Source organism: Allobosea sp. MMO-172 (genome assembly GCF_037147855.1).
Lineage (GTDB): Bacteria > Pseudomonadota > Alphaproteobacteria > Rhizobiales > Beijerinckiaceae > Allobosea.
This window is the reverse complement of sequence record NZ_JBBCUM010000010.1, coordinates 1-56,107: the sequence shown is the minus strand read 5'-3', so window position 1 is coordinate 56,107 and position 56,107 is coordinate 1. Positions and strand designations below refer to the sequence as shown.

General features: G+C 66.5%; 56 protein-coding genes (1 of these 56 cut by a window edge). 28 read left to right on the top strand and 28 right to left on the bottom strand.

What is annotated here, in order from left to right; all coding sequences use genetic code 11:
• The 13 genes from WFK61_RS15930 to WFK61_RS15870 all read left to right on the top strand — a co-directional run.
• Positions 1-168 carry the end of a cbb3-type cytochrome c oxidase subunit I gene (locus tag WFK61_RS15930; protein ID WP_336813206.1) on the top strand. Its footprint begins 1,179 nt before the window's first position, so the window shows 168 of its 1,347 coding nt (coding positions 1,180-1,347); its start codon lies off the left edge, out of view; its stop codon occupies positions 166-168.
• A 71-nt stretch (positions 169-239) separates the two neighbouring features.
• Positions 240-1,049: a CbbQ/NirQ/NorQ/GpvN family protein gene (locus tag WFK61_RS15925; protein WP_442896315.1), complete on the top strand. Its 810-nt coding sequence runs from the start codon at positions 240-242 to the stop codon at positions 1,047-1,049.
• A gap of 9 nt (positions 1,050-1,058) precedes the next feature.
• Positions 1,059-2,951, top strand: a complete 1,893-nt coding sequence (locus WFK61_RS15920; protein ID WP_336813065.1) for a nitric oxide reductase activation protein NorD — start codon at positions 1,059-1,061, stop codon at positions 2,949-2,951.
• Positions 2,952-3,125: 174 nt separating this feature from the next.
• The gene (locus tag WFK61_RS15915) at positions 3,126-3,281 is read left to right on the top strand and encodes a hypothetical protein (RefSeq protein WP_173048797.1); all 156 of its coding nucleotides are present in this window, start codon (positions 3,126-3,128) and stop codon (positions 3,279-3,281) included.
• Positions 3,282-3,383: 102 nt separating this feature from the next.
• Positions 3,384-3,692 carry a DUF2249 domain-containing protein gene (locus WFK61_RS15910; RefSeq protein WP_336813064.1) on the top strand — a complete coding sequence of 103 codons (309 nt, stop codon included), beginning with the start codon at positions 3,384-3,386 and terminating at the stop codon, positions 3,690-3,692.
• 27 nt (positions 3,693-3,719) lie between these two features.
• Positions 3,720-5,117, top strand: a complete 1,398-nt coding sequence (locus WFK61_RS15905; RefSeq protein WP_336813063.1) for a hypothetical protein — start codon at positions 3,720-3,722, stop codon at positions 5,115-5,117.
• A complete protein-coding gene (locus WFK61_RS15900) occupies positions 5,080-5,622 on the top strand; it encodes a DUF2249 domain-containing protein (RefSeq protein ID WP_173048803.1) in 543 nt (180 codons plus the stop codon). The genes WFK61_RS15905 and WFK61_RS15900 overlap by 38 nt, the downstream gene beginning before the upstream one ends.
• A complete protein-coding gene (locus WFK61_RS15895) occupies positions 5,619-5,903 on the top strand; it encodes a metal-sulfur cluster assembly factor (RefSeq protein WP_336813062.1) in 285 nt (94 codons plus the stop codon). The genes WFK61_RS15900 and WFK61_RS15895 overlap by 4 nt, the downstream gene beginning before the upstream one ends.
• A 114-nt stretch (positions 5,904-6,017) precedes the next feature.
• The gene (nirK, locus tag WFK61_RS15890; protein WP_173048807.1) at positions 6,018-7,145 is read left to right on the top strand and encodes a copper-containing nitrite reductase; all 1,128 of its coding nucleotides are present in this window, start codon (positions 6,018-6,020) and stop codon (positions 7,143-7,145) included.
• Between the two features lie 58 nt (positions 7,146-7,203).
• Positions 7,204-8,079, top strand: coding sequence for an SUMF1/EgtB/PvdO family nonheme iron enzyme (locus WFK61_RS15885; protein WP_336813061.1), 876 nt, complete (start codon positions 7,204-7,206; stop codon positions 8,077-8,079).
• Positions 8,076-8,624 carry a cytochrome c oxidase subunit 3 family protein gene (locus tag WFK61_RS15880; RefSeq protein ID WP_173048811.1) on the top strand — a complete coding sequence of 183 codons (549 nt, stop codon included), beginning with the start codon at positions 8,076-8,078 and terminating at the stop codon, positions 8,622-8,624. Before WFK61_RS15885 ends, WFK61_RS15880 begins: the two co-directional genes overlap by 4 nt.
• A 64-nt stretch (positions 8,625-8,688) precedes the next feature.
• Entirely contained in the window at positions 8,689-8,895 is a 207-nt protein-coding gene (locus WFK61_RS15875) for a hypothetical protein (protein WP_336813060.1), read from the top strand.
• 101 nt (positions 8,896-8,996) lie between these two features.
• Complete coding sequence (locus WFK61_RS15870; protein ID WP_336813059.1) at positions 8,997-9,689, top strand: Crp/Fnr family transcriptional regulator; 693 nt, start codon at positions 8,997-8,999, stop codon at positions 9,687-9,689.
• Positions 9,690-9,705: 16 nt separating this feature from the next.
• Here the strand turns inward: WFK61_RS15870 and WFK61_RS15865 are convergent, their stop codons facing one another.
• The 3 genes from WFK61_RS15865 to WFK61_RS15855 all read right to left on the bottom strand — a co-directional run bounded on the left by WFK61_RS15865 (position 9,706) and on the right by WFK61_RS15855 (position 11,174).
• Positions 9,706-9,984, bottom strand: a complete 279-nt coding sequence (locus tag WFK61_RS15865; RefSeq protein WP_336813058.1) for a TehB family protein — start codon at positions 9,982-9,984, stop codon at positions 9,706-9,708.
• Positions 9,968-10,606 (bottom strand): hypothetical protein, encoded by a 639-nt coding sequence (locus tag WFK61_RS15860; protein WP_336813057.1) that lies wholly within the window; start codon positions 10,604-10,606, stop codon positions 9,968-9,970. The genes WFK61_RS15865 and WFK61_RS15860 overlap by 17 nt, the downstream gene beginning before the upstream one ends.
• A gap of 136 nt (positions 10,607-10,742) precedes the next feature.
• Positions 10,743-11,174 carry an RrF2 family transcriptional regulator gene (locus WFK61_RS15855; protein WP_336813056.1) on the bottom strand — a complete coding sequence of 144 codons (432 nt, stop codon included), beginning with the start codon at positions 11,172-11,174 and terminating at the stop codon, positions 10,743-10,745.
• 390 nt (positions 11,175-11,564) lie between these two features.
• Here WFK61_RS15855 and WFK61_RS15850 point away from each other — a divergent pair, with 390 nt between their 5' ends.
• The 5 genes from WFK61_RS15850 to WFK61_RS15830 are packed head-to-tail and all read left to right on the top strand — an operon-like array spanning position 11,565 to position 17,596.
• A complete protein-coding gene (locus WFK61_RS15850; RefSeq protein WP_336813055.1) occupies positions 11,565-13,835 on the top strand; it encodes a TonB-dependent receptor family protein in 2,271 nt (756 codons plus the stop codon).
• Positions 13,836-13,890: 55 nt separating this feature from the next.
• On the top strand, positions 13,891-14,856 hold the full coding sequence (locus WFK61_RS15845; protein WP_336813054.1) for an ABC transporter substrate-binding protein: 966 nt from the start codon (positions 13,891-13,893) through the stop codon (positions 14,854-14,856).
• Between the two features lie 4 nt (positions 14,857-14,860).
• Entirely contained in the window at positions 14,861-15,670 is an 810-nt protein-coding gene (locus WFK61_RS15840; RefSeq protein ID WP_336813053.1) for an ABC transporter permease, read from the top strand.
• On the top strand, positions 15,667-16,401 hold the full coding sequence (locus WFK61_RS15835; RefSeq protein WP_336813052.1) for an ABC transporter ATP-binding protein: 735 nt from the start codon (positions 15,667-15,669) through the stop codon (positions 16,399-16,401). Before WFK61_RS15840 ends, WFK61_RS15835 begins: the two co-directional genes overlap by 4 nt.
• Before the next feature lies 1 nt (position 16,402).
• Positions 16,403-17,596, top strand: coding sequence for an NnrS family protein (locus WFK61_RS15830; RefSeq protein WP_336813051.1), 1,194 nt, complete (start codon positions 16,403-16,405; stop codon positions 17,594-17,596).
• A 96-nt stretch (positions 17,597-17,692) separates the two neighbouring features.
• On the opposite strand, the gene WFK61_RS15825 is transcribed toward WFK61_RS15830, so the two are convergent.
• From WFK61_RS15825 to ubiT, 6 genes are all read right to left on the bottom strand, one after another.
• The gene (locus WFK61_RS15825) at positions 17,693-18,898 is read right to left on the bottom strand and encodes an NnrS family protein (protein WP_336813050.1); all 1,206 of its coding nucleotides are present in this window, start codon (positions 18,896-18,898) and stop codon (positions 17,693-17,695) included.
• Positions 18,899-18,958: 60 nt separating this feature from the next.
• Positions 18,959-19,387: a pseudoazurin gene (locus WFK61_RS15820; protein ID WP_336813049.1), complete on the bottom strand. Its 429-nt coding sequence runs from the start codon at positions 19,385-19,387 to the stop codon at positions 18,959-18,961.
• Positions 19,388-19,502: 115 nt separating this feature from the next.
• Positions 19,503-19,874, bottom strand: a complete 372-nt coding sequence (locus WFK61_RS15815; RefSeq protein ID WP_336813048.1) for a hypothetical protein — start codon at positions 19,872-19,874, stop codon at positions 19,503-19,505.
• 30 nt (positions 19,875-19,904) lie between these two features.
• Positions 19,905-20,822: a ubiquinone anaerobic biosynthesis protein UbiV gene (gene ubiV, locus WFK61_RS15810; RefSeq protein ID WP_336813047.1), complete on the bottom strand. Its 918-nt coding sequence runs from the start codon at positions 20,820-20,822 to the stop codon at positions 19,905-19,907.
• A 19-nt stretch (positions 20,823-20,841) separates the two neighbouring features.
• A complete protein-coding gene (gene ubiU / locus WFK61_RS15805; protein WP_336813046.1) occupies positions 20,842-21,819 on the bottom strand; it encodes a ubiquinone anaerobic biosynthesis protein UbiU in 978 nt (325 codons plus the stop codon).
• Entirely contained in the window at positions 21,810-22,238 is a 429-nt protein-coding gene (gene ubiT / locus WFK61_RS15800) for a ubiquinone anaerobic biosynthesis accessory factor UbiT (RefSeq protein ID WP_336813045.1), read from the bottom strand. The genes ubiU and ubiT overlap by 10 nt, the downstream gene beginning before the upstream one ends.
• Here ubiT and WFK61_RS15795 point away from each other — a divergent pair.
• From WFK61_RS15795 to WFK61_RS15785, 3 genes are read left to right on the top strand one after another with little or no spacing between them, the layout of a single operon-like run.
• The gene (locus WFK61_RS15795; RefSeq protein ID WP_336813044.1) at positions 22,225-23,979 is read left to right on the top strand and encodes a UbiD family decarboxylase; all 1,755 of its coding nucleotides are present in this window, start codon (positions 22,225-22,227) and stop codon (positions 23,977-23,979) included. The two genes, ubiT and WFK61_RS15795, sit on opposite strands and share 14 nt — an antisense overlap.
• Entirely contained in the window at positions 23,976-24,557 is a 582-nt protein-coding gene (locus WFK61_RS15790) for a UbiX family flavin prenyltransferase (protein WP_336813043.1), read from the top strand. Before WFK61_RS15795 ends, WFK61_RS15790 begins: the two co-directional genes overlap by 4 nt.
• The gene (locus WFK61_RS15785) at positions 24,554-25,663 is read left to right on the top strand and encodes an NnrS family protein (RefSeq protein WP_336813042.1); all 1,110 of its coding nucleotides are present in this window, start codon (positions 24,554-24,556) and stop codon (positions 25,661-25,663) included. Before WFK61_RS15790 ends, WFK61_RS15785 begins: the two co-directional genes overlap by 4 nt.
• Before the next feature lie 8 nt (positions 25,664-25,671).
• Here WFK61_RS15785 and hemN read toward each other — a convergent pair whose 3' ends face one another.
• From hemN to WFK61_RS15760, 5 genes are all read right to left on the bottom strand, one after another.
• On the bottom strand, positions 25,672-27,015 hold the full coding sequence (gene hemN / locus WFK61_RS15780) for an oxygen-independent coproporphyrinogen III oxidase (protein ID WP_336813041.1): 1,344 nt from the start codon (positions 27,013-27,015) through the stop codon (positions 25,672-25,674).
• 576 nt (positions 27,016-27,591) lie between these two features.
• Positions 27,592-29,007 (bottom strand): hypothetical protein, encoded by a 1,416-nt coding sequence (locus tag WFK61_RS15775; protein WP_336813040.1) that lies wholly within the window; start codon positions 29,005-29,007, stop codon positions 27,592-27,594.
• Between the two features lie 162 nt (positions 29,008-29,169).
• A complete protein-coding gene (locus WFK61_RS15770) occupies positions 29,170-29,703 on the bottom strand; it encodes a hypothetical protein (RefSeq protein WP_336813039.1) in 534 nt (177 codons plus the stop codon).
• The gene (locus WFK61_RS15765) at positions 29,700-30,410 is read right to left on the bottom strand and encodes a nucleotide-binding protein (RefSeq protein ID WP_336813038.1); all 711 of its coding nucleotides are present in this window, start codon (positions 30,408-30,410) and stop codon (positions 29,700-29,702) included. The genes WFK61_RS15770 and WFK61_RS15765 overlap by 4 nt, the downstream gene beginning before the upstream one ends.
• Before the next feature lie 13 nt (positions 30,411-30,423).
• Positions 30,424-30,945, bottom strand: a complete 522-nt coding sequence (locus WFK61_RS15760) for a hypothetical protein (RefSeq protein WP_336813037.1) — start codon at positions 30,943-30,945, stop codon at positions 30,424-30,426.
• Between the two features lie 319 nt (positions 30,946-31,264).
• Here WFK61_RS15760 and WFK61_RS15755 point away from each other — a divergent pair, with 319 nt between their 5' ends.
• Positions 31,265-31,636, top strand: coding sequence for a hypothetical protein (locus WFK61_RS15755; protein WP_336813036.1), 372 nt, complete (start codon positions 31,265-31,267; stop codon positions 31,634-31,636).
• Positions 31,636-33,198, top strand: a complete 1,563-nt coding sequence (locus WFK61_RS15750; protein ID WP_336813035.1) for a hypothetical protein — start codon at positions 31,636-31,638, stop codon at positions 33,196-33,198. Before WFK61_RS15755 ends, WFK61_RS15750 begins: the two co-directional genes overlap by 1 nt.
• 451 nt (positions 33,199-33,649) lie before the next feature.
• Here the strand turns inward: WFK61_RS15750 and WFK61_RS15745 are convergent, their stop codons facing one another.
• From WFK61_RS15745 to WFK61_RS15730, 4 genes are all read right to left on the bottom strand, one after another.
• Positions 33,650-34,441 (bottom strand): amino acid ABC transporter ATP-binding protein, encoded by a 792-nt coding sequence (locus WFK61_RS15745; RefSeq protein ID WP_336813034.1) that lies wholly within the window; start codon positions 34,439-34,441, stop codon positions 33,650-33,652.
• On the bottom strand, positions 34,426-35,094 hold the full coding sequence (locus WFK61_RS15740) for an amino acid ABC transporter permease (RefSeq protein WP_336813033.1): 669 nt from the start codon (positions 35,092-35,094) through the stop codon (positions 34,426-34,428). Before WFK61_RS15740 ends, WFK61_RS15745 begins: the two co-directional genes overlap by 16 nt.
• A 66-nt stretch (positions 35,095-35,160) precedes the next feature.
• Positions 35,161-35,970 (bottom strand): transporter substrate-binding domain-containing protein, encoded by an 810-nt coding sequence (locus tag WFK61_RS15735; RefSeq protein WP_336813032.1) that lies wholly within the window; start codon positions 35,968-35,970, stop codon positions 35,161-35,163.
• Positions 35,971-36,026: 56 nt separating this feature from the next.
• Complete coding sequence (locus WFK61_RS15730; protein ID WP_336813031.1) at positions 36,027-37,727, bottom strand: thiamine pyrophosphate-binding protein; 1,701 nt, start codon at positions 37,725-37,727, stop codon at positions 36,027-36,029.
• A gap of 106 nt (positions 37,728-37,833) precedes the next feature.
• Between WFK61_RS15730 and WFK61_RS15725 the strand changes: the two genes are divergently transcribed.
• Positions 37,834-38,586 carry an IclR family transcriptional regulator gene (locus WFK61_RS15725; protein ID WP_336813030.1) on the top strand — a complete coding sequence of 251 codons (753 nt, stop codon included), beginning with the start codon at positions 37,834-37,836 and terminating at the stop codon, positions 38,584-38,586.
• Between the two features lie 193 nt (positions 38,587-38,779).
• Here the strand turns inward: WFK61_RS15725 and WFK61_RS15720 are convergent, their stop codons facing one another.
• The 6 genes from WFK61_RS15720 to WFK61_RS15695 all read right to left on the bottom strand — a co-directional run bounded on the left by WFK61_RS15720 (position 38,780) and on the right by WFK61_RS15695 (position 45,031).
• Complete coding sequence (locus WFK61_RS15720; protein WP_336813029.1) at positions 38,780-39,400, bottom strand: tyrosine-type recombinase/integrase; 621 nt, start codon at positions 39,398-39,400, stop codon at positions 38,780-38,782.
• Between the two features lie 214 nt (positions 39,401-39,614).
• A complete protein-coding gene (locus WFK61_RS15715) occupies positions 39,615-41,045 on the bottom strand; it encodes a TRAP transporter large permease (protein ID WP_336813028.1) in 1,431 nt (476 codons plus the stop codon).
• A complete protein-coding gene (locus WFK61_RS15710; protein WP_442896314.1) occupies positions 41,042-41,614 on the bottom strand; it encodes a TRAP transporter small permease subunit in 573 nt (190 codons plus the stop codon). Before WFK61_RS15710 ends, WFK61_RS15715 begins: the two co-directional genes overlap by 4 nt.
• 125 nt (positions 41,615-41,739) lie before the next feature.
• The gene (locus WFK61_RS15705; protein WP_336813027.1) at positions 41,740-42,480 is read right to left on the bottom strand and encodes a response regulator; all 741 of its coding nucleotides are present in this window, start codon (positions 42,478-42,480) and stop codon (positions 41,740-41,742) included.
• Positions 42,470-44,020, bottom strand: a complete 1,551-nt coding sequence (locus WFK61_RS15700) for an ATP-binding protein (protein WP_336813026.1) — start codon at positions 44,018-44,020, stop codon at positions 42,470-42,472. The genes WFK61_RS15705 and WFK61_RS15700 overlap by 11 nt, the downstream gene beginning before the upstream one ends.
• Before the next feature lie 402 nt (positions 44,021-44,422).
• Complete coding sequence (locus WFK61_RS15695; protein WP_336813025.1) at positions 44,423-45,031, bottom strand: TetR/AcrR family transcriptional regulator; 609 nt, start codon at positions 45,029-45,031, stop codon at positions 44,423-44,425.
• A 92-nt stretch (positions 45,032-45,123) separates the two neighbouring features.
• Here WFK61_RS15695 and WFK61_RS15690 point away from each other — a divergent pair, with 92 nt between their 5' ends.
• The gene (locus WFK61_RS15690) at positions 45,124-45,960 is read left to right on the top strand and encodes an N-acyl homoserine lactonase family protein (RefSeq protein ID WP_336813024.1); all 837 of its coding nucleotides are present in this window, start codon (positions 45,124-45,126) and stop codon (positions 45,958-45,960) included.
• Positions 45,961-45,994: 34 nt separating this feature from the next.
• The gene (locus WFK61_RS15685) at positions 45,995-47,104 is read left to right on the top strand and encodes a calcium:cation antiporter (RefSeq protein WP_336813023.1); all 1,110 of its coding nucleotides are present in this window, start codon (positions 45,995-45,997) and stop codon (positions 47,102-47,104) included.
• 337 nt (positions 47,105-47,441) lie between these two features.
• On the opposite strand, the gene WFK61_RS15680 is transcribed toward WFK61_RS15685, so the two are convergent.
• Together WFK61_RS15680 and WFK61_RS15675 are read right to left on the bottom strand one after the other, a co-directional pair.
• On the bottom strand, positions 47,442-49,583 hold the full coding sequence (locus WFK61_RS15680) for a TonB-dependent receptor (protein ID WP_336813022.1): 2,142 nt from the start codon (positions 49,581-49,583) through the stop codon (positions 47,442-47,444).
• A gap of 138 nt (positions 49,584-49,721) precedes the next feature.
• A complete protein-coding gene (locus tag WFK61_RS15675; protein ID WP_336813021.1) occupies positions 49,722-50,738 on the bottom strand; it encodes a helix-turn-helix transcriptional regulator in 1,017 nt (338 codons plus the stop codon).
• A 226-nt stretch (positions 50,739-50,964) separates the two neighbouring features.
• On the opposite strand from WFK61_RS15675, the gene WFK61_RS15670 reads away from it, so the two are divergent.
• Both WFK61_RS15670 and WFK61_RS15665 read left to right on the top strand, forming a co-directional pair.
• A complete protein-coding gene (locus tag WFK61_RS15670; RefSeq protein ID WP_336813020.1) occupies positions 50,965-53,550 on the top strand; it encodes an ABC transporter ATP-binding protein/permease in 2,586 nt (861 codons plus the stop codon).
• On the top strand, positions 53,547-55,268 hold the full coding sequence (locus tag WFK61_RS15665; protein ID WP_336813019.1) for an ABC transporter ATP-binding protein: 1,722 nt from the start codon (positions 53,547-53,549) through the stop codon (positions 55,266-55,268). Before WFK61_RS15670 ends, WFK61_RS15665 begins: the two co-directional genes overlap by 4 nt.
• Before the next feature lie 162 nt (positions 55,269-55,430).
• Here WFK61_RS15665 and WFK61_RS15660 read toward each other — a convergent pair whose 3' ends face one another.
• Entirely contained in the window at positions 55,431-55,643 is a 213-nt protein-coding gene (locus tag WFK61_RS15660; protein ID WP_336813018.1) for a hypothetical protein, read from the bottom strand.
• Between the two features lie 9 nt (positions 55,644-55,652).
• Positions 55,653-55,811 carry a hypothetical protein gene (locus WFK61_RS15655; protein WP_336813017.1) on the bottom strand — a complete coding sequence of 53 codons (159 nt, stop codon included), beginning with the start codon at positions 55,809-55,811 and terminating at the stop codon, positions 55,653-55,655.
• Positions 55,812-56,107: the final 296 nt, after the last annotated feature.

Below are 56,107 nucleotides of genomic sequence, written 5' to 3'. Positions count from 1 at the left end.
GGCCAGAGCTTCATGGACGTGCAGGATCAGATCGCGCTGTTCTATTGGGTCCGGCTCGGTTCCGGCGTGGTGGTTGTGATCTCCGCGCTGATGTTTGTCTGGGCCGTGCTGGTGCCCGGCCGTGAGCGCAATGCCGATCCGATCGCCTTCGCACAACCTGCCGAATGATCGTGAGGCCCGCCGGTCGCCGGGCCGGCGGGCCTCTGCCCTCCCCAATGCATTGGATGCCCGCGATGAACATGATCCCACGCCCGCCTGTCCCGGCTTCAGCCGTCGACATCCCCGCCTATACCGCCTCCGGCAACGAGAGCTTCCTGTTCGAGAAGGCCTGGGAAAGGCGCCTGCCGCTGTTGCTGAAGGGGCCAACCGGCTCGGGCAAGACCCGTTTCGTCGCGCATATGGCCGCGAAGCTCGGGCTGCCGCTCTTCACGGTCGCTTGCCATGACGATCTCTCCGCCGCCGATCTCACCGGCAGACACCTGCTCAAGGGCGGCGAGACCGTCTGGGTCGACGGGCCGCTGACGCGGGCCGTTCGCGAGGGCGGGCTCTGCTATCTCGACGAGATCGTCGAGGCCCGCAAGGACGTGGCGGTGGTGCTGCATCCGCTGACCGACGACCGCCGCATCCTGCCGCTGGAGCGCACCGGCGAGCTGCTCGCAGCCCCAGCCTCCTTCATGATCGCGGTCTCCTATAACCCCGGCTACCAAACCCTGCTGAAAAACCTAAAGCCCTCGACCCGCCAGCGCTTTGTCTCGATCAGCTTCGACTTCCTGCCGCGCGATCAGGAGATCGCCGTGGTCGCGCAGGAAAGCGGGCTCGACGAGGCCACAGTCGTGCCGCTGGTCGATCTCGCCCGGCGCCTGCGCACGCTCAAGGGACAGGATATCGAGGAAGGCGTCTCGACCCGCCTCATCATCTATGCCGCGAACCTGATCGCCGCCGGCCTGCCGCGGCAGGAGGCCGTGATGGCTGCCATGATCGAGCCCCTGACCGACGAGCCGGAGGTTCGCGCCGGCCTGGTCGAGATCGCCCGCGCGGTTCTCATCTAGGAGGCTATGATGCTGGACTTCCTCGAGCTGGAAGAGACGGTCGGACGCTTCTGGCACCGGCTGGTCGGCGATACCGCGAGCCTGCCGCATCACCCGCAGGCGGCGGTGACGCTGGCGAGCATGGCGCCGACGCTCGCCGTCTGCTTCCGCGGCTTCGGCGGTGAGTCCGGTGTCAAGATCGTTCCGGCCCGCGAGCGCACCGCCAGTCACCGACTCAACCTGCGCCAGCGCGTCGGCCTCGGCGAGGAAAGACTGACCCAGTCTCTGCGGACCCAGGACAGCCTGCAACTGCCGGCTGAGATCGCTCTCTTCCCGCAGCCCAGGCTCAACCGCGACCTCTATGTCTGGCTTACCGCCTGCATGGCCGCGATGCCGCCGCGACCGATCATCGAAACCGATCCGCTCCAGCGCGATCTCGTCTTGATCGCCGCCGCGCAGCGCCTGGTTACACAGGTCCTCGCCGCCTTTCCGGGCCTCATTCCGGTCTATCGCCGCTTGGCAGATGGCCTTCTCGCGAGCCGCCATCGCGTGGGTCTGCCCGCGACCGAGGCCTGGATCGAGACACTGATCCGCGCGCTGCTAAGTGGCAAGCCGCTCGACATCGCCGCTGGGGACTGGCTCGCCCAGGCACCAGCCGGCTATCTGCCGGCACTCGGCGTGCCGCTCTGGCCGTTGGCGAACGCCGCCGCCCCCGCCCGCACGCGCCGCCGCGACGAGGACCAGCCGCCCCCGATATCGGCCAAGGCCGAGGAGCAGATGAAGGCCTATGCCGCCAGCCGCGACGAGACGACCGAGGACTGGCGCGAACGCAGCCCCTTCGCCCTCAATCGTTTCGAGACGATCCTGGCGATGTCGGAGATGGTCGCCGTCGACCGCCCCTCAGACGACAGCGACGAGCACGATCCCGAGGCCGCCGACGAACTCGACGACATGGTGCTGAGCGAGCGCAAGGGCCGCCCGGCCTCGCGCTTCCGCTTCGAGCTCGACCTGCCGCCTGAAGCGATGGACGAGACGGCTCTGGCCGGCGCCCTGACCTATCCGGAATGGGATTTCCGCAGCGCAAGCTATCGCAGCGATCATTGCCGCGTGCTCGCCGGAATGGTGCAGCAGGAGCAGGCGCCCCCGGCGCAGGACGCCGCGACTCGCGCGCTGGTGCGGCAGGTGCGCCGCCAGTTCGAGGCGCTGCGTCCGCTCCGCGAGCCGCAGCGCAGTCAGATCGACGGTCCCGATCTCGATCTCGACGCCGTAGTGCGCCGCCAGGCCGATCTCGCCGCCGGCGGCTCGGGGAGCGACCGCATCCATCTGGCGAGCAGGCCGCAGGCGCATGACCTCGCCGTGACCACGCTGATGGACGTCTCGCTATCGACCGACGCCTGGTTCGACGATTTGCGCGTGCTCGATGTCGAGAAGCAGGCGCTCACCGTCTTCGCCCATGGCCTCGCCGCCTGCGGCGACCGCCACGAGATCCTGACCTTCACCTCGCGCCGCCGCGACTGGGTCCGGATCGAGACGGTGAAGCGCTTCGACGAGGCGATGGGGCCGGCGGTGGAGGCGCGCATCGCGGCGCTGAAGCCCGGCTACTACACGCGCATCGGCACGGCGATCCGCCATGCCGCGGCCGGCCTGAAGGCGAGGCCCGATCGGCGCAAGCTCCTGCTCGTCCTGACCGACGGCAAGCCCAACGACATCGACCATTACGAAGGCCGCTTCGCGATGGAGGATACGCGCATGGCGGTGATCGAGGTGCGGCGCGCCGGCATCTGCGTCTTCGCCGTCACCGTCGACCGGGAATCGCGCGCTTACATCCCGCATCTCTTCGGCCGCAATGGCCACGCCGTGGTCGCCCGGCTCGATCGCCTGCCGGCCGCCCTGCCGGCGATTTACCGCGCGCTGGCCACCTGAGTGCCCGAAGCCAAAAGCAAGCCCTCGTCCTGAGGAGCCGTTTCGCCAGAAATGGCGTCTCGAAGGATGCTCCAGGAGGCTCCGGAACCATCTGGAGCATCCTTCGAGACGCAGCCTTCCGCTGCTCCTCAGGATGAGGGCTCGAACGTCAAGACAAGCGTTGAGGAGAACGCCATGACCGACGCTCAGATGGGTCTCGTCGTCGCCACGCCCGCGATCATCGTGATGGCCCTGCTGCTCTACCGGATGGGCGTGCTCCAGAAAGGCGGCGTCGCCGCCGCCGTCATGATGTCGCTCGCCATCGCCGTCCTGCTCTTCCTCGAACAGTGAGGCCGCCAAAAGCGCGCAGTTTGCGCTTCGGCAAATTGCCGCAGGGAGGGCTCCGTTAGGCTGGAGAGCCGCCCGCATCGGGGCCGCAACCGGAGCCGAACCATGACCATCCAGCCTCTCGAACCGCTCGACGTGCGCACGATTCCGCCGGTCGTGCGCCATCCCACGATCTTCGGCATCCTGGAGCGGCTCTCCCCCGGCGATGCCTTCAGCATCGTCAACGATCACGATCCCGCGCCGCTGCGCCGGCAGATCGACGCGCGTTATCCCGGCGTCTATTCCTGGGCCTACATCGTCCAGGGTCCGGAGATCTGGCAGGTCGAGATCGGCCGCAACGAAGCCGGCAGCGATGAACATGCCGCCGATTGCGGCGGCCATGACGAAGGCCATTCCTGCACCTGCGGTCACTGACCGCTTCGCATCCGGGAGACCGCAGCCATGCCGATGGCATCGCTGTCCCGCTGGACGATGAGCTACTTCGCGGCCGCGCTCGCCTTCCTGCTTGCGGCCGAGGCTCTCGCCGTCGCCGGCATCGGCTATCCCGCCGCCGGCCTCGGGGAGCCCGCGACACTCGTCCTCGTCCACCTCGTGGCTGTCGGCTGGCTCAGCCTCGCCATGGCCGGCGCGCTGCTGCAGTTCGTGCCGGTTCTGGTGTCCCGCCCGCTTGCCTTCCCCCAACTCGCTCTGCCGGTGCTGGCCGCGCTGGCCGCCGGCCTCATCCTGCTCAGCACCGGCTTCGCCACGCTGGCCGGCTGGATCGACGTCCCGCTCGACCTCCTGCCGCTGGGCGGCGCCGCGCTGCTCTCGGGCCTGACCCTGCTCGGCCTGATGCTGGCCGCGACGCTGCTGAACGCGAGGCCCATCGCCTTGTTCGCCCGTTTCGTCCTCGTCGGCCTCGCCTGCCTCGCAGCCACGGCGATGAGCGGCGCGGCCTTCACCACGCTCCTGTCGGGACGCGGTGGCTGGCTCGGCCACGTCGCGTTGCTTCCCGACGGCCTGCCCTTCCACGCCCTGCTCGGCCTGGGCGGCTGGCTCGGCCTGATCGCCTTCGGCGTCAGCTACCGCCTCTTCGTCATGTTCATGATGGCGCCGGAGCCGCCCGCACGCGGGGTGCGCCCGGTGCTGCTGTTGGCCAGCCTGGGGCTCGGCCTCGCCTTCGCGGGCCTTGCCGCCCCCTTCGCCGGCATCGAGCCCGGCGCCACCTGGATCGTAGCGGCGCTCATCATGCTCGTCCTGGCCAGCCTCCTCTACGGCCGGGGCATCCTCGCGCTCTACAGCGCCCGCAGGCGCAAGGCGCTGGAGATCAACATGCTCGCCAGCATTCCCGCCTTTGCGGCGCTCGCGCTTGGATTGGCGCTGCTGCCGGTCGCCGTCGTGGCCCATGCCGGGGACGGCTCGATCGCGGCACTCGTCTTCCTCGTCGTCTTCGGCTGGCTTGGCGGCTTGACGCTGGCGCAGCTCGTGAAGATCGTCTCCTTCATGACCTGGCTCGAAACCTATGCACCCCGGCTCGGGCGAGGCCCGGCGCCGCGCGTCGGCGATCTCGTCGCCATGCCGCGCACCGGCTGGTGGTTCCTGCTCTACTATGCAGGGGTCGCGTTCGGAACGGCGGCGCTCGCCATGGAGGCGACCGGCGGCTTCCGATCGAGCATGGCGATCGGCCTGGCGGGAACGATCGGCATCGCCGCCGAGCTGGTCCACATCCGCCGCTTGTCGCAGATCAAGGCTGCCGACCGGCCGCCGGCGCATGAACGCCCCAGGCTCTTCGCCGCTCGGGCAGAGGAAAGGAGACCGGACCATGTCCACACCGGAACCATCGCCCATCCGCGAGCTTGACGTCCGCCCGATGCTGCTGGCCGGCGAGGAGCCGTTCCAGGCGATCATGGAGGCCGTCGGCGCGCTGGCGCCGGGCGAGTCCCTGCGCCTCGTCGCGCCCTTCCGGCCGGTGCCGCTGTTCTCGGTGATGGCCAATCGCGGCTTCTCCGCCAGTGACCGCCCGCTCGACGGCGGCGACTGGGAAGTCGTGTTTTCGCCTGTCGCCGAGATGCAGGCCGAGGCCGGGCTCGCCACGGGCAGCAGCCCCTCCGCCATTTTCTGGGGCGACCCCGTCGAGGAGCTCGACCTGATCGATCTCGAACCGCCGGAGCCGATGGTGCGCATCCTTGAAGCACTCGAGGCGCTGCAGCCCGGCGATGTGCTGTTCGCACTGCTCGCCCGCGAGCCGGTCTTCCTCTTTCCGGAACTGGCCAAGCGCCAGCATGAATGGGCCGGCAATTTCGACGCGTCCGGCACGGCCTATCGCCTGCTCGTGCGCCATGGCGGCGGGAGGGCGCACGGATGAGCACCAATCTGGAGCGCCTCGTCGAGATCGCGCTGCGTGACGTGCTCGACCCCGAGATGGGCCGCAGCATCATCGACCTCGGCCTGATCTACGCGATCGCGGCGGCGTCGGACGGTTCGGTCGCGATCACCATGACGACGACCACGCGTGGCTGCCCGCTCACCGGTTTCCTGAAGGAGGCCGTGGCCTTTGCCGCCGGCGCCGTCGAGGGCGTCACGGGCGTCACCGTAACGCTGACCTATGAGCCGGCCTGGGAGCCAGCAATGGTCGCCGCCGAGTGACCTAGTGTCCAGCCGCAATCGTCAGAGATGTTGTGCTGCAACAAAGATCGAATTCGCCAGGCTCCTAAAGTGCTCATGACCGATCCATTGACGGTCATTCGAAGGAGACAAGCCATGGGCGAAGAACTCAAACTGACCCGCCGCAGCATACTGGCGGGGGCGGCAGCCACCGGGGCGATCGTCCAGGCCGCCTCTGCACCGGCGCAGGCCCAGGCCGTGATGACCAAGGCCACCGCCGCCGATATTGCGAAGCTGCCGCGCATCAAGCCGAAGCTGGTCGATCCCCCCTTCGTGCATGCGCATGAGCAGGTCGCGACCGGAGGCCCCAAGGTCGTCGAGTTCACGATGACCATCCGCGAGAAGAAGATCATTCTTGACGACGCCGGAACCGAGACCTTCGCCTTTACCTTCAACGGCACGGTCCCGGGCCCGATGATGGTTGTCCACGAGGGCGACTATGTCGAGCTGACGCTGATCAACGCCGAAACCAACGAGCTGATGCACAACATCGACTTCCATTCGTCGACAGGTGCGCTCGGCGGCGGCGCCCTGACCGAGGTCAACCCCGGCGAGAAGGTCGTGCTGCGCTGGAAAGCCACCCGCCCGGGCGTATTCGTCTACCACTGCGCCCCTCCGGGCATGGTGCCCTGGCACGTTACGGCCGGCATGAACGGCGCCATCACGGTGCTGCCGCGCGACGGACTGAAGGACCATCAGGGCAAGCCGCTGAAGTACGACAAGGCCTATTATGTCGGCGAGCAGGACTTCTACGTGCCGCGCGACGAGAACGGCAAGTTCAAGCGCTATGCCAGCCCTGGCGAAGCGCATGAGGATGTCGCCAAGGCGATGCGCACGCTGACCCCGAGCCATGTCGTCTTCAACGGCAAGGTCGGCGCCCTGACCGGCAAGAACGCGCTCACCGCCAAGGTCGGCGAGACGGTGCTGATCCTGCATTCGCAGGCGAACCGTGACACCCGCCCGCACCTGATCGGTGGCCATGGCGACTATGTCTGGGCGACGGGCAAGTTCCGGAACCCGCCAGAGCGGGACCTCGAGACCTGGTTCATCCCCGGCGGCTGTGCGGGGGCGGCGCTCTACACCTTCCTGCAGCCGGGGATCTACGCCTACGTCAACCACAACCTGATCGAGGCGTTCGAACTCGGTGCCGCCGGCCACTTCAAGGTCGAAGGCGAGTGGAACGACGACCTGATGAAGCAGATCGTGGCCCCGGCCGGCATCTGACTTCTCTCAGCCTCCCCGCGACCAGCGGGGAGGCTCCTTCCCAATAGGGCTTCCGGCCATGGGTACGACGCTCAACACTTCACTGCCGAGACTGACGACTTCCCTCGGCTTCCTGTTCATGGCGGGTGCCGCAGCACTTCTGCTCGCCGGCCCCGCGAACCACGCCGTACCGGCCTTCCCCATGCCCCAGACGGCCATCGTGCCTCCGGCGACGCTGTTGCACCGCGTCGACGGCGAGTACAGCCGCGCGGGCCGCCCGATCGACGCCCCGCGCGTGACCGTCCGGCTCGCGCAGCCGCTCGAGATCATGCGGTATCAGGTAACCGCCGCTGATTTTGCGCGCTGCATCAGCGCCGGGGCCTGCAGGCGCCTCGATCATGCGGCGGCTCGCGGAGACCTGCCGGTGACTGGCGTCAGCCATGCCGACGCCATCGACTACGCCATCTGGCTGTCTCGCGAGACAGCCGCCGCCTGGCGTCTGCCGAGCGATGGCGAATGGGCTCAGGCCGCCGGCTCGCGCTTCGTCGACGACGCGCGGGGCCTGGACGGCAGCGAGACCAACCCGGCGCTGCGCTGGCTTGCAGACTACGAACGAGAAGCCAATCGCAAGGCAGCTTCCGACCCGGCCCCCCTGCCGATCGGCAGCTTCGGCGCGAACGAGCACGGCGTCCACGACATCGCCGGCAATGTCTGGGAATGGACGCAGACCTGCTTACGGCGCGTCACGCAGGATGCTGCCGGCCGGACGACCAGCGAGACCACCAATTGCGGGATCTATGTCGTCGAGGGCCAGCATCGCGCCCCGATGAGCTTCTTCATTCGCAACCCGAAGGCGGGCGGCTGCTCGGTGGCGATTCCGCCCGACAATCTCGGCTTCCGGCTGGTCCGCGAGCAGAGCTGGCGCGACCGGCTGCGCAGGCTGCTGCCGGCATGAACGTCGCGTTACGCGAGGGCCTGGATACCACGCAGCCGGAAGCCGGGAGTGGCATCGAGCTCCTGCTCTGGATCCTGATCTGGAGCGAGCTCGCCGTCTTCGGCGCTCTGCTCGGCGCCTTCCTGCTGTTGGGAATGCTCGATCCCGCTGCGCTGGCTGCCGTGCGCGGCGAACTCGACCTTCCGCTCGCGGGCATCGCCACGGCCATACTCGTCTCCAGTGGCTTCTTCGCCGCTCGGGCGGCGTCCGGATGGCAGCCACTAGGCAATCTCATTGCCGCAGCTCTGGGCGGCCTCATATTCTGCGGCCTCAAGATCGTCGCGTTCACCCACGAACTTCCGGCGCTGGCCGCCATGGAAGCACGCCTCGCCGAGCTCTACATGCTCATCGTCGGCTTCCACTTCGCTCATGTCCTGTTCGTCGCCGGCTTGCTGCTGCTCGTCGCCTGGCGACCGACGCCGAGGCATATCGCCGGCGTCGCCACGATCTGGCACCTGATCGACCTCGTCTGGCTCCTGATCCTCCCCGTCGTCTATCTCGGTTGACATGCGCTCTTCTCGCGCCCTTCCCCTCCCGGCCATTCTCATCTGCCTGTTCGTTGCAACGGGGTTGAGCCTGGTCGCGGTCTCCGTCCTGCCGGCCGAGTTTCGGGGCGCAGCCATCGCGGCGCTCAGCCTGACGAAGGCGATGCTCGTCGTGCTGGGCTTCATGCGGCTGCAGCGGGAGAGCGTGGCGCTGGCCGGCGCCCTGATCGGCTATGCGGCTCTGATATGCCTGTTGGCAGGCGCCAGGATCGCGCTCTCCGGGATATCGTGACGCACTTGAACCCCCGTCGCGATTGCGGTCTTATCCCGCGTCCCGCCTGCGTGAGATCAGGATGCGGGCCGTGTTCGAATCGCCGATAGGAAGGCAGCACCGTGGCTTTGGATCGCAGCGTGCTGCGTAGCATCCCGCTTTTCGCGGCCATGAGCGACGCGCAGCTCGACCGCATGACCGCGCAAGCCAGCGCGCGGCGAATTCCCCAGGGCGAGGCGGTCTTCGAGCAGGGCGACCCAGCGAAGGCCTTCTATCTCCTGCTGCATGGCCGATTGAAGGTGACGCAGGTGACGCGTGATGGTCAGCAGATCATCGTCCGCGTCGTCCACCCCGGAGACCTGTTCGGCTTTACGCGCGCACTCAGCCGCCCCGACTATCCGGGAACCGCGACGGCCGCCGTCGACAGCCTCGTTTCGGCATGGCCGAGCGAATCCTGGGACAGCTTCGTCGAAGACAATCCGCACCTGGCGATGAACGCCATACGGACCATCGGCCAGCGTCTCGACGAGGCCCATACGCGCATCCGCGAGATGTCGACCGAGGAAGTCGAGCGCCGCGTGGCCCATGCCGTGCTGAGGCTGATTGAGCAGGCCGGGAAACGCGATGAAGCCGGCATGCGCGTCGACTTTCCGATCTCGCGCCGCGACATCGCCGAAATGACCGGAACCACCCTGCATACGGTCTCGCGCATCCTCAGCGCCTGGGAGACGCAAGGGCTGGTGGAAGGCGGCCGGCAGAAGCTCGTAGTCTGCGATGCGCCTGCGCTGAAACGGCTCGCCGAGAACGTGAAGTAGCGACTGAGCGGCCGATTTAACGCGGCTTGTAGAACTCCACGAAGAAGCGAACAGGGCCGCAAAGCTCGACCTCGTGCAACGAGGCCGGGAAGATCTGCGAATGGACGCCCTCGGACAGGAGCAGTTCTTCGCCGTTCTGCAGATCGCGGAAGCGCAACGAGCCGGCGAGCACATGCAGCTTGGCCCAGACCCCCGGCTTCGTAGCATGAGCCTTGAGCAGGCCGCCCGGAATGGTGTCTTCGGTAAACTCTGGCGAACGCCGATAAGCGACGAGTTCCTCAGGCCACCGCGGCATCGGCCGGCTCCCAGTCATAGAGATGGATCAGCTTGGGATCATCCGCATGATCTATGAGCATGCGGCGGACGCGATCCTGCCAGAGCGCGGCGAAGCTGGAGAGGCCCGCCTCATCCGCCTGCCCGGATACGGCCCGAGGCATGACGGCGGCCATCTCCTCCGCGTGCGGCACAGCTCCCGTGTCGATGTCGACAACCACCCCCTGCCCGGTGTCGCGGCGGCGCAGCGCCATGACCCCTTCGATGTCGGCACCGAACCGAAGCAGGTCCCGCCGGGCGAAACGATGCGCCGGGCCGATGCCGTGAAAGCCGGTCTCCGCCGTAGCTCCAGTGAGAAGCGTCACGACCGAGGCCATTACGCCTGTCGTCCCTTGGTCGCGCTCGTCGCGCATCAGCACCTCGACGCCGCCGCGCTCCGGCAGTTCGTCTTCATAGAGATAGGAGAGGCCGTTGATCACCATCAGATAGGCGCCTGCAACGGCCGGGCAGGAATGGCCGGCAAGTCGGACCGCATCCTCGTAGCTGTAGTTGAGGATGCCGTCTTCACTGGTGCCAAGAAAGGCAGCGAGCGGATCCCTCACCTTGAGGCGCGGAGCCTGCGCGAAAAAGGATGGAAACGTCATCAAGCCACCTCTATCTCAACCGGGCGCACCGCGTCCGAGCATCCAAAAAAACGGCTTCGATCTAACGGGATCTGGCGGCGCGCTTTTTGCGCCGACGCAAGCAGCCGTCGATAGTCGCAGGACATATGAGGACATTTCAGGCCGCAGGGCGGCCGATGCCGAAACGCTCGGGATCAGCGGCGAGGTCGCGCAGCGAATATCTGTCGAGCTCGGCCAGAAAAACCTCCATCGCTCCGGAGAGGATGCCGCGCCAGCGATCCAGGCTCAGCAGCGAACGCCCCTCCGCCTCCCCGAAGCATTCCACGATGGAAAAGGCCGGCTCCGTCACGCGGATGATCGCCCCCAGCGAAATCGCCTCCGGCCTCAGCGCCAACGTCAGCCCGCCCGAACGCCCGCGCACGCCTTTAAGAAAATCATGCCGCACGAGGAGGTTGGCCACCTTCATCAGATGCGTTCGCGAAATGTCGTATGAGGCCGCCGCTTCTTCGACGGTGACCAAGCGGCCGGGATGAGCGGCCGCGAAGATGAGGAGCCGCAGCGCATATTCACTGAATTGGGTCAACCGCATTCCAGAATCCGCCTCCCCCTGCCGCGGCCCAGTAATCCCTCAGCACTTTGTCGAGATTTCGACGTAATGTATCCGCATCATCATCTTATTTAATCTAGATAAATTCGAATATAATATCAGCCTAATCGACGATTAAACAGATAACACACAACGATATACATGCAACAACATGTCGCACCATGCAGATAGGAGTTTACAACCTCCGCCTCCGCACGTAGGAAAAGTGCCATCTGAAATTCCTATTTAGAACGCTCCCATGTGGAACGCCAGCTCCAATCGCATCGCCCCGGGCACTCGCCGGCAGGCCCGGCCCCGCCATCAGCGGAGCGAGTCCACAGGACGGACGCCGCCTTCCCTCTTTCGTTCCACTCTTCAGAAGGCGTCGCGATCATGACGACCCGCAATGAACACCTCTGCGTCGCTGCGCGCGCGCCGCGCCGGATCGCCGGTTTCGGTCGGCTGACGCTCGCGACGCTGCTGACGACCGTGTCGACACAGGCGTGCCTCGCTCAGTCAGCCTCCCCCGGTTCCACGATCGTTCTCGACACGATCGTGGTCGAGGGCGCCGCGGCCGGCGTGCCGACCTTCGTGCGGGATCGCTTCTTCGCGACCGCCGGGGGCGCGACGCTGCTGACGGCCGAGGACATTCCGCAAAGCGGCAATCCGACGTTGGCCCGTGCTCTGCAGGACGCGCCCGGCGTCGTGGTGCAGGAGTTCTTCGGCGGCAACGACCAGCCACGCATTCAGATCCGCGGCTCCGGCCTGCAGCAGAATCCGGTCGAGCGCGGCATACTCGTGCTGCGCGACGGTCTGCCGCTCAACCGCGCCGACGGCTCCTACATCGTTGGCCTCGCAAACCCGCTCCAGGCGCAGTCGATCGAGGTTTATCGCGGCCAGACCTCGCATCGGCTCGGCGCCACGGTCCTTGGCGGCGCACTCAACTTCGTCTCGCCGACCGGCAACAGCGCGCCCGGCACGCAGGTGCAGGTCTCGGGCGGCAGCTTCGGACAGGTCAATCTCTCCGGCCAGACCGGCTATCGCGGTGAGGGCGTCGACGCGCTGATCCAGGGCGATTTCAGCCGCCGCGACGGCTACCGCGTCTACAATGAATCGCAACGCGCCAGCGTCAGCGGCAACGTCGGCGTGGCCCTCACCGAAAACATCAAGACCCGCTTCTTCATCGGCTACACCGATCTGAGCTTCGATGTCGCCGGCCCGCTGACCAAGCAGGGGCTGCGCGCTGACCCGAAGCAGGTTCATGGCGGCCCCCGCGTGGTCAATGGCGTAGCGGTCGACCCCGGCCCCAACGTCCTACGAGACCGCCCGCGGCGCGAGACGAAGCAGTTCTTCATCGGCAACCGCACGACGGCGGAATTCGGACCGCATCTCGTCGATCTAGGCCTCGGCTACACCTACACGGACGACATGTTCCGCTTCCCGATTTCCTCGGGCGTCCGGGTCACCAAGGGCGGCGATTTCACCGCCGTCGCGCGCTACGCCTACAAGCCGGACCAGGCTGCGCCGCTGCCGCTCTTCGAGACAACCGCGCAATACGTCGTCGGCTCGGCGAAGCGCGAGAACTATCTCAACCAGGGCGGGACCACGGGCGCACTGTTCGGCGAGAGCGATCTCGATGCGAGCACACTCTCGCTCTATGCCGGCGCCAACATCCCGATCTGGCAGAGCGTGACACTCTCGCCGGCCATTTCCTATGCCCATGCGACCCGCGACAACAGCGATACCTATGCCGCCGCGCGCCGCCCGACCAATGCCTATAGCCCGGCCTCGCCCTATGCCCATCTGCCCAATGGCTCGGTTCCCAGGCAGGATTCGAGCTATGGGCGCACTTATGATGGCTGGAGCCCGAGCCTCGGCCTGAGCTGGCGGCCGAACACCGATCAGATCGTCTTCGCGGCATTGTCGAAGAGTTTCGAGCCGCCGACCCACGAGGATTTGCTCGCCACAATCAACGGCACGCCCAACAGCAGCCCCGGCCGCCCCAACCCCGGCGCCCCCATGGCGGCTGCGGCGGCATTCTCCACGCCTGCGCTGAAGGCTCAGACCGGCACGACGCTGGAAGGCGGCTGGCGCGGCCGGCACGGCGACTATTCCTGGGACGGCGTCGTCTACTATTCCTGGATCGACAACGAGCTGCTCAGCCTGCGAGACGCCACCGGCGCCTCGCTCGGCGCGATCAACGCCGACAAGACCACGCATTTCGGCGTCGAGCTCGGCTTGGGCGCCAAGATCTTCGAGCAACTGACCGGGCGCCTCGCCTACACCTACCAGGACTTCCGCTTCGACAACGATCCCACGCGCGGCAACAACCGCATCGCGGGCGCGCCGCGGCACCTCATCAACGCCACGCTGCAATACCAGGCGACGCAGGCCTGGATGCTGCAGGCCTCGCTGCGCTGGAACCCGGAGAAGACGCCGGTCGACAACATGAACACGCTCTATGCCGACCCCTATGCGCTGGTCGACCTGCGCACCGAATACCGCATCAACGACAGCGTCACCGCCTTCGGCGAAGTCAGCAACGTCTTCGACAAGACCTACGCCTCCTCGACGCTGATCGTCGATCAGGCGCGCTCGGACCAGGCGGCGTTCCTGCCCGGCACCGGTCGCGCCTTCTATGCCGGGCTGAAGGCGCGCTTCTGAAAAAGACATCACGGTCCACGTCGCCGGCTTACGGCGACGCGGCAAGGAGATCAGCATGCTCAACCGCCGCCGCTTTCTGGCTGCCATCGCCACCACCATCGCCCTGCCGCATCTCGCGCGCGCCGCCGAGCCGCTCGTGCTCTGGGGCCCGCCGGCGACGCCGGGGCTGCTGCTCGTCGCCGCCGCAAAGGATCCGGCGCTCAAGCCCTTCGCCGACAGCGTCGAGGTCAAGATCTGGCGCACGCCGGACGAGATGCGCGCTGGCGTCTCCTCCGGCGGCATGAGGGCGGTGGTGGTGCCGAGCTATGTCGCGGCCAACTTGCACAATCGTGGCCTGGGCATCCGGCTCGCCAACGTCCTGACCCACGGCCTGCTTCAGGTCGTTGCGCCGGCCGGCACGGTCAGCACGCTTGCCGATCTGAAGGGCAAGCGGGTTGTCGTGCCGTTCAAGAACGACATGCCCGATTTCCTGTTCCGCCGCCTGCTCGCCGCGCAAGGCTTGAAAGCTGACGAGCTCAACATCGACTATTCCGGCACGCCGCCGGAAGCGGTCCAGCTCCTGCTCGGCGGGCGCGCGGATGCCGCCCTGCTGTCCGAGCCTGCGACCTCGGGCGCGATCATGCTGTCGGGCATGCGCGCCAAGCCGCTCGAGCGCGCAGTCGACCTGCGCAAGCTCTGGGCCGAGGCGGCAGGCCGCCCCAACCTGCCGCAGGCAGGGTTGGCCGTCACTGACGCACTGACGAAGCAGATCGGCACCGACGGCATTGCCGCGCTCCAGCGCGCGATCGAAACCGCGCTCGGCACGGTCGCAGCCGATCCGGCAGCCGTCGCCAACGAGGCGGCAACCTTGTTCCAACTGCCCTCGCCCGTGCTGGCCCGCGCCGCACCGGTGAGCAATCTCGCCGCGCAGCCCGCCTCCGCGGCCCGACCGGACCTGGAAGCGCTGTTCACCGCGCTTGCCAAGGACGATCCGCGCATCATCGGTAGCAAGCTGCCGGGCGACGCCTTCTACACCTTGTGACGCGATGCGCCATGGGATTGCCTTCCTGGGCTGGGCCGGCCGTTATCTCTGGGCCGGCTGGGCCGGCGCGGCCGGATTGTTCTGCATCGCCGCCGCCTGGCAGGCGGGCCATGAGCTCTATGGCTCCTTCATCCTGCCAGCGCCGCTGGAGACCGCGCGTGAGGTCGTCAGGCTGGCGCAGGACGAAGCCTTTCGCCATGCGGCGCGCCAAACGGCCGAGCGCGCCGGACTGGGCTTCGCGCTCTCCGTGCTGATCGGCACGGCCGCCGGAATCGCGGCGGGCTACTCCTTCGCGGCGATGCGGCTGATGCGCCCGGTCGTGACCGTCATCCTTGGCGTGCCGCCGATTGCCTGGATCGTGCTGGCACTGATCTGGTTCGGTGCCGGCGGCGGCACCGCCGTCATGACCGTGGTCGTGGCCTCGCTGCCGATCTCCTTCGCCGGCGGGCTCGAAGGCGTCGCCACGCGCGACCGGGGGCTCGATGCCATGGCGCGTTCTTTCGGCGCCGGCCCCCTCATGCGGTTGCGGACCGTCACCGCCCCCCACATGGTCTCCTATCTCTTCCCGGCCTGGACGACGACAGCGGGCTCGGCCTGGAAGGTCACTGTGATGGCGGAGCTCCTATCGAACGCGGGCGGCCTCGGCGGCGACCTCGCCAGTGCACGTGCGCTGTTCGACATAGCGCGCGTCACCGCGATCGTGCTCGTCGTCGTCGGCTTTGCGCTGTTCTCCGAATACGCGCTGCTCCAGCCCGTCCGCGACCGGCTGGAACAATGGCGCGAGGCCGGCCGGCCCTGGGGCGTGAAGCGATGAGGCTGGAACTCGACCGCATCGGCCACGCCTTTCTTGGCAGGCCGGTTTTCGAGGATCTGACGCTCGACCTCCACGAAGGCGAGGTCGTCGCGCTGGTCGGCCCCTCCGGCTGCGGCAAGACCACCGTTCTGCAGATCGCAGCCGGGCTGATCGAACCGTTGCGCGGACGCGTGCGCCGGCACTACCGGCGACACGCCGTCGTGTTCCAGGAGCCGCGTCTGCTGCCCTGGCTGACGGCGCGCGACAACATCGCCTATGGGCTTGCCGCGCGCGGGATGGGCAGGGCCGAACGCCGGGCGCTTGCCGAGCAGCGCGCAGCCGAGGTGGGCCTGCTGGAGCGGGATCTCGACAAGTACCCGGCGGAGCTTTCCGGCGGCATGCGCCAGCGGACGGCCGTCGCTCGTGCTCTCGCGACCGACCCCGAGATCGTCTATTTCGACGAGCCCTTCACGGCGGTCGATGTCGGCTTACGGCGTGTCCTGCAGGACCTGATTATTGCGGCCTCCGCCCGGGAGAAGTTCTCCGCGCTCTTCGTCACGCACGATCTCGCCGAGGCGGTCAGGCTCGCCCATCGCATCGTCGTGCTCTCCGGCCGGCAGGACGGCATCGTCGCGGAGCGCACGCTCGACGGCGTGCCCGGCCAACGCGACGACCGCGCGGTGTTCGAGACCGTGCAGACCTGGATGCAGGACCCCTCCTTCGCGGACCTGTTCGATGGCGACAGGCAGTGACATGACCCGACATTCACCGGACCACCCGCTGCTCGCGGAAGCGCTGAAGCTGTTCTTTCCCGTGGCAGCGGCCCATGCGGTGCTGCTGCCGCTGATCTGGGTGACGGTCTTCGCCTTCGATCTGCCCTTCACCCGGCAGGTGCCGGCCGGGCAGTGGCACGCCCACGAGATGATCTTCGGGACCTATGGCGCTGCGCTCGCCGGCTTTCTCGGCTCGGCCATGCCGGAATGGACCGATACGAAGCCGCGCCGCGGCCGCGCGCTCCTGCTCCTGCTGGCCCTCTGGCTGCCCGGCCGATTGATCGGCTTCCTCGGCGCCGATGCCCTGATCATCCCGGCGGCGCTGACCGACCTCGCCTTCCTTGCCGTGCTGCTCGTCTATGTCACCCGACCGTTGATCGACCGGCGCACCACCCGCCACGGCTCCTTCGCCGTCTGGATCATGCTGTTCGCGCTGCTGGAACTCTCGATCCGCGTGGCCTGGATTCTGGGGGAGACGGCCTTGTCCGGGCGGCTGCTGCAGGCCGCGCTCGCCGTCTTCCTGGTCTTTCTCTCGCTGGCCATCGCCCGCATCAACGTCGTGGTCGTCAACCATGCGCTGGATCCCAGCGGCGAGACGACGCCCTACCGGCCCCATCCCGGTCGCCAGAACCTGACCGCCGGGCTCGTGGGGCTCCAGCTCATCGCCGGACTCGTCGCGCCGGACTCCGCCGTGCCCGCCTGGCTTGCGCTCGCCGCGGCAGCCGCCTTCTTCGACAGGCTGGCGGAGTGGTTCATCGGCCGTGCCGTTCTGCGCATGGAAGTGCTTGCGCTCGCAGCGGCGAACGCCTGCGGCGGCCTCGGCTTTCTGGTGCTGGGGCTGGCCGGCCTCGGCGCCCCGGTCGCCCCGGCAACCGGACTGCATCTGCTGTCCGTCGGGGCGCTCGGGCTGGCGGTGATGGCAGTCTTCGTGATCGCGGGCCTGCGCCATAGCGGACGCGACCTCGTGCTGCCGCCGGCGGCCAAGCTGGCGCTGACGCTGATGGCTGCCGCGACCGTGATGCGCGTTCTGCCCGAGCTCGGCGTGGGCTCCGGCCTGCTCGGTCTGCACTATGCGCTCGCAGCCGGGCTCTGGTCGGCGTCCTTCGCCACATGGCTCATCGGCTTTTGGCCGATCCTGAACAACCCGCAGCGCGATGAAGGCGGCTGCGGCTAGATCATCGGACCGAATGTCGTATCCGGTCCGATGATCTGGCTCTTTGCATCGGCATTTGCCGAAAGCCGCGGTCGACTTTTCGGGCCGATGCTCCAATCAGGCCCGCTGGGCGGCGGCGGGAGCCTTCGGCGCGACACGCACGCCGGTCAGGACCGGCCAGTAGGCCACAGCGAAGACGAGGAAGGCCAGAGACCAGCCCAGCCCTGCGACATGCAGCAGCGCGACCGGGCCATGGCCGAATGCCGAGCAGATCCGCGCCACCGTGCCGATGACGACGAGCGCATAGCAGAGCTGGGTCGCCGCCGTGGCGGTCAGAGCGCGGCCGGTATGCCCGAGGCTGGCGCGCGACATCACAGCGAGCGTCATCGTCCCGAAGGCGCCGGCGGTCCAGGCATGGGTGCCGGCAGCGGGAGCGATGAAGCCGAGGCTCGACAGGGCCGTCAGAGCGAAGCCGATCGGCACGAAAAGGTAGCCGACATGCAGGACGACGAGCAGAGGATTGCGCCAAGTCCGGTCGCCGGCCCAGCGCGCGAGCCTGAAGAGGTGGAGGCCTGCGGCAATCATCAGCACGACGCCGGTCGTGACCGTGTCCGGCGCCGCGATCCAGCAGATGAGCGCCACGGCGCTGCCGGCGAGCACGGCCTTGTCATAGGTGCCGAAGGGGACCGGCAGCCGCCCCTCTCCGCGCTGCGCCAGCCAATTGCGCGTGAAGCTCGGCACGATCCGTCCGGCGATGAGCATGACCAGCATCAGGACGGCGGCGATCGCGAAACGGCGGGAGACGTCGGCGCCTCCGGTCAACCCCGCTTCGAGATGGAAGGCGAGATTCGCCGCCAGCAGAAGCACGATCAGCAACACGACCTTGAGGTTGCGCCAGTTGCGCCCCGCTACGATCTCGCGGGCAGCGGCGGCGGCGAGCAGCAGCAGGAACAGCGCATCGATCGCCATCGCCAGGCGCCAGCCGATCAGGGCCGAGGCCGAGACGGCGAGACGCCCGGCGAGCCATGCCAGCACGAGGACCAGAAGCGGCCGGCCCAGCACCGGCAAGCGCCCGGTCCAGTTCGGGATGGCCGTCAGCAGGAAGCCGCCGATCGCGGCCGCCTGATAGCCGAAGAGCATTTCGTGGACATGCCAGTCCACCGGCGCGAAGGCGGTGGGCACGGCGAGATGGCCGGTGACGAAAGGCAGCCAGACCAGCATCGTCAGGCCGGCCTGCAAGGCGGCCAGGAGGAAGAACGGCCGAAAGCCGTAAGACAGAAAAGCGGGCCCGTCATAGGCCCGCAGTCGCGGTATGGGTGCCATGGGCTCCCTCCTTCTCGCGGCCGCGAGAGATCCGGCCGCGCCCGAGTATCGGGTTTCGAGCTACTGCGCCTTGGCGACCAGATCGGCGAAGACCTGCTTGGCCTTGCCGGGGTGCTTGGCGGCAGCGGCGGCATCCAGGTTGGTCGGCTCGCCGACCACGACCAGCGCGACCATGCCCATGCCGTAATGCGGCTTGCACTTGATGCCGTAGACGCCAGCCTCCTTGAAAGTGACGTCGACCTGCTCGTTCATCTTGCCCAGGAAGGGCTCAGCGCCGGCCGGCATCATCTCGGGAATGCTCTCGGCATTATGGCTCTTGTCGGTGGGAACGAACTTCACGGTGTCGCCCGGCGCGATCTTCACCAGTGCAGGCTCGAACACCATGGCGCCGGCGGCACCCTTGTTGAGCATCTTGACTTCGACCTCGGCGGCATTCGCGCCAGCGATCGCCAGAGCCATCATCGCGCCGGTTAGAACAGTCCTGAACATCTGACTTCTCCATCACCGCAGCGAACTCATCGGTTTCTCGCTGCACCGCAACACTAACGGGAGCGGGCCGATCGCAATTTGCGATAGCGCAAAGAGAAGGCCGGATTTGACGGGCCTATAGGCCGCGCAACGCCGAGACCGCGGCGTCCGCGCTGCGCGTGATCTCGACGAACAGCAGCGCGAACTCCTCGAACACGGTTCGGTCGCTTTCCGCTTCGGTGAGGGCGTCCAACTCCGACAGGAAATGCAGGATCGAAGCGATGCGCTCCTTGTGCTCGCGCGCGGCGGCGAGCCGCCGGCGCGTTTCACGCCGACGTTCCTGCTCGTCGAAGCGGGCGAGCGCCCCGTTCAGCGTCTCGCGGCAAGGGCAATCCAGATCTTCCGGACGTAGCACTCGTCGCAAGCGGCCGATCAGTTGGCTCGCCGAGGCGGTCGCTGCGCTTGGCTCGAACGTATAGTCGGCGTCTCCCTCGTGCCCGGCTTTCATGACAGGCTCCTTCCCGCTTCCCGGTGAGCTTCAGCGCAACGCGCCCAAACTGCCGCCGCCCGCTCCCGCATGAACGTGACCGGCCATCCCGTGCAGGAAGCCGTTGGAGAACGGCACATCCAGATAGATTTCACCCAGCAGCCTCTCGGCTTCCTCGGGCTCGATCCGCCCATCGACGACGTCGCGGAACAATCGCGCGACCGCGACCATGTCGCAGCCCTGCGGCGAGAGGCGCAGCGAAGCCACGCTGGCACGACGCAAGGCAGGAATATCGCTCAGCAGGCTGACGCAGCTATCCGAAAGGATCTGCACCCCGTTCACGGAGAGGAATCCGGCGCCGTCAAGCGTCTTGACGGGCATGCCGTCAGGATCCTTCTCGCAGACGAAACGACAATTGTCCTTGGTCAGCTTGTGAGCACGCGCATGATAGCAACGCGCCGACATCGCCAGAGGCACCTTGCCGAAGGCAAAGACCTCGGTCGCGAGTTGCGGCACCGCCGCCGAGATGGCCGCGACCGCAGGCAGCGGCAACTCCGGTGGCAGGCAGATGCGCGTCGCGCCTCGCTCGGCCAGAAATCCGGCCGCTGCCTCGTTGTAGACGTTGACGAAGGGGCCGACCGCGAACGGCCTCGACGCCAGCCCAGCCAGACAGGTCAGGTCGTTGATTTCGACCTCGGCCTCGTCGCTCTGCATCAGCTCACGGGTCTGGCGGCGCTCGCGCGGCAGCGAGATCAGGATCAGGCTGGAATGCAGCACGCGCTTGCCCGCTGCCTCCAGCCGTTCGACCACGGCGGGGATGTAATCCTGCTTGAAGGGCGCGCGCTTCGAGCAGACGGCCTCGCCGACGACCACGGCGTCGACCTGCGCCTCATCCGCCACGCGATAGTAGAAATCGCGCCAGCGTTCCGGCGACCAATGATAGAGCACGGGTCCAAGGGTAAGCTGCATCGCCTGTTCCTTTGCGGGCCTAACGCCAGCCCTTGCGATAGGCACCGACCGTGCTGGCCTGCCCTTCGGCCATGGCCGCCAGGCTGACTGCGGGAGGGCTGCGGCCCTCGTCGATCGCCGCGAGTATCTTGCGGAAGGAGCGCACCACGCCCGCGATATAGGCGCGCCCGCGCTGTCGGCCTTCGATCTTGAAGGCGGTCACGCCGGCATCGCGCAATGCCGGCAGCATCAGGGCCGCGTCGAGGCTGACAGGCTCCTCGAAGATGTAGCCGGAGCCTCTGGGCGTGGCGAAACGCCCCTTGCACAGGGTCGGATACCCCGCCGGCTCGTCCTTGCCGAAGCTGTTGATGGTGAAGCCGCCCAGCGTGGAAACGATATGTCCGTTCCGCTCGGCATAGGCCACATGGCTCGCGGGCGAACAGACGCCGTTCATGTTCGGCGATTGGCCTGTGGCGTAGGAGGAGAGCGAGCACCGTCCCTCCTCCATCACGCAAAGGCCACCGAAGACGAAGACCTCCGTCTCGCAGGAGGTCTCGCGCACCATCGAGGCGATCTCCATCACGTTCAGCACACGGGGCAGCACGACGCGTTGCGCACCGAAGGTCTCGGCATAGAAGCGGATGGCGTCGGGATTGGCCGCGCCGGCCTGGACCGAGACGTGGAGCCTTTGGCCGGGGTGCCGGCGATGGGCATAGTCAAGCGTCGCGAGGTCGGCGAGGATCAGCGCATCCGCGCCAGCCATGACGGCATCGTCGATCGCTTCCTGCCACAGGCCGAACGCCCCCGCACGGGCGAATGTATTGATCGCGACCAGAACCTTGACGCCGCGCCGATGGGCGAAGGCGACCCCCTTGCGCAGCTCCTCGCGCGAGAAATTGAGGCCCGGGAAGTTGCGGGCGTTGGTCTCGTCGCGAAAGCCGCAATAGACAGCGTCGGCGCCCGCTTCAACCGCGGCTTCGAGACTGGCCGGCGTCCCGGCAGGGCAAATCAGCTCCATGTCTCGACTCCGACGGCGGCGGACCGCCCTTGCAGTTTTCTGCGCAGCACCTGGCCGAGTCTTTGGCCGAGGGGGCCGAGCATGACGGCGCCGAAGTCGATGCGGGCGTCGTCGATCGCGTTGCGCAGGGCGAGAGCCGCCGCGACATCGCCCTCCACCCAGAGAATCCGCGAGAAGAACAGCGCATCGCCGTCAAGCGTGCCTTCCACCATGCCGACGAGCCCCGCCAGCGGCCCGCGGATGCTGGCGTCGAGGCGAGCAGGCAGAGCCCGCACGGCGCGTAGCCGGGGCTGGCGCAGGCTCGGCTCCAGCAGGAAGGCGAATGGCAGGTCGGTCGGATCGATGCCGAAGCGCTTGTCCGCGTGCTCGCCGAGACGGCCGTAGAGATCGGGGTAGAGCCGGCCGATGCGATGCAGCATCAGCGCCAGCAACGGCTGCAGCGGCGCAAGCGGCAATGGCGCGACGGCGCGCGCCAGCCCTGGCGGCAGCGTCGCCGGAATCGCCGCCGACCTGGTCATCTGTGGATCCGACATCGGTCACCTCCGGCCCCTAATCTGGACCGAAAGCCGGAATCTTCGTTGCTCTGGCTCAAAGACGATCGCGAATGAAACGGCGCATCGTCCGGCAACCGGAGCCCATGCCTTGCCGATCCGCACCCTGCCCCGCTTCCGCGATCTCAGTGCCTTCGTTGCCCATCTCGAGGCCGCTGGGCAGCTGCGGCGCATCGCCGGGCCTGTCAGCGTGGTCCATGAGATCACCGAGATCCACCGCCGCGTCATCGCAGAGGAAGGGCCGGCCCTTCTCTTCGAACGCCCCCTGCTTGCGGACGGCGCGGTTTCGTCCATGCCGCTGCTGACCAATCTCTTCGGTACGGTCGAACGCGTCGCCTGGGGTCTCGGCGTCGAGCGGGAGAACCTGCTTCCCCTTGGCCGGGCGCTTGCCGAGCTACGCGAACCGCGGCCGCCACGCGGGCTCGTCGAGGCATGGCGATCATTGCCGCTGGCGCGCGCCGCCCTGTCGATGCGGCCGCGCGAGATGAAACGTGCACCGGTCCAGGAACGGGTATTCCGAGGCGATGCAATCGACCTGACGGCGCTGCCGGTGCAGCTTTGCTGGCCGGGCGAAGCTGCACCGCTGATCACCTGGCCGCTGGTGCTCACGATGCCGCCGGCCCCCTTGCCCGAGGATGAAGGCAATCTCGGCGTTTATCGCATGCAGGTGCTCGGGCGGGACCGCGTGATCCTGCGCTGGCTCGCCCATCGCGGCGGCGCCCGCCACCATGCGCAGTGGCGCCGGATCGGCCGCGACATGCCGGTCGCGGTCTTGATCGGCGCCGACCCCGCCACGATCCTGTCGGCAGTGCTCCCGCTGCCGGAGACCGTTCCAGAGCTACGCTTCTCCGGTCTGCTGCGTGGCGAGCGGCCGGCGCTCGTCCCCTGTGTCAGCATTCCGCTTTCCGTGCCGGCGGAGGCGGAGATCGTCATCGAGGGCATGGTATCGCCTGACGAGACGGCGCCGGAAGGTCCGTTCGGAGACCACACCGGCTACTACAATGCGGTCGAGCCCTTTCCGGTCATGCGCGTGACTGCAGTGACGATGCGGCGGGCGCCGCTTTATCTCTCGACCTTCACCGGCCGCGCGCCAGACGAGCCATCGCGGATCGGCGAAGCGCTGAATGTCCTGTTCCTGCCGCTGCTCCAGCGGCAATTTCCCGAAGTGGTTGATATCTGGCTGCCGCCGGAGGCCTGTTCCTACCGGATCGCGGTCGTCGCGATCGACAAGCGTTATCCGGGGCAGGCGCGGCGGCTGATGCTCGGGCTGTGGTCGCTGCTGCCGCAGTTCAGCTACACCAAGCTCGTGATCATCGTCGACGGCGACATCGACCCGCGCGACTGGGCGCAGGTGATGTGGGCGGTCGCGACCCGTGGCGACGCCAGCCGTGACCTCGTCACGCTCTCCGATACTCCAATCGATTATCTCGATTTCGCCTCCCCGAAACCGGGGCTGGGCGGCAAGCTCGGCATCGACGCCACCAACAAACTCCCGCCGGAGACCGAGCGGGAATGGGGCCGACCCATGGCCATGACGCCGGAAGTCATTGCCCGCATCGATACGCTGTGGCCGTCGCTCGGCCTGCATCCGGCCGGAACGGCGCGATGAGCCTCCGCGTCATCGTCGGGATCAGCGGCGCCTCCGGCGCGGCGATCGGCCTGCGCGTACTCGAATTGCTGGCCGAAACGGGCAGGGTCGAGACTCATCTGGTGATCTCTCCGGCCGCCGAACGGACACTGGCGACCGAGGTCGACAGCGCCGCGCCCGCGCGAGCCCGGCAACTGGCCACCCGCTACCATGAGGTTTCGGACATCGGAGCCGCCATCGCCAGCGGCTCCTTCCGCACGGCGGGGATGATCGTCGCCCCCTGCTCGATCCGCAGCCTGTCCGCGATCGCCTACGGCCAGCTCGACAATCTCCTGGCGCGAGCCGCCGACGTCCATCTCAAGGAACGGCGCAGGCTGGTCCTACCCGTGCGCGAAAGCCCCCTGCATCTCGGCCATCTCCGCGCCATGACCCAAGTTACAGAATACGGCGCCATCGTCGCACCACCAGTGCCGCCCTTTTATCTGATGCCCGATACGATCGCGGAGCTGATCGACCAGATCGCGCGGCGCGCCATCGGGCTGCTCGACCTCGGGACCGCAGCCTTGCCGATCAACGAATGGCAAGGCGGTGGCGCGTGACGGCCGGGGGCGACTGCTCCGCATGCACGCACCGGCCCTTTCGCATCTTCTTCGTCCTCGCCGCGCTCGCTGCCGTCGCAGGCGTTGCACCCTGGCTCGCCGGCCTCTCGCCGGCCGGCATGACAGCGGCAGCTTGGCACAGCCAAATGCTGGTGTTCGGGATGATGCCGGCGGTCATGGCCGGCTTCCTGCTCACCGCATTGCCGCGCTCGACTCGCTCGGCGCCGATGTCGCGCGCTTTTTTGCTGAGCCTCGCAGCGCTTTGGCTGGCAGGCCGTGCGATGCCGTTCTGTTATCCGGCGTTCACGGCCCCGATTGCGGCCGGCTTCATCCTCTGCGTCGCGGGAGTCGTGGCCGTCCGCGTGATCGGGGCCGGCGCCCTACGGGAAATCAAGATCGTTCTTCTTATGGTCGCTCTGGCTGGAGCCTCGGCATCGGAAACCGCGCTCGACGCTTTGGCCGTCGGCTTGCGCCTGCGGCTCGCCCTGGCGGCCGAAATCGGGCTGGTAGCGGTGATCGCGGGACGTGTCGCGCCGGCGCTGACCGCCGCCTATCTTGCTCTGCACGGGCAGGAATGCGGCCCGCGGCTGCCTCGCGCTTTCGAGGCCGCCGCCGCCTTGTCGCTCGTGGCCGCTCTCGGCCTCTGGACTTGCGACGCTGCAGGACAAGCTCCTGTCAGCCTGGTAGCGGCGGTCCTGCAAGCCACCCGATGGCTCGCCTGGCGGCCCTGGCGTGTTGCCCATTACGCAGGCCTTGTCGCCGTTCACCTGGCCTACGCCTGGATTCCGCTGGGCCTGGGTTTGAACACTTTGCGCGCCGCCGGCCTGGGAGTCAGCGGAAATGCGGTTCTGCACGCCTGGGCGGCGGGCACCGTCGGCGCGATGTGCCTCGGCGTCATGGCCAGCATGGTCCGGCGGCAATCCCGTCAGGCCTTTTCCAGCCCCGCCGGTTCACGAGCGATGCTGGTTACGAGCGCTGCCGCAGCGCCGTTGCGGCTGCTTTCGGAAGTCAGCGCGCCGCTGCATCCGAGCTACGCGGCCCTGTGCTGGGGCGCCGCCTTCCTGCTCTTTCTCGCAGCCTATCGGCGCCCGCTCGGCCTGTCCTGACGCACGGCTCAGACGGCGCGGCTGTATTGCCGTGGCGCATGGTTCAGATGCGCGTCGAAGGTCGAGGCGACCTTGCGCACGAGCAGGCGCGCATCGCCGGGCAACAGCACGCGGCTGCCGTCGAAGTTGACCACGCCCTCCTGCGCGAGCTGCGCCAGCGCATGGCGCGACGTCGCGAGCACGCCGGCATCGACGGGATGCCGGGCGCAAACGGCGTCGATATCGACCGTCAGGTCGCACATGACGCGCTCGATCAGCTCTGCGCGCAGCCTGTCTTCCGGTGCCATGCGATAGCCCTTCGCAGTCGGCAGCGCGCCGTCCGAGATCCGCTCGGCATAGCGCCCGATCACGACTTCGTTCTGCACATAGCCCTGTGGCAGGCGCCCGATCGCCGACGCTCCGAAACCGATCAGCGCCTCGCACGGATCGGTGGTGTAGCCTTGGAAATTGCGGTGCAGCCGGCCCTGCGACAGCGCCCTGGCCATCGGGTCTTCCGGCCGGGCAAAGTGATCGAGCCCGATGCAGACATAGCCGGCAGCGACGAGACGGCGCGCCATTGCCTCCGCCTGCGCGTGCCGCTCCTGTCCATCCGGCAGCTCGGCTGTCAAGATCCGGCGCTGGTGCTTCTTGAATTCCGGCACATGAGCATAGCCGAAGATCGAGAAGCGGTCGGGCCGCATCGCGAGGCATTGCTCGACGGTGTCGATGCAGGATTGAACGGTCTGCTTCGGCAGGCCGTAGATCAGGTCGAAGCTCACCGAACCGATGCCCGCTCCGCGCAGCCCCGCGACGACGGCAGCGGTCTGCCCGGCGCTCTGGATCCGGTTGATCGCCTTCTGCACCTCGGGATCGAAGCTCTGCACCCCGAGGCTTACCCGATTGACCCCAGCTACTGCCAGGGTCGCGGTCATGGCGGGGGCGAGGCGGCGCGGATCGATCTCAACCGCAATCTCCGCTTCGGGATGAACCGCGAAACGCTGGCGCAGCAGCCCGACAAGCGCGACGAAATCCGCCGGCTCGAGGATCGTCGGCGTACCGCCACCGAAATGGACGTGCCGCACGTCGACAGGCGCCGCCAGATGTTCCGCCACCAGCGCGATTTCGCCGCGCAGCGCCGCGAGATAGTCAATGATGGGGCCGTTGCGCAGCGCTACAGTGGTGTGACAGCCACAATACCAGCACATCGAGCGGCAGAATGGCACATGCAGATAGAGCGACGTCGTCGTCCCGGCCGCCAGCGCCTTCAACCAACTTGCATAGGACGAGCCGTCCACGTGTGCCTGAAAATGGGGAGCGGTCGGATAACTCGTATAGCGTGGCAGCCGCTCGTCTCGATATGGTGTGGCCCGCATCGCGCAGCTCCGATCGACCGTTGAGGAGCCCATTACCTAGCGCGTTGGCCCATCGTCTTCTTTGATATGCTGCAAAGAGCATCAACGAGCCTTCTCTATCCGCCGTCTTTTGTCGAAGCCGTCGGCCTGCTCGCCCCGTCGACGGCACAATATTGTTAGCGGTTAATCGATGCATTTCGAGAGGCGCGGCGTGGCCCGGCGAATCTGTCCGCGATGCAGGCGATGGCAGTCGGCGCGGCATCCCGAGCGATGAAAGCAAATCCCGCCCCGGCGACGCCAAGGCTGAGTATCGGCCAAATCAGCGACCTTTGGCCTGCGGCCTGTGCTGTGGACGGTCGGTTGGGGTAATTTGACCTTCTTTTCGAACTTGACCGGGCTCATGCAGCCAATGGTTAAGTGCCAGGCAGCGACCAGGCCGAGCCCAGCAGCGAAGCTGACCTCCTAGGATCGCACCGGAACCGATCAACAATTGGACCTGCCTCCGCCGTTGCCGTCCGTGCCGTCCGTGCCGTCCGCCGCAGAGATCGCATCGGACGGTGCGGACGGCTCGGACGGAGCAACCGAGACGACCACTGCCTAGGCGACGCGGGTCATCGCGATGGTCCGCGTGCGCCCCTTGGCGGAGGCACGATCGAAGGTGATGTCGATGCCGCGGGCACGTAGGACGGGCGCGAGGCGGCGCAGCTTTCCCGCCAGGGCAGCGGGATCAAGAACCTTCGGTGGAACCATGCGGGTCCCGAGGAGCTTGGCCAGATCGGTCGCAGTGCCCCGCCAGGCCTGGCGATTGCTCATCAGCTTCACGATGGCGGCGGCGATCGGATCGCCATGCAGCAGAATATCCGAACTCGCCGCACGGTTGGCATCGTAGGCATCCGTGAAGCAGCCGGGTGGGCCGAACACGCTCTCGATCGCGATGCCGATCCGGGCGAACCCCGCCATCCGCGGCAAGCGTTCGGGCTTGACCTCTGGCAGGCGCGCGAGCGCCAAGGCCAGCAAGTCGAGCAGGACACCGAACATCACCGGCCGCTGCAGGCGGAACTGCTCGTCGAGTTGCTGGGGGTCGACCCGAGAGGCAGGGTCGATCACCGGGAGGTTGAACACGATGGCACGGTCGGCGAGGTCAGGCCGCTGCACGACCTCCTCGATGCCATTCAGCAGCAGCGGCCGGACCGCCTCGAACACGACCTCGCCCTCGTCCGTGAAGAGCTGGCGGGTGCTGAACCCTCCGCCGGTCGCGATCTTGCAGAAGGCGTCCGAGAGCCAGTCGGAGATGACGGAGATGTTGTCGAAGCTCAGGACATGCGTGTTCGCGGTCGAGATGTAGAGATCGCGCTCGCTGCGCGGCAGCGCCCGCAGCGGCAAGCGGCTCGGATCGACCAGATCGTGCACGGTTCGGGCGAACGAGGTTTTGCCGGTCCCCTGCTCGCCCGCAAGGGCGATCACCGGGTACGGCCCATCCGGCATCAGCGCCGCGACGCACCAGGTCACCAGCAGCTGGAACTCGCCGGGGCTCGCGAGGTTGAAGAACGGCTGCAGGAGCGAGACGGTCCCGCCGGGCTGGGGCCGCGGCAGCGACATCATGGTCCCCCCGCGCGTGAAGCGGACCGGCAGGTCGCCGACGATGCTCCAGCCGGTCGGATCGACCTTGACGGCCTGGTAGCTGTCGTCGCCGAGATCGATATAGACACTGCTCTCGTACCGCCCGGTCCGCAGGAAGACGCGCTCCTCGCGCCGCTCCGACGCCTGGTCCTCCAGCGCGGTGATGGCGTTCTTCACCGCGCTGGCGGGCGGCACGCGCCCCTGGAGCTGGCGGAACATCAGCCGCAGCGTCGACAGGAAGGTGCTGCTGCGCAGGGTGAGCGTCCGCTTGCCGATGCCGGCGGCGATCGTCGCATAGCCCCTCCCCCCACTCCGGCAGAGGTCGTAGTGCTCCTCGGCGATGGCGACGAGGAGATCGGCGTCCGTCAGCGTGATGCTGTCACCCGCGCTCACGACACAACCCTCCCATGGTGGGCCGGGCCGGAAGCGCGGTGGACGGCGCGACAGATGGCGCGGAACGTGTTGATGTGCATGATCTGTCCTTTTCGGTGTGAGACGAGGGACCCGGCGCCTTCTCGGCCGAGCTTGGCCGGCCGGGTGACGGTGCGAAGAGGATCATTCGGTGTCCTCTGGACGCCGATTTGGAATGCTGAACATCCGCTTGCTGATCGGATCGATCCCGGGCACGCATTGACGCTCGACCTGCCTCCAGCCGGGTAGACTGCAATCGATCAGAAAGGGGACGATGCCGCTGTCGTAGAGCCGGCGGGCACCGAGGCCGGCAGTGGTCGCCGTCCAGGCAAGATCCTGCGCCACCATGCGGTCGCGCAGGGTGTATCCGCGCAGATGCCCCGCTTCGTAGATGGTCCAGCCGAGGATCGCGAGGGCGACGGCCATTACGGCGATCCAGCGGCGCAGACGCATCAGCGCACCCGCCAGCGACGGCGCCTCGGCAGCCTTGCGCGCGATCATCTCGATCCGGGTCACCAGATCGCGTTGGTGGACGAGGCCGAGCAGATAGGCCTCCTCACCGGCGCGCAGGCCCACGAGCGCGCACTGACGCGCAAGGTCGTCGATTTCCGCAAGGGACAGTCGACGCCCGAGCACCGTTCTGGCGAGTTCGTCGATCTCCTTGCGGGAAATCGTCACAGCCCGAACTCCGCCAGCATCGGCTCGAGCGCCCGCTCGACCTTGCGGCGCATCAGCGGCAGCCGCATCTGCAGCTCGACGCCACCCTCAGCCGCCATGCGCGCGTGCGACATCCGGTTGTCGCGGAAGGCAGAAACGATGGCTCGGGAGATCACCGGGAAGTTGAGGACGCGACCCTCGCCGATCAGCCTCGTGCCGATCTGCGAACTGTTGAAGCTGCGGAACTCCTCGACGCTGCCATGAATGAGGTTGCGCAGGACCCAGATGCGCTCCTGGCCGAGCGCGTCGATCACATCCTGAAGGTGGATGAAGCTATCCTTCGTCGTGTCCATCGGCCAGACCACGAAAGTCTCACGACCGGCCTCCGCCGCCACGGCCTGAACCACACCGACATTCTCGATGAAGGTCTCGATCGCGCCGCCTGGCGCAGAGACCAGGATGGGGCCGGCGATCGCTGGATCCTGCGCAAGCTCGCCCAGCCGGCTGAACCCGTGCTCCTTCAGCAGCGAGATCAGGCTGCTCGGAACCTCACTGCCCAGCGCTTTGTGGATGTCCTGATGATCGTTGTCGGCATCGATCACATAGAGCGGATGGCCACGCACCTGCATCAGGTGAACGAGCGTCGCAATGACCTCGGTCTTGCCGACGCCGCCATTACCGTTCTTTCCGAAGATGACGGGCCCCTTGGCCGGGATGGTTCGGGTCATGTCTGTGCTCCTGCTATTCGGGGTCGGATTTGAGCCGCATGTCGGACTGGAAGTCGGTCGCGGCCGGCTTCGGCGGATTTGCGATGACGATGGAAGGAACGGGGTTGGCGGGCAGCTGGCTCTCCGCGCGAGCATCATTCCAGGGCGAGTGGTCGGCCTTCGGCAGGTCCGCGATGGCCACGATGCGATTGTCGACCCGCCGGAAGCCGATCCGCGCCAACTGGTCGTCGTAATCACCGCCCTTGATGCGCGAGCGGTACTGCCGGACCGACTCCCCCGAGAGCTCGTTGAAGCCGGAGGCCTCCCGCAGTTTCGCGGCGATCCCATTGTAGATGGCCGTGCTGGCTCCGGCCTTGCCGCGCCCCTTGCTCGCCTCGACGATCGTGTCGATCTCGGGCAGGGCCGCAGCCACGACCTGCCAGACATAAGCCGGCTTGAAGGTCCGACGGTCGGCAAGACCACGCGCCTCCTCGGCCAGGGCGGCTTGGATCGCATCCATGGTTCCAACATCAGGCGTGTCGTTCTCGTCAGACATGATGTCCTCGTTCAGCCTTTTGACGATCTCATATATTCGTATTCATTGGTAATTGTATTTCTTATGTAATTACACTGACCAGATACGTATCTGATAATACCAATATACAACCTGATACGTATCGCGATATTATCGCATATAATTGAACTACAATTTGATCATGATCCGATTTGATTTCATAAAAAGGCAAGTCCGGCCCGTGTTTACACAGCGATGCTGCGACACGGATTCCTTGCCAGGGGTGAACCCTGTGGACCCCAACCCAGCGAGCCGGGTGCGCCTTCCGGCGCCGGCTTCGCCGAGATCACAGGAGATCGAGATGACCGAGAAGAACCGCTTCCCCAACGCCGTCGCCTTCCGCATCGATGACCCCACGCACGACCAGTTGCTCATCGCCGCCGAGGCCGCCGGCGTATCGCCGGGCGTCTGGGTCCGCAGCCTGGTGCTGAAGGCGCTGGGCTCGGAGATGAAGGCGCCGAAGATCAGGCGAGCGGCAGCGAATGCCGCCCAGCTCGACGCGATCTTCGAAGAGCTGAAGGCGCAGGGGCGCAACCTCAACCAGATCGCCAAGATCGCCAATACCAGCGGCTCGACGGTCTCGATCGCGGCGGACATCGCCGCGATGCGTGCGGCCCTCGAGGGTCTGTTGGCCCGCGTGCTCGACCTGCTGCACATCGACGAGGATGCCTGATGTATATCGAGACGATCCCGCGCCGGCTGGGTGGGCTCGGCCGGCATCTGACGGATGCCGGCCGAGGCTCCAACGAGCGCGTCGTCATTCGGTCGGACCTCAGCCGCGACGTTCCCGAGGACGTGACTCTGGCACTGCGCGTATTGGCAGCACCGGCGCGCCGGATCCGCCGCATGAAGCGGGACATCGTGCACGTCGTCGTGTCGCCGGAGCGCCTGCTCAGCCCCGACGAGATCGAGCATGTGCTCCGCACGATCGAGGCGGAATACCTCATCCCCGAAGGCAGCGCCCGGCTGGTCGTCGAGCACCAGAAGGGTGATCGGGCGCACCACTTCCACATCGTCTTCTCGATGGCGTCCGAGGCCGATGGAAAGGCGCTGCGCTTCGGTCGCTCCGGAGACCGCGACGAGATGCTCGCGCGACGCCTGGAGATCGAGCTCGGCGAGCGGCTCAAGCCGAGCACACGCGTCGAACGAACGGTCGAACTGCTGCGCGAGCGCGGGTTGGAGGATATCGCCGAGATCGCCGCGCGGGGGCCGGTCGCCGAGACCGGTCGGCGCCGATCGAAGTCGGAAGTCCGGCAGGATGCGCGGCTCGGCGTCGATCCCGCGTTGATCGATGCGCGCGTTCTGCAGGCCTGGCGTCGGGCCGGCGGCGATTTCTCGCGTCTGCGCGCCGAGCTCGAAGGTGCTGGAATTGTCCTCGCCGCTGGCGACAAGCGTGTCGCCGGCGTGCCGATCGTTCAGCTGATCGATACCGAAACGCTGAAGTCGACGAGCCTGACACGCTGTCTCAACCGTCTCAGAGTGAACGGAGACGCGCCCCGCATCCGCGAAGTCGCCATGGGCGCCAGCGTCGGTGAATTGCAGCCGGTCGACAGCGTGAAGGCGGCACTGAGAAGGGATGCGCCGCAACGCAGCGCCGCCGCCGTACTCGGCGAGTACGATCGCCTGGTTGCCGAGATGGATGCCGATGGTGAGCGGGAAGAGGCCGCGAAGGCCAGGAAGGGACGTGATCGCGTCGCCGCCGGGCTCACGGCAGACGAGCGGGAGGAGCTTCGCGAAAGGCAGAACCTCGTGCGGAGCAGGTACCGGCAGCGCGACCGCATCCGGCGAGCCCGCGTCAACCGCGCCTTCATCGCTGCAGGTGTGTTCGCTGATCCCGGTGTCAGGAAACTCGCCTTCTACGTCGTGGCGGCGGGCGTCCTCGCGACCGGCGCCGGGCTGATCCCCGCACTGGCCGCAGCCGGTGTCGCCGTCGCCAGCCTGCCGAGTTTCACCAGCGCCCGCCGGGCCCGCGTCGATGCCGCGCAGGCCCTGGAGCAAGATCGTGTCGCTCAGACGGTCGAGATCAGAGACACGACCCGGGCGTTCTTCCGCGATCGTGTGGCTCGCCAGATCAGGCAGCAACGGCAAGAAGCTCGCGCGAAGGAGATGCGTCTGCGAAAGCAGGTCCACAGGAAGCGTGGGCGCGACACCCTCAACGGCGCCCCGCCTCCAGGCAGGGTCCGCCCCGTCGCGCGTCAGAGGCCGGTCAACCGCAGGGGTGGACCGGAACGCTGAGTTTGCATAAGTTCTATCCGAAGAATAAAATCCGGGCATCGGGGGCGTATCTCCGCGATAACGCCCCGTATATGTCCGCAAGGGCCGCAGCCCGTCTCAATGTTCCCAGATTCGGGGCATGCTACGAGCCTGCATTAGCGGCCGCCGAAGGGGGGGGCCGGGGGGCAGCCCGTTGCGCAGGCCCACCCCACCGCTTCCGAAGAAGTGGCGGCGGGGTCAGGCCTATCGCAGGCGGTGCTCGATCGGATAGACGCGCCAAGACCGGACATTGGAGGCTTGCCCGGAAGCGGACATTCTGAGGCGGTCGAAACTGTGCCCGCCAAAGTAGAAGTGTGCTGATCTAAGGTGAGGCTTTCGATCCAAACATTGTCGCTCAGCTGCGACTACCCGTCGTCAGGTGACCGGCGGTTAGTGGAGTTCAAATCGGAAAGCTCCATCAGATACATTTCGGCTACTCGTTGACAATGGCCCTGAGGAAGCGTCGCGTGCGCTCGTGCGTGGGGCTCGTGAAGAAAGTCCTTGCGGGCGCCTCCTCGATGATCTGGCCACCGTCGAGCAGCATGGCGCGGCTGCCGACGTTCCTGGCGAAGCCGATCTCGTGGGTAACGACGACCATGGTCATGCCGTGATCGTGGTGGACCTGCCGGATCACCTGCAGCACCTCCTCGCGCATCTCGGGATCGAGCGCGGACGTCGGCTCGTCGAACAGCATCAGCGTCGGCTCCATCGCCAGCGCCCGGGCGATGGCGACACGCTGGCGTTGGCCGCCGGAGAGTTGGAACGGGAAGACGTCCGCCTTCTCGGCCATGCCGACGCGTTCGAGCAGCTGGCGCCCGCGATCGGTGGCGTCGCGCTGCGAGAGCCCGAGGATCTTGACCGGCGCGATGGAAATGTTCTGCAGCGCCGTCATGTGCGGGAACAGATTGAAGTTCTGGAACACGAAGCCGGTCGCGAGCCTGATCTTCTGCAGTTCGTCGGCCCGCGCGGTCGAGACGGAGCGCCCGCCCACCGCGATATCGCCGGAGGTGATCGTCTCCAGGCCGTTGATGCAGCGCAGCAGCGTGCTCTTGCCGCAGCCGCTCGGGCCACAAAGCACCAGCACCTCGCCCTCGGCGACATCTAGCGAGATGCCGTTCAGCACCGGCACCGCCCCGTAGGACTTGCGGACGTCGCGGATACGGATGAAGGCGTGGCGCTCGGTGGCGACTGTCGCCGTTGCGGCCGCCATCAGATCGGTTGCCATTTCTGCAGCCTTTCGAGCATCCGCATGAGGATCGTGTAGCCCCAGATCAGCGCCACATAGAGAACGGCCGCTCCGGTGTAGAATTCGAGCGGCCGGAAGAACTGAACCGTCAGTTCCTGCGCGCGGAACATCACCTCGGGCACGGCGATGAGCACCGTCACGGTGACGTTCTTGATGACGGTGATGTGGACGTTGGTCAGTGAGGGCAAGGTGGCGAAGAAGGCCTGCGGCAGCGTGATGTAGCGCATCACTTTCCAGCGCGAGAAGCCGAGCGACTGGGCGGCCTGGACCTGCGTCTGCGGAATCGCTTCGAGACCGCCGCGAAAGGCTTCACAGGCGAGCGCCGCGCCATTGAGCGAAAGCGCGATGATCGAACTCGCGGTCGGCGAGAGCGAAGCGCCGGTCAGGATCGGCAGCACATAGTGGATCCAGATCAGCAGCACCACGACGGGCAGCGTGCGAAACAGATCGACGAAGACGATGGAGGCGCCCCGCACCAGTCTGCTGCGCGACATGCTCATCGCAGCCAGCACCACGCCGAGAAGCGTCGAGAATATGATGGCGGGAAAGCTCGTCCACCACGCATGCCAGAGCCCCCAGGCAAGGTATGGCCCGTAATCCGTGAGAACGCCGAACTGGAAGGTATAATTCATGTTCCAACCTGGCCGAAATTCAATCAAGGAGGAGCGCGCCGTCGCGCGGCGCGCTCCTGCACGAAGTCAGCGAGGCCCGGTAGCGAGCTCGGGCGGCAGCTTCCACTTTTCGGCAAGCGTGCGGTAGAATCCACGAAGCTGCATCGCCCGGACATAGGTATTCAGGAACGTCACGAGATCCGGATCCCCGTAGCGGACGGCGTGGTTCATGGTGGTCCATTCGGTCTTGTCGGCCGGGAAGCGGATGTTGTGCAGTTCGTCGGGGCGCTCCTCGGCCCGCAGCGCATTCGAGACCGCGTCGCCGATATAGGCGGACGAGCGGCCCTGCATGACCTCCAGCACGGCGGCGGCGGTGTCGGAAAGCGGATTGACCTTGGCGTTCTTGAAGGCGCGCTGCGCGAACTGCTGTGCAGCCGTTCCGGTGACCACGGAGACCGTGTTGCCGGGCTTGTCGAGATCCTCGAAGCTCTTGATCGGGCCCTTCGACTGCACCATTGCGGTGGAGGACAGGTAGCCGATCGGGTCCGTGAACGCGACTGCGGTGGCGCGCTCGGGTGTTGCGCCCAGGCCGCTCATGATCACGTCCCACTGCCCGGCCTGCAAGCCGGCGATCAGCCCGGCCCAGGTGGTGTTGACGAGTTGGACCTTGATGCCGGTCATCTGCTCGAAATTGCGGATGTCGTCGGCGATGAACCCTTCGAACTCTCCCGTCTTCGGATTGAGCAGGACGAAGCGGTTCCACGGCGCGACGCCGACGACCATCTTCTTTTCCTTGATGATCTTGTCGAGCGTCGGCCCTGCCTGGACGGGCGAGACGGTCAGCGCCATGGCGAACGCCAGGGCCCCGGTCACGGCTGCTGCGATGCGTCTGAACATTGTGCTCCCCTTTTTGATTGGGGCGGCATGGCGCCGCCCTTGATGAAACAGCTCCTTCAGTGGACGGCGTCGGCCGCCAGGATCGTCTCGAAGCCGACGATCGGCGCCGTCGCGTCCGGATCGATCACGACGTCGAGAACGTAGGGTTTGCCGGCGTCGCGGGCACGCTTCAGTCCCGCGGCGATCTGCGCCGGGTCGGTGATGCGCTCGCCGCCGCACTTCAGCACATGCCCCAGTTGGGCGAAGTCGATGTCGAGGAAATCGCACTCCAGATAGCGGCCCATGACCTTCTGCTCCCAGTGGCGCTGGAAGCCGAGCGTGCCGTTGTTGAAGACGACGACCGTGACCTCGACGCCGTAGCGTGCGGCGGTCTCGAGTTCGTTGAAGACGTAGCCGAAGGCGCCATCGCCCGTGACGCAAACGACGTCGCGCGCAGGATCGGCCATCTTGGCTCCGATTGCGGCCGGCAGGCTCCAGCCGATCCCGCCGGTGCCGCGCGGCGAGAGGATGAAACGGCCGGCGCGGGGCACGTCGACATGGCTCATCGCCCAGCCGGTGACGTAGCTCGCATCCGTGACGATCAGCGTGTTGTCGTCGCTGCTGTCCGAGATTTCGGAAAGAAGGCGCTCGGGCCGGATCGGAACCTGGGAGGACGTACCGACGACGTCGAACTCCTCGCGCCAGCTCTTCGTCAGCTCGGCGACCCGTGCCCGCGCGGCGCCATCGGTCCGGGCGAGGCCGTGCTCGGCGCAGTACGCGAGGAGGTCACGCAGCGTGTCGCGCACGTCGCCGACCATCGGCACGTCGGTCGGGAAGTTGCGGCCGATCTCGATCGGGTCGATGTCGAGATGGATCAGCTTGGTGCCGGCCTTCGGCAGCGACCATTCGCTGTAGCAGATCTGCCCGGTGCGCGAGCCGAGCACGAAAGCGAGGTCGGCCTCGGCGAGGAGCGTGTTCGGGACGCGTCCGCGCCCATAGCGACCGCCGGTCGTCGAACCCAGCGGCCCGGCCGCCAGCGGATGGGCATCGGCGATGGCGCCGCGACCGGTCATCGTCGTCGCGACCGGCATGTCGAACAGTTCGGCCAGAAGCCGCACCTCTTCCTCCGCACCGGAGATGATCGTGCCGCCGCCGGCAATCAGCAGCGGCCGGCGAGCGCCGGCCAGCAGCTCCGCCGCCTGCGCGATCGCTTCGCGGCTGGCCCGCGCGCGGTTGGCGGGGAAGTGAGTGTAGGCCGGTTCCGCGTGGACCGCCGCTTCGGTCTCGGCCGCCATGACGTCGCCCGGGCAGAGCAGCACGACCGGACCCGGCCGGCCCGTGGTAGCGATCCGAAATGCCTTGCGGACCGCGTCGCCGACCTGCTCGGGCAGGTCGATGCGGATGACCTCCTTGACGTAGGGCCCGAGCGCACCGGCATGGTCGAGCGCGCTGCTCGCATGCTTGTTTTTTAGGCGCAGCGCGTGGTCCTGCACCAGCGCGATCACCGGAACGGAGGAGCGCTGCGCCTCGAGCAGCCCCGTGATCAGGTTGGTCGCGCCCGGTCCGAAGGTGGCCGCGCAGACGCCCGGGCGGCCGGTCACCTGGGCATAGCCATGGGCCATGATCGCAGCATGCTTCTCGTCTCGCACCGTCACGATGCGCGTGAAGGCGCGGTCGACGGCATGGAAGACGTGGATCGGGTCTTCCATGCCGAACAGGCAGGTGACGCCGTAACTCTTGAGCGTCGCGTAGAGCAGCGCCCCGCCAGTGCCTCGCATGGTCGTCTCCCGTTGACATTCTCGTTGTGTTGCATATTATGCAACGTGTTGCATATTCATGGTGACGCTGGTGCGTTGCCGCGTCAAGACGAGAAATCGAGCGCCGATGAAATCGATCGAAAAGGCCGTCGAGGCCCTGCGTCTGATGGTGGATTCGGGCGGTGAACTGCGGGTCGGCGACGTCAGCCGGCACCTCAAGGTCAACCGCAGCACGGCCTCGCGGCTGCTCGCCGCGCTGGCATCCGGCGGGCTGATCGAGCAGGATCCCGTCAGCCAGCGCTACAGCGCCGGCATGCTCGCGGTCGAGCTCGCGGCGAATTTCCACCGGCGTTTCGACGTGGTCGAGCAAGCGCAGAAGGAGATGGATTCGCTGGCGCGGGAGATCGGCCACACCGTCTGGCTGGGCGTGCTGTCAGGGACCGAGGTGGTGGTGCTGAAGACGGCGCGCGGCTCGCAGCCGATCCAGTTCGCGGTCGAGCCCGGCCACCGGCTTCCGGCGCATGCGGCAGCGATGGGCAAGGCGTTGCTCGCTTTGAAGCCCGACGCCGAAATCCGGGAGCTGTTCAAGGATGCGCTGCCGGCCGCGACCAAGCAGACGGTGCCGACGCTGGAGCGTCTGCAGGCGGAGATCGTGCAGACAAGGCTGCGCGGCTACGGCATTTCGGACCAGGAGCTTTTCGAGGGTGTGAAAGCGATCTCGATCGCGCTGGAAAGCCCGCACGGCTCGGCCATCGCGGTGAGCGTGTCGTATCCGCTGTTCACGATCGAGAGCGGCAATGACCAGCAGATCGTCGAGGCCCTTCTGGGCTTCGGCCGCCGTTTCGGCGCCCGCATCGGCGATGTGCGCTGGACGCGTTAGGTTCACCGACAGGTCGGCCGACCGGGCCGATCATCGCGAAGGGGCTGACCACTCTAAGACTGTGACCGCGGGTAGTGAGATTGCCGGAGCTGCCGCAGCGAACCTCGAAGTGGCACGCTACTGAATGGTTCGTTGAGCTGACGAAGGGCGGCGCCGTGGGCGCCGTCCTCCACGCATCGCACACGCGGCGCTCCTATAGATCCGTTTGCTCCGACAGGATCAGTGCGTCATCAACCTCGATACCGAGATATCGCACCGTGCTTTCGAGCTTCGAATGACCCAGCAGGAGCTGGCAAGCTCGGAGGTTACCGGTCCGCTTGTAGATCAACGCCACCTTCGTTCGCCGCAGGCTGTGCGTTCCATACAGAACAGGGTCCAGCCCGATCAGCGAGACCCAATCATCAAGCAGGCGGCCATATTGCCGTGTTGTCACATGATCACCCGGCCGGCTGCGACTGGGGAAGATCCAGTCGCCTTTCTCGTTCGGGCGCTTTCGGAGCCAGGCGGTCAGCGCTTCTCGGGTCGAGTCTGTCAACTCGAACGGCACAGGTCTACCGGTCTTCTGCTGGATGATCGACGTCCTCAACCTTACGGTTCCGCCAAGCAGGACATCGCCCACACGCAGGCGAACGAGGTCACAGCCTCGCAGCTTGCTGTCGATCGCGAGATTGAACATGGCCAGATCTCGAACCCGTCGATCATGCTGGAGCCGCGTTCGGATTGCCCAGATATGGCGCGGCTTCAGTGGCGGCTTGGGACCGATAATGCGCCCCGTGTTCCACGCGGGACGCTGATGGATCTGTTGAGCTTCCATAGGCATGACGCATCCTCATAGGAGGCCGCATCCGGAGCCATTGTACCTTATGGACCGCGCAATCGCGCCATAAGCGGACGTAGAAGGGTTGCCCGAAAGCGGACCCAGGTCCGGGACGAGATGTCCGCTCCCGCCCTTCGGTCAGTATCACCTGAGCAACCGTTTCCTGGGCGCAGCACGCCCAAGCTGGCCCTGTGCTGACCCGCCACTATCATTAAGGCTTTGGCGGCGTCAGCCCTTGCAGCTCGATCGTTCCGTAGGACGGCATGGTGCCGAGCTGTTTCTCCAACGCGGCCGGGTCGAGCGTCACCGGTTTCTCCAGCCAGTATGTCACCATCTGGGGGAAGGCGATCATCAGCGCCACCAGGATGAGCTGCAGAACGATCCAGGGGATCGAGCCGAGATAGATGTCGCGGCTCTTAGCCGTCGGCGGCGCGATGCCGCGCAGGTAGAACAATGCGAAGCCGAACGGCGGATGCATGAACGAGGTCTGGATGTTGGCGCAGATCAGGAGCGCGAACCAGATCAGGTTGATGTCCAGCTTGGCCGCCGCCGGCGCCAGCATCGGAATGATGATGAAGGCGATCTCGAAAAAGTCGAGGAAGAAGGCGATGAAGAAGATGAAGATCATCGTGAAGGTCAGGAAGCCGACCTGACCGCCGGGCAGCCCGGTCAGCATGTGCTCGATCCACAGCCCGCCGCCGACACCCTGGAAGACCAGACTGAACACGCGCGAGCCGATCAGGATCATCGTCACCATGGCGGTGATCCGCATGGTTGAGGACATCGCCTGATACGTCAGCTTCCAGCTCAGCGTGCGATACATCGCGGCCAGCCCGATCGCGCCGACCGCGCCCATGGCGCCGGCTTCCGTCGGGGTCGCCAGACCCATGAAGATCGTGCCGAGCACGAGGAAGATCAGCGCCGCCGAGGGCACGATGCCGCGGATGCACTTCCTGACCAGGGCCCAGCCCTTCAGCGTGCGGGCCTCGGGCGGCAGCGCCGGAACGTCGCCTGGCTTGATGATCGAGAGGATCATCACCCATATGCAGAACAGCACAACCTGCACGATGCTGGGGCCGATGGCGCCGGCATACATGTCGCCGACCGACTTGCCCATGACGTCGGCGAGCACGACCAGGACCAGCGAGGGCGGGATGAGCTGCGTGATCGTGCCGGACGCGGCGATGACGCCGGTGGCATGGCGCATGTTGTAGCCGTAGCGCATCATCACGGGCAGCGAGATCACGCCCATGGCGATGACCGAGGCCGCGACCGTGCCGGTGATGGCGCCGAGGATCGCGCCAACGAAGATCACGGCATAGGACAGGCCGCCGCGCACGCTGCCGAAGAGCTGGCCGATCGAGTCCAGCAGATCCTCGGCTAGGCCGCAGCGCTCCAGGATCGCGCCCATGAAGGTGAAGAACGGGATCGAGAGCAGCAGGTCGTTCGAGATGATCCCATAGAGCTGGAAGGTCAGGTTGCCCATGTAGCTGGGCGTGATCACCCCCATCTCGATGGCGATGAAGCTGAAGAACAGCCCCACGGCCGCGAGCGAGAAGGCGGCGGGGTAGCCGATCAGCAGGAAGAGAATCAGCCCCCCGAACATCATGGGGCCGAGATTGGAGCGGATCGCATCGATCATTGAAGCGGCTTCTCGTAGGCGTATTCGTGCTGGTGGAAGCCACGCAGCGCCGCGGCACGCTTGATCATCTCGGAGATGCCCTGGAGCAGGATCAGGACAAAGCCGACCGGCAGGAGCAGGATGACGGGCCAGCGGATCAGGCCGCCGGCATTGTTCGAGGCCTCGTTCAGCGTCCAGGACTGGACGAACCACGGCCAGGTGAACCAGACCATCACGATGCACATCGGCAGCAGGAAGACCGCGCCGCCGAGCAGGTCGATCCAATGCCGCGCGCGGTCGGAGACCATGCCGTAGAACAGGTCGACCCGCACATGCTCGTTGACCTTCAGCGTATAGGCCGAGCCGAGCAGCACGATACCGGCGAACATGTACCATTGCAGTTCGAGCCAGGCATTCGAACTATAGGAAAAGAGATAGCGGATCGTGGCGTTGCCGGCGCTGACGACGCAGGCGAGCAGGACAAGCCAGCTAGCCACGACGCCCAGCACCCCGCCGACCTTGTCGATGGCGCGGGAGAGCGGCATCAGCTCGCGACAGAAGAACCAAGCGATCGCGACGGTCGCAGCCATGCAGCCGACCGTGGCCAGCGCCAACCAAAGCTTGAACATGCGCTCCCCGTCCCGCGGCTATCCGCTTACCCCAGGGAGTCGCAGCTACCAGCTAGGCGCTTAGCTGTTCCATTGCGGAGAGGAGGCTATCGCATAGCCTCGGCATAACCGGCAGCATCGAGCTGTTCCTGCGTGCGCAGCCGGTACCCGACGGCGAGCTCGGTCACGATGTAGATCGGCTGCGCGGGATCGGGTTCGATCCGATTGCGCAGCTTCTTCATCAGGATGCGCAGATACTGCACATCCTCCACAGGTTCCTGCGGCCAGAGTTCGCGCATCAATTGGCGATGCGTCAGGACATGGCCGTGATGGACAGCCAGCGTCCGCAGCAGCGCGAACTGCTTCGGCGAAAGTATGACGGCATTGCCGTCCCTGCTGACCAGCCGGCGCGCGATGTCGATCTGGAGTGCGCCGACGCGTACGATCGGCTCCGCCGTCTCCTGCCGCACCGTGCGGCGTAGCACGACGCGCGCCCGGGCCAGGAGCTCGGCCATCCCGAATGGCTTGACGATATAGTCGTCGGCGCCGCTCTCCAGCAGCCGGACCTTCTCGGGTTCGAGCTTGCGCACGGAGAGCACGATCACCGGCACCTGCGACCAACTCCGCAACGCCTCGAGCACGACCGCACCATCGGCATCGGGCAGGCCAAGGTCGAGCACCACGAGATCGGGCTGGCGCATCACGGCGAGTTCGGTCGCCTGCCGCGCGGTCTCGGCCTCGATCACCCGGAAGCCATGCATCTCCAGCCCCGTCCGCAGGAAGCGGCGGATGGCGAGCTCGTCATCGACGACAAGAACCAGCGGTCCCGCAGGCGCCTCAACGGTCATGGTCGTCCCCGCCGGCCGCGGCCTTCGCGATGGGCAGGTGAATGCGCATGGCGGTTCCCCGGTTCGGCCCCTCGCTCGACGCGACGATGCGCCCGCCATTGGCTTCGACGAAAATCCGCGCGATCGTCAAGCCCAGCCCGCTGCCGCCGGCGATGTCGGCATGGCGCTCGCCGCGATGGAAACGCTCGAAAATCTCCTCCGCTTCCCGCGCATTGAGCCCCAGCCCATCATCCGAGACCGTGATCACGCAGCCGTCGACATTGCGCTCCACCGTGATGCCGATCGATGCGCCATCCTGCGTGTATTTCGCCGCGTTCTCGATGACATTGACGAGGGCCTGCGCGAGCAGCACCGGATCGACACGGATCAGCGGCAACGGCTCGCGGAACCGCCGGCTGACGAGCCGCCCGCGCAGGCGGTCAGCAGCGCTGTCCAGAGCATCGTTGACGATATCGGCCGGATCGACCGTGTCGAGGCGCGGCTGCAGGGCTCCGGCGCGGATGCGGCCGAGATCGAGCACATCCTGGATCAGGCGGTCGAGCCGGCGCGCCTCTTGCTCGATGCCGTCAGCCAAGCTGCGAAGCGCCGGCCGGGCCGCGAGATCCGGCACCGCGGCGAGCACGCTCGCCGCCCCCATGATGCCGGTCAGTGGTGTCCGCAATTCATGCGAGACGGATTCGACCAGGATATCGCGCAGTTCGTCGGCCTGCCGGCGCAGCTTGCGATCGGCCAAGGCCTGCGAGAGGCCGAGCCGCTCGAGCGAGCGGGCGCTTTCGGCCAGCAGCGCCGGTATCTGCGCGACCGCTCCGTCATGGCCCTGCTGGTCCGTGGTGTCCAAACGCAGGGCCAGGGCAGCGGGCCGTTCTTGGCCGCTGGCGATGCGACAGAGAAGCCAGCGATCGCCGAGTATCGTCATCGCGAGAGTGTCGGGGCCTCCGGAGGTCGTAAGGAATGCGGGGACGGCCAACGCCAATGCTGCGGTCTCTTCCTCGGAAAGGGAGGTTCGTGTGGCACGAAGGTCTCCGCGATCCTGCGGAACGAAAAGAGCGACCGGCTGCCCGAGCGCTTCGGATACGTGGTCCGCGACGGCATCATAGACGGCCTCAACGTCACTCGTTGCGAGGATGGCGCTGCTGAGTTCATAGACATGGCGGATCGCGCGTTCGTTCTGCTTCGCCCGCAGCATCTCCGTGCGCATCCGGCCGGCCAGTGTCCCCACTGTCAGGGCGACGACCAAGGACGTGGCGAGGTCGATCATCTGCGCCGGTTCGAAGACTAGCGGGCTGAACAGCGGTGGATAGAACAGCGAGGTCATGAACGCGCCGAGCAGCGCCGCGGCGATCGCTGGCCCGGTGCCCCAACGAATGGCCGAAAGCAAGATCGGCAGCATGTAGATTGCGGAGACGCTGTCGAGCGGCGCGAACCAGACGACAACGCCTGCAACCGTCGTGGCCAAGGCTATGAGCGCGACGGTCTTGAGATAGGGGAGCAGCAACCGAAGCCCGGGCATTTGCAACCGATACAGGTACAGACGGTCCAAGCCTAGATGCGACCTGACGCCCGTTAAACCTGCGCCGGTCGGGCTCGCCTTATGTGGCCTCTCATCCCGATCCGCACCCGAAAATTACTGCAATGGAGGCGGCCGGTAACGTTGACGCGCCATCTGCAGCAATCACCTGCAGGCCTCTCTCCTGCTACTCGTGGGCGCCTACCAGCGAGATGGAAGCCCTGCGCCATGAGCGGACGTGGGTGACGTGCCGGTAAGCGGAAATTCAGACCATTTCGTCCAACCAAGTCACAACCAGTACCGGGCGGTAGCAGGATTCCGGCATCAAATTGGTCCGGCGTCCGGTATGTGCGCTTCCTGCGGCTCACCCAATATGCATGCTAGGGCGCGCGTCACTTGCGCGACTGATTGATGGCGTCTGGGCTACCCGGCACCTCAATCGTCGCGTCGCAGAGGTGCAAGCGCGGCTAGCCCGCGCGCTAGCTGCTCCGGCTCGACATCGTGCAGCAGGGCATCCTGAACGACGAAGCCGACGATCATGGCGAGCAGCGCTTTGGCGGCATCCTTGCCGGACAAGCTGCGCTCCAGATGGCCGGCATCGGCCGCTCGCCCGAGCGCTTGCTCCAGCAGATCCCGGAAGGCGAGGTAGAAGCCGCGCATGGTCGCGCGCAGCCGCTCGTTGCGCTGCGCCTCGGCCCAGCCGAGCAGGGCGACGCGCTTGAGGTCATAGCCTTCGCGAGCCGTGAACTGGTCGATCGTCGCAGCGATCTGCTGCAGCAGCGTGGCTGGCGCCGGCGCGGGCATGGCCTGCAGCAGTGGAATGACCAATGATGTCAGTCCCGAGAGCGAGGTGGTGACAGCGGCCAGGATCAGCTCGTCCTTGCTTGGATAATACGAATAGACCGCGCCGGCGGAGAGGCCGGACGCACGGATGATGTCATCCATCGTGGTCGCGTGCAGGCCCTCCTTCTGAAAGCAGGCCCAGGCGGCCTCCAGGATCTGAGCCCTGCGGGCAGCGCGCTTCTCGTCGGAAATCTTCGGCATGGGATCGAAATAAAACGAACGCTCCCTCTTTACAAGTTTGTGGCACGAGGGATAATAAAACGAATAACCGTTCTTTTTAAGGAGAGGCGACCATGATCAAGGTGACGGCGATCGAGACGGGGAAGGCCCGGATGAAGACGGCGCAGCGCACCGGGCAGGAAGGACGCGGCGGCATCGGCCGGAAGATCGACATCTTCCGCGACCGGAACTGGGTCGAGCCGCTGCCGATCCTGTGTTTCCTGATCGAGCATCCCGAAGGGCGATTCCTCGTCGACACCGGCGATACCTGGCGCAATTCCGTGCCGGGTTACCTGCCGGGCTGGAACCCCTTCTACAAGCAGGTGCAGATCCGGGTGGCGCCGCATGAGGAGGTCGGTTCGCGCCTGCTGGCGCTGGGGCTCGACCCGGCGATGGATATCGGGACGGTCATCCTCACCCATTTCCATCACGACCATACCGGCGGGCTAGATCATTTCCCGCGCAGCCGCATCGTCGGCCCCCGTGAGAACTACGCCATCTCGACCGGACTGCGCGGGATGATGACCGGCTGCCTGCCGCAGCGCTGGCCGGTCTGGCTGAAGCCCGATCTCGTCGCGATGGACGGGCCGGCGGTCGGCCCGTTCCCGGCCTCCCATCCTATCACGCGGGACGGCCGCATCCTGCTGGTGCCGACGCCCGGCCATGTCGACGGGCATGTTTCGGTCATCGTGCGTGGCGAGGGCGTGACGTATTTCCTCGCAGGCGACGCCACCTATTCCCAGGCCAATCTCCTCGCCGGCCAGACCGACGGCGTCACCAACGACCCCGCGACCGCGCTCGCGACCTTGCAGGCGATCCGCCACTTCGCCGCGCAGGAGCCGACGATCCTGCTCCCCGCGCACGATCCGGAAGGCCCGGCGCGCCTCGCCGCCGGCGCCATCCTCGCCTGACGCCGTTTCCCTCCGACACCGCAAAGGGCAAGCCATGAAGGCCAATCGCTTCGTCCGGATGCCGCAGACCGCCTGGATCTACCCGCTGCTCGCAGCGCTGTTCTACGTCGTTGCCTCGTCGCTCGGCTTTTCCGAGGGGCTTGCTCCGGGTCTGACCGGTATCGTGCTGGCGGTGCTGCTGATCCCCGTCCTCTTCGGGGCGATCTTCGCCGCGGTCTATCATGCCGAGGTCATCGCCCACCGGACCGGCGAGCCCTATGGCACTCTGGTTCTCACGGCTGCCGTGACGATCATCGAGGTCGCGCTGATCGCCTCCGTCATGATGTCGGGCGCCGAAAGCGGACCGACGCTGGCGCGCGACACCGTCTATGCCGTGGTGATGACCGTCTGCGCCGGTCTCGCCGGCATCTGCATCCTCGTCGGCGGCTTGCGCTATCGCGAGCAGAGCTTTCGCGTCTCCGGCGCCAGCGCCTATCTGACGGTGCTGATGGTGCTGGCGACTTTGACGCTGATCCTGCCCAACTTCACGCAGCAGGCATCGGGGCCGAGCTACTCCTCGGCCCAACTCGTCTTCGTTGCCGTCGCGACGGTGCTGCTCTACGGCGCCTTCCTCTATATCCAGACCGTGCGTCATCGCGACTACTTCATCGTGCCGGCGCCGCATCACGACTGGCATTTCGAACCCACGGCGAAGCGGCTGGCGATCAGCGGCGCGCTCCTGCTGGTCGCGCTCGTCGCCATCGTGATGCTCTCGAAGAAGTTCGCGGTCATCGTCGAGCTCGGCCGGGTCGCGGTCGGCGCGCCGCCGCAGGCCACGGGCCTCGTCGTCGCCATGCTGATCCTGCTGCCGGAGGGCATCGCCGCAGTGCAGGCCGCCCGCAGCGACGCGCTTCAGAAGGCCCTTAACCTGGCGCTGGGATCGGCGCTCGCCACCATCGGCATGACTTTTCCGGCGGTGGCGATCGTCACGCTGCATCTCGGCAAGCCGCTGACGCTCGGCCTCGAACCCTCGGCCATGATCTTGCTGGCGCTGACCATGCTTGTCAGCACGCTGACCTTCGCGACCGGGCGCACCCATGTGCTGCACGGCCTCGTCCACCTCGTGATCTTCGCGACCTTCCTGTTCCTCAGCTTTCAGCCTTAGCCGGAGTGTCAGATTCGACACCTGATCCACCAAAAGCTTAGCCCGAGCTCCAATGGCCGAACAGCCGACGCCGGTCACGACACCGCTTGTGAACGCTGTCGAAGCATTCGAGTTGGTTAGTCCGTTCTTGCCGGCATCAGGATCTCGCTAGGGCAGAGGTCCTAAACAACCCGATGTTCGAGACTATGCTGCGCCATTTGCGAACATTCGAACTTCGCCCGGAAGCAGACATCCCAGCGCCGAGTGAATGCCCCCGTCAGTCGGCGATGATCGAGCTGTTGGTCTTTCTCAGCGCTTGGCGGGACGATTTCTATCCGACCGAGCCCGGTCGGCGGCCTCACCAGGTGACGGACGTGCCCACGCCGACCACGCGACCGCGCCCGACATAGTTGACCGTCGCGCCGGGCGCATAGGTGAAGGCGTAGGAGAGCGGCCGCTCGTCGAGCAGGTTCCGGGCGAAGGCATAGATCTTCAGGTTGTCCTTCTCCCAGCCGATCTGGCCGTTGACGATGTGATAAGCCTCCATCTTGGCGCCCTGGCTGTTCTGGACATCGCTGTAGCGGCTGCCGACGAACTGGTACTCGGCGCGGGCGTTGAAATAGCCGGGTATGCCGAGCGGAGCGGCGGCGACGCGATAGGACAGCGCGACGTTGGCGGTGAAGTGCGGAACCTGCGGCACTTCATTGCCGTTGCGCACGCCGGAGGCCAAGGCAGCCGCGGTCGCATCGACGACGCGGGACTTGATCCAGGCGCCGCCGGCCGTAAGCTCCAGCCCTTCGGCCAGCCGGGCATTGACGCTGCCTTCGAAGCCGTAGCTGCGATAGGCTTGGTTCGTCATGAACGGCAGGAAGGTCAGCGGATCGAAGCCGGAGAGCTGGCCGTCCTTGACGTCGTTGAAGAAGAGCGCGCCGTTGACGCGCACGCCGTCCGCGACCTCGGCTTTGGTGCCGAGTTCGTAGGTCCAGGACTTGGCCGGCTGGAACGCCGTCGAGAGCAGGCCGAAGCCGGCGAAGGAGGTGGTCTTCTCGAAACCGCCCGAGGCATAGCCGCGCGCCGCCGAGATGTAGCTCATCGCCTTGTCATTCCAGTGATAGGACAGGGCAAGGCGGCCGGTCAGGTAGGTGTCGTCAAAGCTCTTGCGCTGCGCCAGCGCCGGCACTGTGCCAGGGAAGCCGTTGGAGACGTAGTTGCCGTGCAGCGTCTGGCGGTCATGGGCGATGCGCAGGCCGCCCGACAGGTCGAAGCCGTAGCCGATCGGCACGGTCGCGTCGGCAAAGGCCGCGATGGTCTCACTTGCGATCTTGTTGTTGAAGGTGCCGTTCAGCGTCGGCGAGAAGGCGGTGCCGTAGACGCGGTTCGTCTCGAAATCCGAGCGGAAATAGCTGGCGCCAAGAACCCATTGCACGGGCGAGCCTTCATGCGAGTTCAGGCGGATCTCCTGATTGAAGATGCGCTCGCGATCCTCGTAATAGATCTTGTCGTTATATGGGCTGTTGAAGAGGAAAGCCGGGAAGCCGGTCGCCTTGCTGAACAGCAGCGAGTCGGTGAAATCTCCGAGATTGCTGAGCTTGATGTCCTGGTAGCTCGTGGTCGAGGTCAGGATGAACGGCTCGAAGCGCTTGGTGATCTTCAGCGAGCCTGAGGCGATCTCCTGCTCGTTCCGCGGCCGGGTATCGGTGCCGCTGGCGGGGTAGCGCGCCTGCTCGCGCAAGATGAAGGCGGAGTTGTGCCGCTGATCACGGCTGTAATTGCCGGTGATGTCGATGGTCAGGCTCTGGTCGGGCGTGAAGCGCAAGGTGCCGCGCGCGCTGCCGAGTTGCGCGCCGCCTTCGTGGCCGCCGATCACGACATTGGGGATGTCGCCGTTGAAGTTCTGGAAGCGCACGGCGGCGCGGCCGGCAAGCTTGTCTTGGACGAGCCAGCCACCCGCGGTGCCCTGTACGAAGCCATAGCCCCGCGAGCCCCCTTCAGCGTCGATCCGGAATTCGCGCCTGCCATCGGCCGGCGTGTTGACGACGTTGATCGCGCCCGCGAAGGCATTCCGGCCGAAGGTTGTGCCCTGCGGGCCGCGCAACACCTCGATCCGCTCGACATCGAGGAAGGGCGCGCTAATGGCGGACAACGTCGTCGGCACGCCGTCCACCGATAGGCCGATCACGCTGTCGAGCGAGTTCAGCGCCGTACCGAGGGTGCCGACACCACGCATCGTCATGTAGCTTTCGCCGAAGCGGCCGAAATCCATGAAGTTGGTACCGGGCGACTGGCGCGCCACATCGGCGATCGGGTCGAGCGAAGAGGGCGGCACGGCTTCCGGCGACAGCACCGTCGTCGCCATCGGCAGGTTGGCATCGGCCTGCGGGCGTTTGGTGGCTGTGATCGTGATGGTGTCGAGCTGGATCGTCTCCCCCGGCGCCTGCGCCAGCGCCGTGCCTGCCAGCCCGAAAGTGACGGCGACCAGCGTGATGGCGGTTCCGCCCACCAGTCTCGATCGAGGAGCGCTGTTCATCATGGTCGTACCGGTTTCCTGTCTGAAGCGAGGAATACGGGGCCGCCCTTTGTACCGCCATGCCGGGACCATCGCCCGACACGGAAAAACATTCGCAAAACCAAATATTTATTAGATTTCCTCCAAACTGCTTCGACCGCTTTTACCTTGCGATGTCTCGCCGCGCGGCGAATGACCGAAATGTTTTCTATAGGCGGCGCTGAAGGCGGATGGCCGCGCGAAGCCAACGCGATGGGCCGCCTCGGCCACACCCAGGCCATGTTCGCGCAACAGCACGCGCGCCATCATCAGGCGCTGGTCGCGGACATAGCCGAAGATCGTCGTGCCGAAGGCCGTCTTGAAATTGGCCTGCAGCGTGGTGACGTTCACGCCGACGCGACGGGCCAGCTGCAAGCTCGTCGGCGTGTTCACGAGATCGGAATCAAGGATCTCGCGCGCTTCCAGGACCCGCTCGTACTGGCGCCGCCCGATCAGCGCCATCACCCGCCGTTCCTGCTTCAGCAGCTCGGCGACCTCGACGACATAGGCCAGCGCATTGCTTTCCAGGAAGAGCTGGCCGAGCTGGCCGCTATAGGGATGTTCGAGGCAGAGCCGGGCGATCTCCAGCAAGCGGGGCGAGCGCGGCAGCATCTCCGCGCGGAAATCGCCGATCACGAAATCGCGCAGGATCGCCAGCCCGTCATCGGCGAGGTTATCGCCGAATCGGTCGAAGAAGGCCGGTTTCAGGATGAAACCCGCAGTACGGAAGCGCTGCCCGGGAACGACCGGGCTGCAATATCGCACCGTCCGGCCGAAGCCCATCAGATAGGCGTGGCCGGGAAGCCGCGTTACGCGGCCATGGCCGACCACCTCGGTCTCGATGGTGCAGCCGGTCAGCATGACCCCGCAAAGCAGGGTCGGCTCCATGTCTACGATCATGTCCTGCCGGCCGACATAGGTGACGTCGCTTGCGGTCACCGTCAGGCCGGGCTGCACCTCATGCGCCAGGAGCCGGCCGGTATAGAGCGGCGTGTCGAGCTCCCGCGGCGAAACATCGACCGGCTGGGCACCGAGCGAGAACTCCGCGCCAAGACGGATCAGGTCCGAGGTGCTCATGCCGCGCGACGGGATCAGGTTCTGCATCGTCATGGCGATGTGAGATCTTTTCGATTAATACCAGTTCCAATCCTGCGTATATATCCGCAGATGAGAGCCAATATCGACTCATCGAGAAAATAGTCAATCATCTCGATTGGTAAGATCGTAGTCTTGATTTGGTATCGATATTTGAATTTACGATAGCGTACTCTTGCTTGATGCGATTTGACAGCCGCGACCCGCCTGTGCACGGCAGCGCCGACAATCGGAGGTAGTCGTGGCGGGTGGTTTCCAGAAGACGATGATGAAGGCCCTCGGGGCTACGGACCATGTCATGACCGTGCTCTCGGTCACGGACATCGCGCCAGGTTTCCGTCGTATCCGCTTGGCGGCGCCGACGATGATCGATGGTCGCGAGACGCCGACAGCGAGCTATGTCCGGCTTTGGGCGCCTGATCCCATCGAGCCGGGCAAGGTGCATCAGCGCGGCTACACGCTGGTCGATCCCGATGCCGCGACGGGCGAGGTCAGCTTCGATTTCGTCCTGCACGAGCCGATGGGGCCGGCCTCGGGCTGGGCCGCGGCCGCGCAGCGCGGCGATACCATCACCGCCTCCTATTACATGTTTCACAAGTTCGACCCGCCGGAGGACCCGGAGGGCTACCTGCTGATGGGCGACCCGGCCGCGATTCCCGCGATCAACGCCATTCTCGGGGAGCTCCCACCGGAGGCGCAGGTCGTGGTGATCCTGCAGGCCAATCTGCCGGGCGACGCCGAAATCCCGGTCACGTCGCATCCCGGCGCCGAAATCCTCTGGACGGGAGCCGGTACCGGTGCGCTGGCGGCAGCCGTCCCGGCGCGCGACTGGTCGAACTGGTATGCCTGGGTCGCGGCCGAGAACACCGCGATCAAGCAATTGCGCGTGGCGCTGAACCAGACGCACGGTTTCCCCCTCGCCGACATCAAGCACACCGCCTACTGGATTCGCGGCAAGGCCATGCGCCTGCGCAAGGAGGCTGCGCCAGCGCCTGAGGAGCAGCCCGAGCCTGCCGTGACGCAACCTGCCGTCGAAGCTGCGTCGGCGGTCGTTGGGAAAGCCGCCCCGGAGCGCCCTGCCCGCCCACGGCGCTGGCGGTCGCAGGGCGGCACGGAGTTGCTGGCGACGCTGCGCTGGAAGCTGCGGGCGGCAGGTGTGCTGCAAGGGCTGATCTCGCTGATGCAGCTCGCGCCGCTCGTCCTGCTTGCCGAGCTCGGCCGCCGTTTGCTCGCCGGCCAGACCCGCTGGGAGAACCTGTCGGGATTGGCGCTCTGGGCCATCGGGCTCTATGGCGCGGCCGCAGTGCTCTCGGCGGCCTTGATGCTCTCGCTCCATGCCGTAGATGCCCGGTTCGGCCATGCGTTGCGGCTCAGGGTCGTCGCCAAGCTGGCGCGGCTGCCGCTCGGCTGGTTCACCGACCGCAATGCCGCGAGCGTGCACCAAGCGGTGCAGGAGGATGCCGGGCGGTTGCACTACATGATCACCCATGCGGTGCCCGACGTGGTCGCCGGCATCGTCACGCCGGTCGCCGTCATCGTCTACCTGTTCACGGTCGATGCGGGCCTGGCCGCCATGCTGTTCCTGCCGCTGATCGCCTTCGTCGCCCTGTTTAGCCATATGATGCGCGGCGTCGCCGACAAGCTCGTCATCCATGCCGATTGGACGAAGCGCGCCAATGCCGCGGCCAGCGCCTTCGTCGAGGCACTGCCGGTGGTGCGCGTCTTCGGCGGCGATGGCCGGGCCCTGCGCGAGACGCTCGACGGGCAAGCCGGTTTCCTCAACGGCTGGCAGCGCCCGATGGCAGGGCGCAAGGTGGCATCGCAGCTCGCGATCCAGCCGCCGGCCTTCCTGCTGCTGATCGTGGCGACCGGCTGCTGGCGGATCATTTCAGGCGGTATGGCGCCGGCCGATCTCCTGCCCTTCCTCTTCCTCGGCGCTGCCTTCGGCGCCCAGATCATGGCGGTGATGTACGGGTTCGTGCCGCTGCGCGAGGCGAAGCAGGCGGCGCGGCGCATCGGGCTTTTGCTGGAGGAGGCCGAGCTCGACCGCAGCCGCTCGCTGCGCAGCCTGCCGCCGGGGCCGCTGGGCCTGCGCTTCGAGGCCGCGAGCTTCGGCTACCGGCCGCGCAAGCCGGTGCTCCATGGGATCGATCTCGACTTGAAGCCGGGAACGCTGACAGCGCTGGTCGGGCCGAGCGGAGCCGGCAAATCGACGCTCGCCGGCTTGCCCGGTCGCTTCCACGACGTTACCGGAGGCGCGGTCCGCATCGTCGCCGGCGGCGAGGCGATCGATATCCGAGACCTCACGCCCGAGGCCCTGCAAAGCGCCGTTGGCTTCGTCTTCCAGGATGTCCGGCTGATCAAGGGCACGCTGCGCGACAACATCGCGTTGGCCCGCCCGGGCGCCGCTATGGCCGAGATCGAGGCCGCCGCCCGCGCCGCGCAGATCCATGAGCGCATCCTGGCCCTGCCGCGCGGCTATGACAGCGTCGTCGGCGAGGATGCGCGCCTGTCGGGCGGCGAGGCGCAGCGCCTCTCCATCGCCCGCGCGCTTCTGGCCGATCCGCCGATCCTCGTGCTCGACGAGGCCACGGCCTTCGTCGATCCAGAATCGGAGCATCTCGTCCAGCAGGCGCTCAGCGCCCTGATCGGCCAGCGGACGGTGCTGGTGGTGGCGCATCGCTTGCACACGATCACCCATGCCGATTGCATCGCGGTGATGCAGGCCGGCCGCATCGTCCAGCGCGGACGCCATGACGAGCTGCTCTTCAAGCCTGGACTCTACCGAGATCTCTGGCAGGCCGGCGCGGAAAGGAAGGCATCATGATCGTCGCGACTCTTCTGCCTCCGGAGGCCCGTCCGCGGCTGGTGCCCTACCTGTTGCTCGCTGCCGTCGCCGCATGCCTGCGGGCGGCAGCCGCGCTGCTGCTCGTGCCGCTGCTCGGCGCGCTGTTCTCGTCGGCCCCGCGTGAGGCTCTGCCTTGGCTTTGCGCGCTCGCGGCGAGCATCGCGGCCGGCTGGGCGCTGGAGCGGCATCTGGTGATCAGGGCTTTCGATCTCGGCTTCGCGATGATGACCTCGATGAACCGCCGGCTCGTCGATCACCTGCTGGCGGTGCCGATCGGCTGGTTCGGCGCCGCGCAGCAGGGCCAGGCGAAACGCGCGCTGGCCGGTGCCGTGCCGGAGCTCTTCGCGAGTTCGGTCAACCTCGCCACGCAGGCGACGATCGCCGTCATGCTGCCGCCCGCGATCGGCCTTGGCCTGCTCTTCGTCGCTTGGCCGCTCGGATTGGCGGCGCTGCTGGCCGCGCCGCTATTGTTCGGTGCATTGCTCCTCGGTGCGCGACTGATGCGCCGGGCCGAGGCCGACTATGCCGCCGCTTCCGAGGAGGCCGCGGCCCGTACCGAGGAATTCGCGCGCTCCCAGCTCTTACTGCGCGCTGCCGGCCGCACGGGAGCGGACGGGACGCCGCTCGGTGAGGCGATCGCCAGTCAGAAGCGCAATGGGCTGCGCATTCTCTGGTTCACGCTGCCGGGCACGCTCGCCTTCTCGCTGGCAATGCAGGCCACATTGCTAACGCTCGTCGCGGTGCTGGCCCTGATGTTCGCGCAGGGCGTGACGGATGGGGCCCGAACCGTTGCGCTGATCGTCGTGGTGCTGCGCTTCCTCGAGCCGCTGAACACGCTGTCCGAATTGTTCCCGGCCCTGGAATCGACCCATGGCGCGGCGAGCCGGATGCTCGCGATCCTCGACGTGCCGCGTCAGCCGGAGCCCGAGCAGGACGCCCGGCCCGGGCCGCCGGCGATCGCATTTCGCGATGTCGGGTTCAGCCCCGGCGGGCAGCGTGTGCTGGAAAGCGTGTCCTTCACGGTCCAAGCAGGATCGATCACAGCGATCGTCGGGCCATCGGGGTCGGGCAAAAGCACGATCCTGTCGCTGGTCGCGCGGCTGCACGATGTCGATGCGGGTTCTGTTCAGCTCGGCGAGCAGGATGTCCGTGCCTATCGGCCGCAGACCCTGATGGACCAGCTCTCGATCGTGTTCCAGAACGTGCAGCTCTTCGAGGGCGGCATCGACGCAAATATCCGAATCGCCCGCCCATCGGCGAATGAGGAGGCTGTTCATGCGGCCGCCGCGGCGGCCGGCGTCGACGAGATCGTCGCGCGCCTCGGCCGCTGGGATGCGCCGGTCGGTGAGGGCGGCGGCGCGCTTTCCGGCGGAGAGCGCCAGCGCGTCAGCATCGCGCGTGCGCTGTTGAAGGACGCTCCCATCCTGCTGCTCGACGAGGCGACAAGCGGTCTCGACACGCTGAACGAAGCGGCCGTGATGACGGCGCTGAGCCGTTTCGGGCAGCGCACGGTTCTTATCGTGGCGCATCGCCTTGAGACGATCGCCCGCGCCGACCAGATCCTATTCGTCGAGGGTGGGCGTGTGATCGAGGCCGGCTCGCGCGACGAACTGATAGCGGCCGGCGGGCGCTTTGCGGACTATTGGAGCGACCGGCAGGGTGCGCGGACCTGGAGGTTCGACCGAGACGCCGTCTGAGCGCTTAAGAACGGACTGCGCACATCGCGGCCAACTTGCTGGAAAGCCGATCGCGGTATGCTTAGGAACTCTGCGCCATAAGCCGACATTGGCTCCTTGCTCGGAAGCGGACATAGAGGCAACCATGTTTGGAGGCGGCGGGGAAACCGATTGCCCCGTTGACTACCCCCAGCCCTCGACATCATCATGGCGGGCTTCCCACTTCTCGATCGCCTCGATAAGGCCGATCAGCTCCATCTCCTCGGGAGTGCCTGCTTCCGCGTTCCCGAGCCCGAGGACTCGCTGCTTCGCTCGTTCATAGTCGTCGACGCATCGAACAATTGCCCGCTTGGGATCGATGTCGACGGCTTGCACAGGTGTGAGGAAGGAGAACACCCGTGCCGCCTATTGCTCGGCAGGAGCGATAAGGCTCGCTTCATAGGCCACCATGGCGGCCGAGAGATCGAGAAAGGCGCCTTCGTCGCGCTCGTTGTCAGGCACATCGGCCAGCGACTTCAACCGTGCAATGGCCCGCTGGTACTGGTCTTCATTCTCGATCGTCATGAGCAGATGCTCCATCCGATTAATCGAACTGCTGGTCGCCGCGACGCGTCAGGCCTCAGACTTTCGGGGGTAGGTCGGCTCTGTCGAACACGGGTATCGACTCCGTAGAGCCCTGGGACCTCTGCCCCAGTGGCAAATCTTCGGCTGCCCGCCGCACTGCCTCTTCCGACTCCGTCAGGCCATCCGGAGTATTGTTGGCGTCACTCCCTTCATCGTGGACGTTTGTCCTGTCCCTTACTCGGCGCCCGGTCTGGATAGGGTCGGCAGCAAGAGGGCTTTCTCCTGGCGTTGCGGGC

Bases quoted from the DNA above. Each gene is read 5' to 3' on its own strand.
- WFK61_RS15885 (WP_336813061.1), top strand. From the start codon at position 7,204: ATGGGTACGACGCTCAACACTTCACTGCCGAGACTGACGACTTCCCTC.
- WFK61_RS15910 (WP_336813064.1), top strand. From the start codon at position 3,384: ATGACCATCCAGCCTCTCGAACCGCTCGACGTGCGCACGATTCCGCCG.
- WFK61_RS15755 (WP_336813036.1), top strand. From the start codon at position 31,265: ATGACCGAGAAGAACCGCTTCCCCAACGCCGTCGCCTTCCGCATCGAT.
- hemN (WP_336813041.1), bottom strand. From the start codon at position 27,015: ATGCGGGCCACACCATATCGAGACGAGCGGCTGCCACGCTATACGAGT.
- WFK61_RS15715 (WP_336813028.1), bottom strand. From the start codon at position 41,045: ATGATCGATGCGATCCGCTCCAATCTCGGCCCCATGATGTTCGGGGGG.
- WFK61_RS15665 (WP_336813019.1), top strand. From the start codon at position 53,547: ATGATCGTCGCGACTCTTCTGCCTCCGGAGGCCCGTCCGCGGCTGGTG.
- WFK61_RS15900 (WP_173048803.1), top strand. From the start codon at position 5,080: ATGTCCACACCGGAACCATCGCCCATCCGCGAGCTTGACGTCCGCCCG.
- WFK61_RS15905 (WP_336813063.1), top strand. From the start codon at position 3,720: ATGCCGATGGCATCGCTGTCCCGCTGGACGATGAGCTACTTCGCGGCC.
- WFK61_RS15685 (WP_336813023.1), top strand. From the start codon at position 45,995: ATGAAGGCCAATCGCTTCGTCCGGATGCCGCAGACCGCCTGGATCTAC.
- WFK61_RS15710 (WP_442896314.1), bottom strand. From the start codon at position 41,614: ATGGCTGCGACCGTCGCGATCGCTTGGTTCTTCTGTCGCGAGCTGATG.
- WFK61_RS15745 (WP_336813034.1), bottom strand. From the start codon at position 34,441: ATGGCAACCGATCTGATGGCGGCCGCAACGGCGACAGTCGCCACCGAG.
- WFK61_RS15695 (WP_336813025.1), bottom strand. From the start codon at position 45,031: ATGCCGAAGATTTCCGACGAGAAGCGCGCTGCCCGCAGGGCTCAGATC.
- ubiT (WP_336813045.1), bottom strand. From the start codon at position 22,238: ATGCTGCATCGCATCGGCCGGCTCTACCCCGATCTCTACGGCCGTCTC.
- WFK61_RS15860 (WP_336813057.1), bottom strand. From the start codon at position 10,606: ATGACGTTTCCATCCTTTTTCGCGCAGGCTCCGCGCCTCAAGGTGAGG.
- WFK61_RS15735 (WP_336813032.1), bottom strand. From the start codon at position 35,970: ATGTTCAGACGCATCGCAGCAGCCGTGACCGGGGCCCTGGCGTTCGCC.
- WFK61_RS15880 (WP_173048811.1), top strand. From the start codon at position 8,076: ATGAACGTCGCGTTACGCGAGGGCCTGGATACCACGCAGCCGGAAGCC.
- WFK61_RS15865 (WP_336813058.1), bottom strand. From the start codon at position 9,984: ATGCCGCGGTGGCCTGAGGAACTCGTCGCTTATCGGCGTTCGCCAGAG.
- WFK61_RS15830 (WP_336813051.1), top strand. From the start codon at position 16,403: ATGACCCGACATTCACCGGACCACCCGCTGCTCGCGGAAGCGCTGAAG.
- WFK61_RS15835 (WP_336813052.1), top strand. From the start codon at position 15,667: ATGAGGCTGGAACTCGACCGCATCGGCCACGCCTTTCTTGGCAGGCCG.
- WFK61_RS15855 (WP_336813056.1), bottom strand. From the start codon at position 11,174: ATGCGGTTGACCCAATTCAGTGAATATGCGCTGCGGCTCCTCATCTTC.
- ubiV (WP_336813047.1), bottom strand. From the start codon at position 20,822: ATGCAGCTTACCCTTGGACCCGTGCTCTATCATTGGTCGCCGGAACGC.
- WFK61_RS15720 (WP_336813029.1), bottom strand. From the start codon at position 39,400: ATGGAAGCTCAACAGATCCATCAGCGTCCCGCGTGGAACACGGGGCGC.
- WFK61_RS15655 (WP_336813017.1), bottom strand. From the start codon at position 55,811: ATGACGATCGAGAATGAAGACCAGTACCAGCGGGCCATTGCACGGTTG.
- WFK61_RS15725 (WP_336813030.1), top strand. From the start codon at position 37,834: ATGAAATCGATCGAAAAGGCCGTCGAGGCCCTGCGTCTGATGGTGGAT.
- WFK61_RS15750 (WP_336813035.1), top strand. From the start codon at position 31,636: ATGTATATCGAGACGATCCCGCGCCGGCTGGGTGGGCTCGGCCGGCAT.
- WFK61_RS15740 (WP_336813033.1), bottom strand. From the start codon at position 35,094: ATGAATTATACCTTCCAGTTCGGCGTTCTCACGGATTACGGGCCATAC.
- WFK61_RS15730 (WP_336813031.1), bottom strand. From the start codon at position 37,727: ATGCGAGGCACTGGCGGGGCGCTGCTCTACGCGACGCTCAAGAGTTAC.
- WFK61_RS15760 (WP_336813037.1), bottom strand. From the start codon at position 30,945: ATGTCTGACGAGAACGACACGCCTGATGTTGGAACCATGGATGCGATC.
- WFK61_RS15690 (WP_336813024.1), top strand. From the start codon at position 45,124: ATGATCAAGGTGACGGCGATCGAGACGGGGAAGGCCCGGATGAAGACG.
- WFK61_RS15675 (WP_336813021.1), bottom strand. From the start codon at position 50,738: ATGACGATGCAGAACCTGATCCCGTCGCGCGGCATGAGCACCTCGGAC.
- WFK61_RS15795 (WP_336813044.1), top strand. From the start codon at position 22,225: ATGCGATGCAGCATCAGCGCCAGCAACGGCTGCAGCGGCGCAAGCGGC.
- WFK61_RS15765 (WP_336813038.1), bottom strand. From the start codon at position 30,410: ATGACCCGAACCATCCCGGCCAAGGGGCCCGTCATCTTCGGAAAGAAC.
- WFK61_RS15845 (WP_336813054.1), top strand. From the start codon at position 13,891: ATGCTCAACCGCCGCCGCTTTCTGGCTGCCATCGCCACCACCATCGCC.
- nirK (WP_173048807.1), top strand. From the start codon at position 6,018: ATGGGCGAAGAACTCAAACTGACCCGCCGCAGCATACTGGCGGGGGCG.
- WFK61_RS15850 (WP_336813055.1), top strand. From the start codon at position 11,565: ATGACGACCCGCAATGAACACCTCTGCGTCGCTGCGCGCGCGCCGCGC.
- WFK61_RS15820 (WP_336813049.1), bottom strand. From the start codon at position 19,387: ATGTTCAGGACTGTTCTAACCGGCGCGATGATGGCTCTGGCGATCGCT.
- WFK61_RS15825 (WP_336813050.1), bottom strand. From the start codon at position 18,898: ATGGCACCCATACCGCGACTGCGGGCCTATGACGGGCCCGCTTTTCTG.
- WFK61_RS15895 (WP_336813062.1), top strand. From the start codon at position 5,619: ATGAGCACCAATCTGGAGCGCCTCGTCGAGATCGCGCTGCGTGACGTG.
- WFK61_RS15915 (WP_173048797.1), top strand. From the start codon at position 3,126: ATGACCGACGCTCAGATGGGTCTCGTCGTCGCCACGCCCGCGATCATC.
- WFK61_RS15790 (WP_336813043.1), top strand. From the start codon at position 23,976: ATGAGCCTCCGCGTCATCGTCGGGATCAGCGGCGCCTCCGGCGCGGCG.
- WFK61_RS15920 (WP_336813065.1), top strand. From the start codon at position 1,059: ATGCTGGACTTCCTCGAGCTGGAAGAGACGGTCGGACGCTTCTGGCAC.
- WFK61_RS15840 (WP_336813053.1), top strand. From the start codon at position 14,861: ATGCGCCATGGGATTGCCTTCCTGGGCTGGGCCGGCCGTTATCTCTGG.
- WFK61_RS15815 (WP_336813048.1), bottom strand. From the start codon at position 19,874: ATGAAAGCCGGGCACGAGGGAGACGCCGACTATACGTTCGAGCCAAGC.
- WFK61_RS15925 (WP_442896315.1), top strand. From the start codon at position 240: ATGATCCCACGCCCGCCTGTCCCGGCTTCAGCCGTCGACATCCCCGCC.
- WFK61_RS15705 (WP_336813027.1), bottom strand. From the start codon at position 42,480: ATGACCGTTGAGGCGCCTGCGGGACCGCTGGTTCTTGTCGTCGATGAC.
- ubiU (WP_336813046.1), bottom strand. From the start codon at position 21,819: ATGGAGCTGATTTGCCCTGCCGGGACGCCGGCCAGTCTCGAAGCCGCG.